General features: G+C 63.3%; 47 protein-coding genes (2 of these 47 only partly in view). 20 read left to right on the top strand and 27 right to left on the bottom strand.

Annotation, left to right across the window (positions count from 1 at the left end; genetic code table 11):
* The 4 genes from HNR05_RS14420 to HNR05_RS14405 form a co-directional block, all read right to left on the bottom strand.
* A protein-coding gene (locus HNR05_RS14420; protein WP_179579774.1) for an ABC-three component system protein crosses the window boundary here: on the bottom strand, positions 1-1,306 show its 5' portion. Its footprint begins 434 nt before the window's first position; the window shows 1,306 of its 1,740 coding nt (coding positions 1-1,306); its start codon is at positions 1,304-1,306; its stop codon lies beyond the left edge, outside the window.
* Positions 1,307-1,555 (bottom strand): ABC-three component system middle component 6, encoded by a 249-nt coding sequence (locus HNR05_RS14415; protein WP_179579773.1) that lies wholly within the window; start codon positions 1,553-1,555, stop codon positions 1,307-1,309.
* Positions 1,552-2,490, bottom strand: coding sequence for an ABC-three component system protein (locus tag HNR05_RS14410; RefSeq protein ID WP_179579772.1), 939 nt, complete (start codon positions 2,488-2,490; stop codon positions 1,552-1,554). Before HNR05_RS14410 ends, HNR05_RS14415 begins: the two co-directional genes overlap by 4 nt.
* A gap of 139 nt (positions 2,491-2,629) precedes the next feature.
* Entirely contained in the window at positions 2,630-3,121 is a 492-nt protein-coding gene (locus tag HNR05_RS14405; protein WP_179579771.1) for a hypothetical protein, read from the bottom strand.
* 349 nt (positions 3,122-3,470) lie between these two features.
* Between HNR05_RS14405 and HNR05_RS14400 the strand changes: the two genes are divergently transcribed.
* Positions 3,471-4,160, top strand: coding sequence for a hypothetical protein (locus tag HNR05_RS14400; protein ID WP_179579770.1), 690 nt, complete (start codon positions 3,471-3,473; stop codon positions 4,158-4,160).
* Between the two features lie 93 nt (positions 4,161-4,253).
* Here HNR05_RS14400 and HNR05_RS14395 read toward each other — a convergent pair whose 3' ends face one another.
* Positions 4,254-4,649, bottom strand: a complete 396-nt coding sequence (locus HNR05_RS14395; protein WP_179579769.1) for a hypothetical protein — start codon at positions 4,647-4,649, stop codon at positions 4,254-4,256.
* Between the two features lie 134 nt (positions 4,650-4,783).
* On the opposite strand from HNR05_RS14395, the gene HNR05_RS14390 reads away from it, so the two are divergent.
* The 5 genes from HNR05_RS14390 to HNR05_RS14370 all read left to right on the top strand — a co-directional run bounded on the left by HNR05_RS14390 (position 4,784) and on the right by HNR05_RS14370 (position 12,236).
* Positions 4,784-5,539, top strand: a complete 756-nt coding sequence (locus tag HNR05_RS14390; protein WP_179579768.1) for a TnsA-like heteromeric transposase endonuclease subunit — start codon at positions 4,784-4,786, stop codon at positions 5,537-5,539.
* The gene (locus HNR05_RS14385; RefSeq protein WP_179579767.1) at positions 5,526-7,424 is read left to right on the top strand and encodes a TnsB C-terminal domain-containing protein; all 1,899 of its coding nucleotides are present in this window, start codon (positions 5,526-5,528) and stop codon (positions 7,422-7,424) included. Before HNR05_RS14390 ends, HNR05_RS14385 begins: the two co-directional genes overlap by 14 nt.
* Positions 7,425-7,426: 2 nt before the next feature.
* The gene (locus tag HNR05_RS14380; protein ID WP_179579766.1) at positions 7,427-8,512 is read left to right on the top strand and encodes a TniB family NTP-binding protein; all 1,086 of its coding nucleotides are present in this window, start codon (positions 7,427-7,429) and stop codon (positions 8,510-8,512) included.
* Between the two features lie 518 nt (positions 8,513-9,030).
* Positions 9,031-10,470: a zinc-ribbon domain-containing protein gene (locus tag HNR05_RS14375; RefSeq protein ID WP_179579765.1), complete on the top strand. Its 1,440-nt coding sequence runs from the start codon at positions 9,031-9,033 to the stop codon at positions 10,468-10,470.
* Positions 10,471-10,763: 293 nt separating this feature from the next.
* Entirely contained in the window at positions 10,764-12,236 is a 1,473-nt protein-coding gene (locus tag HNR05_RS14370) for a DUF1254 domain-containing protein (RefSeq protein WP_179579764.1), read from the top strand.
* 92 nt (positions 12,237-12,328) lie between these two features.
* Here the strand turns inward: HNR05_RS14370 and HNR05_RS14365 are convergent, their stop codons facing one another.
* The 4 genes from HNR05_RS14365 to HNR05_RS14350 all read right to left on the bottom strand — a co-directional run bounded on the left by HNR05_RS14365 (position 12,329) and on the right by HNR05_RS14350 (position 16,516).
* On the bottom strand, positions 12,329-13,066 hold the full coding sequence (locus HNR05_RS14365; RefSeq protein ID WP_179579763.1) for a gamma-glutamyl-gamma-aminobutyrate hydrolase family protein: 738 nt from the start codon (positions 13,064-13,066) through the stop codon (positions 12,329-12,331).
* The gene (locus tag HNR05_RS14360) at positions 13,063-13,776 is read right to left on the bottom strand and encodes a substrate-binding periplasmic protein (protein WP_343062609.1); all 714 of its coding nucleotides are present in this window, start codon (positions 13,774-13,776) and stop codon (positions 13,063-13,065) included. Before HNR05_RS14360 ends, HNR05_RS14365 begins: the two co-directional genes overlap by 4 nt.
* Complete coding sequence (locus tag HNR05_RS14355) at positions 13,773-15,245, bottom strand: glutamine synthetase family protein (protein WP_179579762.1); 1,473 nt, start codon at positions 15,243-15,245, stop codon at positions 13,773-13,775. Before HNR05_RS14355 ends, HNR05_RS14360 begins: the two co-directional genes overlap by 4 nt.
* Before the next feature lie 62 nt (positions 15,246-15,307).
* Entirely contained in the window at positions 15,308-16,516 is a 1,209-nt protein-coding gene (locus HNR05_RS14350; protein WP_343062608.1) for a cytochrome P450, read from the bottom strand.
* A 254-nt stretch (positions 16,517-16,770) separates the two neighbouring features.
* Here HNR05_RS14350 and HNR05_RS14345 point away from each other — a divergent pair, with 254 nt between their 5' ends.
* Genes HNR05_RS14345 through HNR05_RS14330 form a run of 4 tightly spaced genes read left to right on the top strand, consistent with a single transcriptional unit; the run spans position 16,771 to position 20,149 of the window.
* Positions 16,771-18,123 (top strand): FAD-dependent oxidoreductase, encoded by a 1,353-nt coding sequence (locus HNR05_RS14345; RefSeq protein WP_179579761.1) that lies wholly within the window; start codon positions 16,771-16,773, stop codon positions 18,121-18,123.
* A 44-nt stretch (positions 18,124-18,167) separates the two neighbouring features.
* The gene (locus HNR05_RS14340; protein WP_179579760.1) at positions 18,168-18,635 is read left to right on the top strand and encodes a flavodoxin domain-containing protein; all 468 of its coding nucleotides are present in this window, start codon (positions 18,168-18,170) and stop codon (positions 18,633-18,635) included.
* Positions 18,636-18,668: 33 nt separating this feature from the next.
* Positions 18,669-19,436 (top strand): GntR family transcriptional regulator, encoded by a 768-nt coding sequence (locus HNR05_RS14335; RefSeq protein WP_179579759.1) that lies wholly within the window; start codon positions 18,669-18,671, stop codon positions 19,434-19,436.
* Positions 19,433-20,149: a cache domain-containing protein gene (locus tag HNR05_RS14330; protein WP_179579758.1), complete on the top strand. Its 717-nt coding sequence runs from the start codon at positions 19,433-19,435 to the stop codon at positions 20,147-20,149. Before HNR05_RS14335 ends, HNR05_RS14330 begins: the two co-directional genes overlap by 4 nt.
* Here HNR05_RS14330 and HNR05_RS14325 read toward each other — a convergent pair.
* Positions 20,138-20,995 carry a gamma-glutamyl-gamma-aminobutyrate hydrolase family protein gene (locus HNR05_RS14325; RefSeq protein WP_179579757.1) on the bottom strand — a complete coding sequence of 286 codons (858 nt, stop codon included), beginning with the start codon at positions 20,993-20,995 and terminating at the stop codon, positions 20,138-20,140. The genes HNR05_RS14330 and HNR05_RS14325 overlap by 12 nt on opposite strands.
* Positions 20,996-21,116: 121 nt before the next feature.
* Positions 21,117-22,658: an APC family permease gene (locus HNR05_RS14320; protein ID WP_179579756.1), complete on the bottom strand. Its 1,542-nt coding sequence runs from the start codon at positions 22,656-22,658 to the stop codon at positions 21,117-21,119.
* A gap of 219 nt (positions 22,659-22,877) precedes the next feature.
* Here HNR05_RS14320 and HNR05_RS14315 point away from each other — a divergent pair, with 219 nt between their 5' ends.
* The gene (locus HNR05_RS14315; RefSeq protein ID WP_179579755.1) at positions 22,878-24,248 is read left to right on the top strand and encodes an NAD-dependent succinate-semialdehyde dehydrogenase; all 1,371 of its coding nucleotides are present in this window, start codon (positions 22,878-22,880) and stop codon (positions 24,246-24,248) included.
* Positions 24,249-24,710: 462 nt separating this feature from the next.
* The gene (locus tag HNR05_RS14310; RefSeq protein ID WP_179579754.1) at positions 24,711-26,360 is read left to right on the top strand and encodes an HNH endonuclease signature motif containing protein; all 1,650 of its coding nucleotides are present in this window, start codon (positions 24,711-24,713) and stop codon (positions 26,358-26,360) included.
* Between the two features lie 327 nt (positions 26,361-26,687).
* Here the strand turns inward: HNR05_RS14310 and HNR05_RS14305 are convergent, their stop codons facing one another.
* The 5 genes from HNR05_RS14305 to HNR05_RS14285 all read right to left on the bottom strand — a co-directional run bounded on the left by HNR05_RS14305 (position 26,688) and on the right by HNR05_RS14285 (position 33,653).
* Positions 26,688-28,649, bottom strand: a complete 1,962-nt coding sequence (locus HNR05_RS14305) for a discoidin domain-containing protein (protein ID WP_179579753.1) — start codon at positions 28,647-28,649, stop codon at positions 26,688-26,690.
* A gap of 132 nt (positions 28,650-28,781) precedes the next feature.
* Positions 28,782-30,290, bottom strand: coding sequence for a glycoside hydrolase family 36 protein (locus HNR05_RS14300; protein WP_179579752.1), 1,509 nt, complete (start codon positions 30,288-30,290; stop codon positions 28,782-28,784).
* A gap of 66 nt (positions 30,291-30,356) precedes the next feature.
* The gene (locus HNR05_RS14295; protein WP_179579751.1) at positions 30,357-31,703 is read right to left on the bottom strand and encodes an ABC transporter substrate-binding protein; all 1,347 of its coding nucleotides are present in this window, start codon (positions 31,701-31,703) and stop codon (positions 30,357-30,359) included.
* A gap of 58 nt (positions 31,704-31,761) precedes the next feature.
* Complete coding sequence (locus HNR05_RS14290) at positions 31,762-32,673, bottom strand: carbohydrate ABC transporter permease (protein ID WP_179579750.1); 912 nt, start codon at positions 32,671-32,673, stop codon at positions 31,762-31,764.
* On the bottom strand, positions 32,673-33,653 hold the full coding sequence (locus tag HNR05_RS14285; RefSeq protein WP_179579749.1) for a carbohydrate ABC transporter permease: 981 nt from the start codon (positions 33,651-33,653) through the stop codon (positions 32,673-32,675). The genes HNR05_RS14290 and HNR05_RS14285 overlap by 1 nt, the downstream gene beginning before the upstream one ends.
* Positions 33,654-33,722: 69 nt before the next feature.
* Between HNR05_RS14285 and HNR05_RS14280 the strand changes: the two genes are divergently transcribed.
* Positions 33,723-34,934, top strand: coding sequence for an ROK family protein (locus HNR05_RS14280; RefSeq protein WP_179579748.1), 1,212 nt, complete (start codon positions 33,723-33,725; stop codon positions 34,932-34,934).
* A 111-nt stretch (positions 34,935-35,045) separates the two neighbouring features.
* On the opposite strand, the gene HNR05_RS17815 is transcribed toward HNR05_RS14280, so the two are convergent.
* Positions 35,046-35,168: a hypothetical protein gene (locus tag HNR05_RS17815; protein WP_281369826.1), complete on the bottom strand. Its 123-nt coding sequence runs from the start codon at positions 35,166-35,168 to the stop codon at positions 35,046-35,048.
* A gap of 112 nt (positions 35,169-35,280) precedes the next feature.
* Here HNR05_RS17815 and HNR05_RS14270 point away from each other — a divergent pair, with 112 nt between their 5' ends.
* Both HNR05_RS14270 and HNR05_RS14265 read left to right on the top strand, forming a co-directional pair.
* Positions 35,281-37,821 carry a transglycosylase domain-containing protein gene (locus HNR05_RS14270; RefSeq protein ID WP_179579746.1) on the top strand — a complete coding sequence of 847 codons (2,541 nt, stop codon included), beginning with the start codon at positions 35,281-35,283 and terminating at the stop codon, positions 37,819-37,821.
* 311 nt (positions 37,822-38,132) lie between these two features.
* Complete coding sequence (locus HNR05_RS14265; RefSeq protein ID WP_179579745.1) at positions 38,133-38,624, top strand: hypothetical protein; 492 nt, start codon at positions 38,133-38,135, stop codon at positions 38,622-38,624.
* 28 nt (positions 38,625-38,652) lie between these two features.
* On the opposite strand, the gene HNR05_RS14260 is transcribed toward HNR05_RS14265, so the two are convergent.
* A complete protein-coding gene (locus HNR05_RS14260; protein WP_179579744.1) occupies positions 38,653-39,270 on the bottom strand; it encodes a GNAT family N-acetyltransferase in 618 nt (205 codons plus the stop codon).
* A 114-nt stretch (positions 39,271-39,384) separates the two neighbouring features.
* Positions 39,385-40,260 (bottom strand): alpha/beta hydrolase, encoded by an 876-nt coding sequence (locus tag HNR05_RS14255; RefSeq protein WP_179579743.1) that lies wholly within the window; start codon positions 40,258-40,260, stop codon positions 39,385-39,387.
* 232 nt (positions 40,261-40,492) lie between these two features.
* Between HNR05_RS14255 and HNR05_RS14250 the strand changes: the two genes are divergently transcribed.
* Positions 40,493-41,794, top strand: coding sequence for a sensor histidine kinase (locus HNR05_RS14250; RefSeq protein WP_179579742.1), 1,302 nt, complete (start codon positions 40,493-40,495; stop codon positions 41,792-41,794).
* Positions 41,791-42,495, top strand: coding sequence for a response regulator (locus HNR05_RS14245; protein ID WP_179579741.1), 705 nt, complete (start codon positions 41,791-41,793; stop codon positions 42,493-42,495). Before HNR05_RS14250 ends, HNR05_RS14245 begins: the two co-directional genes overlap by 4 nt.
* Positions 42,496-42,503: 8 nt before the next feature.
* Here HNR05_RS14245 and HNR05_RS14240 read toward each other — a convergent pair whose 3' ends face one another.
* The 3 genes from HNR05_RS14240 to HNR05_RS14230 all read right to left on the bottom strand — a co-directional run bounded on the left by HNR05_RS14240 (position 42,504) and on the right by HNR05_RS14230 (position 48,334).
* Entirely contained in the window at positions 42,504-43,253 is a 750-nt protein-coding gene (locus HNR05_RS14240) for an SDR family oxidoreductase (protein WP_179579740.1), read from the bottom strand.
* A gap of 207 nt (positions 43,254-43,460) precedes the next feature.
* A complete protein-coding gene (locus tag HNR05_RS14235) occupies positions 43,461-45,467 on the bottom strand; it encodes a YhgE/Pip domain-containing protein (protein WP_179579739.1) in 2,007 nt (668 codons plus the stop codon).
* On the bottom strand, positions 45,464-48,334 hold the full coding sequence (locus tag HNR05_RS14230; RefSeq protein ID WP_179579738.1) for an MMPL family transporter: 2,871 nt from the start codon (positions 48,332-48,334) through the stop codon (positions 45,464-45,466). Before HNR05_RS14230 ends, HNR05_RS14235 begins: the two co-directional genes overlap by 4 nt.
* Positions 48,335-48,470: 136 nt before the next feature.
* Between HNR05_RS14230 and HNR05_RS14225 the strand changes: the two genes are divergently transcribed.
* A complete protein-coding gene (locus HNR05_RS14225; RefSeq protein ID WP_179579737.1) occupies positions 48,471-49,220 on the top strand; it encodes a TetR/AcrR family transcriptional regulator in 750 nt (249 codons plus the stop codon).
* Between the two features lie 305 nt (positions 49,221-49,525).
* On the top strand, positions 49,526-50,389 hold the full coding sequence (locus HNR05_RS14220) for an aggregation-promoting factor C-terminal-like domain-containing protein (RefSeq protein WP_246318414.1): 864 nt from the start codon (positions 49,526-49,528) through the stop codon (positions 50,387-50,389).
* 75 nt (positions 50,390-50,464) lie between these two features.
* Here the strand turns inward: HNR05_RS14220 and HNR05_RS14215 are convergent, their stop codons facing one another.
* Both HNR05_RS14215 and HNR05_RS14210 read right to left on the bottom strand, forming a co-directional pair.
* Complete coding sequence (locus HNR05_RS14215; RefSeq protein WP_179579736.1) at positions 50,465-51,775, bottom strand: serine hydrolase domain-containing protein; 1,311 nt, start codon at positions 51,773-51,775, stop codon at positions 50,465-50,467.
* A 105-nt stretch (positions 51,776-51,880) separates the two neighbouring features.
* The gene (locus HNR05_RS14210; RefSeq protein WP_179579735.1) at positions 51,881-53,170 is read right to left on the bottom strand and encodes an AAA family ATPase; all 1,290 of its coding nucleotides are present in this window, start codon (positions 53,168-53,170) and stop codon (positions 51,881-51,883) included.
* 154 nt (positions 53,171-53,324) lie between these two features.
* Here HNR05_RS14210 and HNR05_RS14205 point away from each other — a divergent pair, with 154 nt between their 5' ends.
* Complete coding sequence (locus tag HNR05_RS14205; protein ID WP_179579734.1) at positions 53,325-54,368, top strand: hypothetical protein; 1,044 nt, start codon at positions 53,325-53,327, stop codon at positions 54,366-54,368.
* A 288-nt stretch (positions 54,369-54,656) separates the two neighbouring features.
* On the opposite strand, the gene HNR05_RS14200 is transcribed toward HNR05_RS14205, so the two are convergent.
* The 3 genes from HNR05_RS14200 to rpsN all read right to left on the bottom strand — a co-directional run.
* Positions 54,657-56,627: a bifunctional copper resistance protein CopD/cytochrome c oxidase assembly protein gene (locus tag HNR05_RS14200; protein ID WP_343062607.1), complete on the bottom strand. Its 1,971-nt coding sequence runs from the start codon at positions 56,625-56,627 to the stop codon at positions 54,657-54,659.
* Between the two features lie 293 nt (positions 56,628-56,920).
* Positions 56,921-57,208 carry an HU family DNA-binding protein gene (locus tag HNR05_RS14195; protein WP_104099750.1) on the bottom strand — a complete coding sequence of 96 codons (288 nt, stop codon included), beginning with the start codon at positions 57,206-57,208 and terminating at the stop codon, positions 56,921-56,923.
* Positions 57,209-57,517: 309 nt separating this feature from the next.
* A protein-coding gene (gene rpsN / locus HNR05_RS14190) for a 30S ribosomal protein S14 (protein WP_119975823.1) crosses the window boundary here: on the bottom strand, positions 57,518-57,671 show its 3' portion. Its footprint extends 152 nt past the window's final position; the window shows 154 of its 306 coding nt (coding positions 153-306); the start codon falls outside the window, past its right edge; its stop codon occupies positions 57,518-57,520.

Raw genomic sequence — 57,671 nt, 5'->3', positions numbered from 1 at the left:
GGTTGACTTCCTCGATGACAGCCTCTCGTTCGGCAAGGTCGCGATTCAGGGATTGACGCAGCTTGACTCGGTCGACCTTGATATCTGCTTCCGACTCTTCAAGCTTCTTCGCCATTTCAAATCGATTTTGTAGCGCCGCCAAATTGGCCCGCGCAACCGACAGTTGCTCCTGCATGGTCCCAAGCGCGGCTAGTGCGCCTCCCTCGCTCAAAGCGTGGAGAAGCTTTGCCTGGCCCTCGCCCAACTTGATTCGTTCTTCCTGGCGCAGCTCAAGCCTTGCCTTCGTCGAAGCAAGCTCCTCCTCAAGATACGAGCGGCGATTGGTGAGCACGCTTTCATGAAACCGACGGACCTCTTCATAGCTGCGCAGAACACGCTCTGGCAGGCTTAGACCGAGTTCTGCGTATGCTCGCTCTAGATATCGAGTATCCGGCTCACTCTCACTGTGAAATGCGGCCTCGAGGTCCTGAATGTTCGCTCTATCCGCCGCGTCCCCCGCGCGAAGCCCCCGAATCTTTCCATCCAGCTCGTCGGCATTTGCCTGCAGCAGCTCGTACTCCGGTACGACTCGAAACGTCTCAACTTGAGATTGAAGCTCGTGCACCCGCCGTTTTGCTGATGCAATTTGCCCGCGAAGCTCCGAAACAGACCCCACCAACAAATGAAACGAGGGGTCTTTGGCTGCCGCTTTTAGCTTTTTTAGCGTCCCATCACGAGCTGCCAACGCCGCGTAACTTCCAGCGAGGCGCCAGTTCAGACCAAGGAGATAGGCGACTTGAGCTGAGGCCACGGACACTGACTGGCTTGGATGAGTCTTTACTGGCTCGTTAAATCCGTGCTGACTCACCCGACGGATATATAGGCCAATCAACATTCGGGCGCTGACAGGGGCGTGCTCCTCCGGAAGACCAAATAGGTCGCGTCCAATCGCGCTCACCCAGGCGGGTATCGATTCGGAGCCGGCCAATTCGACGAGGGTTTTCAGCTCAACAACATTGGGTTCAAGCCTCACCTTTGATTTCTTCGCAAGCGACCGTGAAACAGTTAAGTCCCGACTCACGGAAGGCCAATTTAGCCGAAGGGTGAACTCATGATTCTTCAATTCGGGTGCCAAAAGGACTGAGTCGGTCAGCCGAGTCATACCGAGCTGGAAATGGAGAATCTCCACGACCGAAGATTTTCCGGAGCCGTTTCTTGAGTCGGTCGCGCTAGATGCTTTAGTCTTCTCTGCAACCAAGATGTTCAGCCCTGGCTGAAACTTGACTCGTTTGAAGCCCGGGTCAGTCGAGTAGAGCTCTACCAGCATCTAAATCCTCACAGTCTTGTACAACAGCCCATTCTCAAGGCGAACAACGTCGAGCATGTTGAGCACATCCAGTGCCAACACAAACCAGCCGAATGTAATTTGGCGATGATTGCCGTTTTGCAGACGCCAGCGCTTTAACTCGGTCCACACCTGACTTACCGTCATCGGCTCAGTGAGCACTATTGACACTTGAGCGCCGATGCTAAGCAACGCGCGCTGAGGCGCAATCCCCTTTGTAGGTGTTATCAACTGGCCGCGCTCATCTCAGGAACACGCCAATTTGGCGGTGGATTCTCAAAAATGTCACAAGTCTGAAAAAAGTACGCAAGGACGGCTGTCTGGGCACGATACGAAGCCCTCCCATCAGGGGCCCCTTCTCCCGCTAGAAAAATTTGCAATCGCTGCAAGACCACTTCTGGGTCGTCACTCGCCACTCTGACTTCTGCGTATTCATTTCGAAATCTTGCCGCGACCTCATCACGCTCCATGACATCGATGCGTTCGTTGTAGTAGCCCTCAATCGACGGGCTGTACTTCATAGCATCTCGAAGCTCAGCCTGGGTATCTGCGGTGAGCTCGCTATATAGCAGTTTTTTGGATGAAACCGACTCAACATGTGGCAGATCGGCTGCTTCCAGCCGACTTTCTCTTAGCTGCCCAAGCAGTTCCTCAAGTTCCACCAAGCCCACGCGAGACTCATGCGCAAGTGGCAAAGGCGTCCCGAGCAGGGACTCCGCCGTTGGACGGTCCAGCCGTCCAACCATGTCACGAATTCGAGGCTGCCCCATGACCTCAAACTTCAGGCTTTGGTAATCCGTCCGCGCCTCGGCGAGGGCCGTAGCGAGCTCTGGATGCACGCCCCGAACATCGTTGTGGACGAATACGAAAGTATGGAATTGGCGGGCGCGCTGCACGAGGGCACTAGCCAAGTCCGACTTGAACTTTTTCACCGTAGACGCCGCGTTTGGCACTTCAGGTGCGTAGCAGGCGTAAAGCTTCCCGCCGCTGAGGCTCAGGCCGTCGCTTCCTTGGTCACCGATATTTCCATGCGTGCGCACCGGAACAAAACTTGGGTCAACGAGTCCGAGCAGGTCTTGGAAGAAGCTTTCAAAGGCCGTTCCCGTTAGACCGAGCAAATGGGCCCAAAGCACTGGTCGCAGACCGATGCGCTCATGAAATTCCATACTCCCCCGCCCCAGGTCACTAACTATCGTGAGTCTATGGCCTATCTCATGCACATCTGAGCATGCGCTAATGCAATGCCGAAAGCACAGCAGGCAGTCATCCGCTCCCCACCCTGATTGCTCTCCCGGCCGGTAACTATTAGAAGGTCGACATTCGATGAGCGAACCGCGGGTTCGGGTCCTCTACCTCGGGCAATTCCAAGGAGTACCGGTCTGGGTTCCACCAGACAATCGGTAGTGTCGGGTCACCCTCCAGGTTAGACAAGTAGATGGTGTCCTCGGGATGGCCCACTCGAACATTCAGGCCGAGCGCACGGGCGATTTCACTAATTCTCTCGTTTGCCTTCGCTGCGCTCCCGAAGTATCCGATTGTTGCTCGCAGGTACGGAGCGGTCACGATTGCTGCTGTCGTGCCGCTCTCGCTCTTCCGGAAATGCCTTGCGTGGTCAAACAACGCGCTCTCAAGTTCATAGTCAGATTCCAAGCCATCGAGCAACTCGTTGTGTGCGCCTTTCCTCACCAAGCCTCGTATGGAGTAGATACCGCTTGTACCGGCTCGCTTCCTCAATGAATGCCTGGCGCCCCATTCTTCATCAAGTTCACCGTTGAGCCGAGCAACCATTTCAACCATTTCGTCCACCCGTCTTGTTGCAATGTCGTTTTCAGGCGAGGCTACCGGTCGACGCCGACATCGCAGGAATGGTTGACGATGAACTTTGCACCGACCACAGGAGGCAGCCACCGCGAACGCGTTAACACGACGATGTCTGAGAGCTCCCTGAACCGGTGACGCTCGCGGCCGCCTCCATCCGGCACTTAATCATCCCAGCGGCCGCAGTGGCAACCTGCCGCGCCTTCGGGGGGACCGCCCCGCACCCCTTGAAGCAGAACCAAGTGTTCATTAGTATGTACAACGGAAGGCGGTATCGCAGCCCCGCTAGAGCCTGGGTCGCAACACCCGTCGCACTAAGGAGTCTTCAATGGAAGACATACGTGAAGTCAATGCGCTCACCGGCACCGAAGGCGGCATTTGGCGAATCGTTACCCAAGGCAGCACTCACGTCATGGACTTGGACAGCGGGACCGTGACCAGACATCCGGGCCCGGGCCGGCCATCAACAGTCAATGACCGGCCACGACCGCTGCGCACAATCGACGCCTGCCGAGTAGGCGCTCGCGGGCATTGGACGATGTTGTCGGACGACATGCTCATTGACTACTACTGGCAGGATACGAGCGTCATCAGGCGCATCGAGCTACTGACCGGAGTTGCTCTCGCAAAGGCCTACACTGCGGCGTCGTTTCAGACGATGAAAGCTACGTACGGGCTCTTTACGGAGGCTGAGGTCACGGAAATCCTTGGACTCAAACAGGCGGGCCCTGACGAAATTCAGGAGCTGCTCGTATCGCGAAAGCTGCTTGGTTTCGCGCGGGATGGAGCGCTACAGTTCCCGGGTTTCCAGTTTGACCTCGACCTGGGCACTACCAAACAGGTGATTCCGGACCTTGTCACGCTTGCCTTGGAGCTCAAATGGCGCCTCGATGAGCTTGCTCTATGGCTCTGCGCGCCATCCACATACTTCAAAGACGACGCTTGCCCAGTCGCGTTCATCGACCAGCCAGACGAACTCCTTAAGAAGTTCCACGCCCAAGCAACTGTCGAATGGTGACGCTTTAGTCGCAGACAGTTGAGCTAAGCCGACAGTTCCGGGTTTTACAAGCGCTGTGAATTCGATGCTCAGGCCCAGCCTGGCAGTCAACCATCACCGCTTCGCGCGATTCTGCCTGGCTTCCTTCTCTCGTTGCTCTTCAAGCGCCTTTGCATGATTTCGCATCGCCCTATGCGACCATTCGCTAACTCCTTTGAGGAGCTCGTCAGCCAGGGCGATGTCTTCTAACCGCATCACCACCTCACCGCGCAGCATTCTGACTAGACGGTCATATTCAATCTGGGCCTCCGACGCGTATCGCTTGAATGTCCAATCTTCGACCTTCAGTCGCTCGCGAATTCGACATGCGTAGTTGTGCTGAAGCATTGCCGCTCGATGATGCCGTTCCGTCGGACCAGCGAGCATCGGATGCCATCGCATTTTGACTGCTTTGCCAAATGCCTCCGGCTCGGCAGAGAACGATTTCGGTTTATATCGCGGGTCACTCATTTGCTAAATGGTATCCGAATCGCGCTGGCAGATTGGAGCTTCGCGCTCTTTTGTGGAGCTAAAAGACCGACGAGCCTGCCCATACGGGCGATTCCTTCCGGCCACCGTTAATAGAGAGGTTCATGAGGCAAGAAATGAAACTTCCAAACAACGCCGAGCGCGTACTGGCGCTCCCCGCAACCATCCGATGGATTGAACCAGCGGACACCAAACGATTCGAGCCGGTGGGTCCGACCCTGCTCGATGAGGAGCTTTACCTAGCGAGCGAATTCCGTCGAGGAAATCGCTACAAGCACATGACCAACTTCCACGGGCTCTACTACTTTTCGCAAACCGGCCGCCATGTCTGGCACGAGTCACTTCTGGAAGCGAACACGCTCCGCTGGCTTGATATGCATGCCGATGTGACGGCAATCGCTGCACAGCCATTTGAACTCTCGTTTGGCGACGGAACCAAGCACACGCCCGACTACATCGCGTTACATGCCGACCATCAACAAGTTGTGTACGACACGAAGCCGACGAAATACATCCAGAGCGAGAAGTTCCAGTTGCAGGCCGCCAAGACTCGAGCGGTCTGCGACCTAGTGGGTTGGCGATACGAGGTCTACGGCAGCCTCGATACCCAGCTGGAGCAGAATCTTGCCTGGGTTTCGGCTTTCAAACATCCCGGCTACTTCCCCGGTAACGACGCCGCAAGTAGCGTCGTCGCCGCGCTGGCCACTCCCCTGCCTCTCATCGAAGCAGCACGCGCGAGCGGCCTTCCCACCCTGGCTGAGTGCCGTTCGGCGCTTTACAACCTCATCTGGGTCGGCCTCGTATCCGTTGACCTCACCGAACCGCTCAGCGATTCGAGCATCGTTGAAAGGGGGCGCCATGCCCACGCTTGACACCAACGCACCCATTCTTCTCGACGACGGTGAACACGTCGTGGTCCAATGCCAAAATCCATTTGTTCGGCTCCGTCGCACCGCAGATGGCGAAATGTTTGACTTGAACTTCACCGAACTGGCACGTCGTCAAGTCGGTATCCCCGCGACTATCCCCATTCAAGCTCGCGCGCTCGACGCACTCTCGCCCGCAGCCGCCGGCAGCGTTAATGAATGGCTCCGAAACGTCGTCGAAGTCCTAACAGGGTGCACGTTCGATGGCACGCCCCTCGCCGGATACGACCCGTCGACAATTTCTCAGAATCAGCGGGTTGAAATGAGGATTTCTGAACTCGTTGCCGCCGGGAAGTCGGTATCGAGGGCAACATTCATGCGCAAAATTAAGGCATACCGCGAACACGGCGCTGCTGCACTCATCGATGGCCGCAGTATTCGACAAGGCGGCCCTTTCGACATGCTCAACACAGATGTGTTTGACGCGTTGTGTACGGTCATCGCGAATCAGACGTCTCGCTCAACGGGCACCAAATCGCGCCTCATTATTGAGACGCGCGCTTTACTCATCAAGCAGTTCGGCTCGAACGCGCCAGTGGTGCCTCCGCCGGCCTCGATGTATCGCTATATCGACACGCTCACCAAGGGGAAGCACACTACGGGCAGCGCATCGACAAGGCGCTCACTGGCTGACCGTCCTCAGCGACAGTTCGGTTTCAACTTCCAGGCACTGGCTGGCGCGGAGGTCCAGGTCGACTCAACACCGATGGACATTCTGGTGAAGTCTCCATCCGGCGAGATAGTTCGCCCCGTGCTGACCATCATGTTGGACGTAGCTACACGGAGCATCCTCGCCTCAAGCCTTCGCATGGAGGCGACCAAAGGTACCGACCACGTCACTTTGCTCGCTGAAGCACTCGTGCCGCCAGCCAACCGACCCGACCTCACTCTGTTTCGCCGAATGCTGCAGGACCGCACTCCTGGCCACCGCTTCTTGGATGCAGACGAACGACGCGCATTGGAGTCAAAGCGCCCATACATTTACCCACGCCGAATCATGATGGACAACGGCAAGGATTACATCAGCTCCACCTTCCTTGCTGCGGCGGCCCAGTTCGGCATCGACATCACGACGTCGGCACCGCGTACCCCGGTTCACAAAGCCATGGTGGAGCGGATGTTCGGCAGCATCAACAGCCTCTTCACCCAGCACCTACCAGGCTACGTCGGGCGCTCCCCGGAATTCCGTGGCAACAAAGTCGAAGAGGAACCGCTGCTTCACATTTTCGCTTTACGCGAGCTCTTCGACGATTGGGTACTGAAGAACTGGCAGAACCGCCCCCATTCCAGCCTGCGCGACCCGCTTTCGCCCACGGTCCTACTTACCCCCAACCAGATGTGCGCCCAGGCCTCCGAGTTGACCTCCACCCTGCACCTTCCACTGACCGAAGACGACTTCATCACCCTTCTCCCGACCTCGTTTCGCACAATCCGCAGCACCGGCATCGAGTTCAACAGCCGTGTCTACGACTCACGGAAGCTAGACGATTACCGCGGCAAAAAATCCAACGACCGCGCGCACAAGGGATTCTGGGAGGTCAAGTCTGACCCATATCGACCCCTGCAACTTTGGGTGCGCTCTCCGGAGCACAAATGGATTGCCTGCCGCGCCCGAGATGAGGAAGTCCTTCTCGCACCGCACACAGCGGGTGCCTTCATCGGACGGCGGAACACCGACCGTGAAGACGTTGCCATCATGGACTCCCTTCGCGTGGGAGTTCCGATGCACGGCTCATTTGAGGACGACGCACCGACTGAAGAAACCATCGATACCCCGAGCACGCCGTCATCGACAGCGAGCTTTGACACATTCAACCCCGACGAGGACTAACCATGCTTCTTTTCCACAACACCGACCGGCCCGCAGAACTTCACACCCGCGAAGGCCTCACCGAGTACTTGAGCACTGCACCGCCTGTGCCTGAGGTACTCACTGAGCGCGACTACCGCAGTCTCTCCGATTCAGCGCGTTCCGAATACGACCGCACTCGCATCCTTTATCTGTCTGGCAGCATCCTTCTGAATACCGCTCAGCTGCAGCAGGCGAAGGTGCTTCTCCAGAAGAGTTTTGCGGCGAACATTGGCCGCAACTCTGGTCATGCCGGTCTAATGATTTCCGGCGATTCCACCGTAGGGAAGACCACCACGGCGAAAGCACTCATGCGTTATGTGTTCAGCCAGTACGCCCGGCAAATTCCGGAATATCAGTCTCTCGGACATATCCCGGTTGTGTATGTCGAGGTTCCCGCAGGTTCGACAGGGAAACTCCTCATGAAGACCTTTGCCCGGTTCCTGGGTCTGCCGGTGCGAAGCACAGAGACAATGCTCGACATCCGCGAGCGCGTAGTCTGCGCCCTCAATGCCGCCCACACCCAGCTCATCGTCGTTGACGAGCTCCAGAACCTCGCCAGCCGGAACGTTGGCAACGGTGAATCCGTCGACATTCTCAAGAACATGCACAACGACTTGGCGGCGACCTTCGTCTACGCGGGAATCGACCTGACCAGCGGCGAACTTTTCAACGGAAATCGTGGCCGTCAAATCAGCGGGCGGTTCAACCTTGTCAAGATGGAACGGCTGAAGCGAACCAACCCCGACGGCAGAGCTGCATGGAAACAGCTCATCACGGGATTTGAGAAGAACCTCCCTCTGCGCGACCACAAGCTTGGCACTCTCCCCGCGATGCACGAGTATCTTTTCGACCGCACCAATGGCTCTATTGGTAGCCTCGGGCGACTTCTGACCGGTGCGGCAATCGACATCATCACCGACGGCGGAGGTAGGCCCGAACTCATCACTCGGGAGATGCTCGAAGAGCAGGTGTTGGACATTGCAGCCGAGGATTTTTATGCCACCACCAAGAAGACCGTTGGTCGCCGCACTCTAGAATCTGTCTTGGCCGAAAGCTTGGCGTCATGAACGGGCAGATGCGCTTGTTTCCCTTCGACGTGCGCCCTCTTCATCGCGAAAGCGTTGACAGTTACACTCGCCGCCTCCTCGCCGCAAACTTCTCGAGTGAGACCCACAAGAATCAGCTCATCAGCAGCATCACCGCTTCCAGCAAGACTGCCGACCGCGCCGCGACATGGCTGGAAGTGCTTGTTGCGAAGACGAAGCGAGCAGAACTACACCTTGGGGCCGATTCCAGCTCTTGGCTCCGCCACGTCGACGGTGGGTCCTGCGCGTTCTGCAACGAGTTGCTCCCAGCCTCCCGTCATATGTGTGCTCACTGTGCGGCAGGGGCAGATGTCGAGCAGAACTCTCACTTCGATGATTTGGTTTGCGTCCGCCATGCGAGATGGGTCGGTCTGCACAGCACGCGAGAGGACCAGAGCCACGTCGGCGTCGAACATGTCCGCGCCGAGCTCATCTTCCGCAAACTCCGCAGCCAACACCGCATCGACGTTCGTCTCTATGTGCTTCTCCGCGACGTGCTTATGGCATCGGCAACTGCAACCGACAAGCCATCCGCCGAGTCCGACGTGTTCCCAGCTGTGATTGCAGTGGCAGCAGTAGCAACCGCGCCCGACCTCGCGCGCGCAATCTTCAATCCCCGCTCGACCTTCCTGAATTCATTTCAGAAGCTGTCGTCCGCGCTCGCTGCGGCACTAGACAACGCGCCCCCCGAACTCGCACGGGCGTTGTGGCTTTACTTGCGTCCGACCGCCTTTGCCGTTCGTCACTCAATCCTCACTGGGGCGACTTTTGAACCCGCGTGGCCCCACGACTTTCCCCTGAGCGCGCACGTGGCCGGCGCACTTAAAGCAACACGGGACGAGCTTGAACCGTTCGAGAATTACCTCGCTGTCACTGGCGACGACCCGGTCACCGCCGCACAATTTGGACTCGCGTTCACCAATGAGCGACGCCTCGCGGCACCGACAGCCATCGGCGACGTCCGTCAGGTTCTGGCTATCTGCGCATCCGGTCACCAGTTCGAGACCGACCGTGAACGACCCTTCGCTGCACGCCCAACCAGCGCACCGAAATGCCCTGTCTGTCACGGCCACCTCATCGTCGCCGGATACAACTCACTCGCCGCCGTGCGGCCCGACATCGGTTCCGAATTCGACCTCGCTCGAAACGGCGGCTTGACTGCTGAGCAGATTTCTCCCGGCTCAAAGGAACGATACTTCTGGCTCTGCCCTGACAAGGGCCACAGCTACGAAGCAACCGTCTCAAACCGCACGTCAGCGAACTCAAGGTGCCCCGTCTGCCTCAACCGACTCATCATCGCAGGGGTTAATGACCTGGCGACCACACACCCTTTGCTCGTCAACGAGTTTCACCCCAGCTGGCTGGGACAAGTCTCGCCGACCGCGCACGGAGCTGGAAGCTGCCTCATAGTGCGTTGGGTCTGCCCAAACGGCCACGAATACTCGATGTCAATCGTTGACAGGGTCAATAGCAAAGGCTGCCACGAATGCGTGACCGGACAGCGCCACCCTTCAAACGAGAGCCTGGCCTTGACTCACCCGCTCATTGCCGCCGAGTGGCATCCCACCCTCAATAAGGGGCTAACTCCGGATGACTTCACTCACGGTTCTGACTACACGGCGTATTGGCTCTGTCCTCACGGTCACCGCTACCGACAGCGAATCGAACGACGCACCGCCGGCTACAAGTGCAGTGTCTGCTCAAGGCGCACTCTCGTTCCGAACGTGAACGATTTGAAGACAACGCAGCCCGTCTTGGTCAGAGAGTTTCATCCCTATCTCAACGGGCCAACCGACCCAAGTCGAATCTTCGCGGGAACCAAACTGTATTGGTGGAAGTGCCTCGCCCACGGACACGTCCACAACCAGAGCGTTCTCCATCGCATCGCTTCAAACGGATGCCCCGACTGCCCTCCATCCGAACGGATACTCGCCGAGTAGTCCGGAATCTTGAACGGCCGTGAAACCTATTGACTAGGTTTCACGGCCGTTTTTGTTTGCCCTCGGGGTAGTCTCATGTTTGGTGAGAATTTGGCCGCCATCACCGCAACGACAACTCCAGCAGGCGCCTGGTCTCACGGTGATTGAAAAGTCTCAACTAGCTTGAGAACTGACATCCACGTATCACTCCCCACACAACGTGTCAGTGCACACCCTCTATCGCGGTCACCGACCGTGCGCCTTCACCCTGAGAGGGTGAAGGCCGTGGTGCCCTCAGACCTTATGGTGAGGCCATGGTCACCTCGACGAACATCCCGTCCGGTTACAACACTCCGATCCCGAGCACGATCTTGACGCCTGATCGAGTCGAGACCCGCATCGGCAGGCTGGAGTTCTCCGACGGATTCCCCAGCGGCGAGACCGCCCGAAAGGTCTTCGACCACCTCGACTTTTTGCGGGCCGTGGAGGTGTTCCTGCAGTGTGTTCCCGCGGCCTCGATGGAAGGCCTGCGAACGGGCTTCGCCAGCGTTGGCTGCGACTCCGCGCAGACGATGGTGATCGCTGACCGCCTTCTGGATTCCAACCCGCTCTTTCTGACCGGCAACACCGACACCGTCTACGCGATCGCGATGCTTGACCTTGGCCGTGACGGCCCGACGGTCGTCCAGATCCCACCGGGGTGCGGTCCGGGCACCGTCAACGACGCCTGGTTCCGTTTCGTGACCGACATGGGCGCTCCGGGACCCGACCGTGGTGCCGGCGGCGACTACCTGCTGGTTCCGCCCGGCTACAAGGGCGAGATCCCGGACGGCTACCACGTAGCCCACTCGACCAGCTACACCAACCTGCTGGCCTTGCGCGGCTTCCTCGTCGACGGCAAGACCGACGCGGCAACCCAAATGTTCGAGACGGGTGTCAAGATCTACCCGCTGTCCGCTGCGGACGAGCGCCCAGAAATGACGTTCATCTCCATCTCCGGCGCAGCAGTCAATACCATCCACGCCAACGATCAGACGTTCTACGCAGAGGTCGCGGATGTGATCAGACGTGAACCGATTGAGATGATCGATCCCGAGACCCGCGGTCTGCTGGCCTCGATCGGCATTCACAAGGACCACCCATTCAACCCAGACGAGAGGATGCTCGCCACCCTCACCGACGCCGCCGCGGTCGGCAACGCCACCGCCCGGGCGATCTGCTTTCAGACCAGGGATCCGCGCGCCTACTACTACCCAGATCGCAGTTGGAAGACGGGCTTCGTCGGCGGCGACTACCGCTGGCTCGACGGCGACGGCCGCAGTGGCCGCAACATGGACGCCAGGACGTTGTTCTTCTACCAAGCGACGTTGAACACTCCGGCGATGGCGCTTGAGATGGTGGGTGTCGGCTCTCAGTACGCCATCTCCGAGCGGGACGCCACCGGCGCCTTCCTGCAGGGCGGCAGCAGCTACCAACTCACCCTTCCGCCGGGCATTCCCGCCAAGGACTTCTGGTCGCTCATCGCCTACGACCCGCAGACCCGCTCGGAGCTGCAGACCGGCCAGCCACTGCCCAGCCGGAGCAGTGTGAACAACCGAAATGAGCTCACCTACAACGATGACGGCTCGATCGATCTTCTCTTCGGGCCCGAACCGCCCAGTGAGCACCGGGGCAACTGGATCCAGACGGTCGCGGGCAAGAGCTGGTATGCGATTCTGCGACTGTATGGGCCGCTCAAGCCGTGGTTCGACAAAACCTGGATCCCCAACGACATCGAGCGACGCTGAACGGCACGCAATCGCTGATCGACCCCGAACTGCGTGTGTCGCGGGGAATCATCGCCTGATGCGTGCTCAGCGATCACGCGTCCCGGCACCGATCACAGCACTTCAGCACCGATTCCGGCGAGACGGCCCCGGGCCGCGCGGGCACCGGCCCGGGCCACCAGCCAGTCGAACAGCGCACGCTGGCGCGCATCCGTCGCCGCAGCGTCCTCGGGATGCCACTGGATCGCGATCAGCTCATGGCCTGCGAGTTCGAGCCCCTCGACGATGCCATCCGGGGCGACAGCAGAGATCGTGAGGCCTTCGCCGACCCGGTCGACAGCCTGGTGATGATACGAAGACACGTCGAGCGCACTGTCCCCGATCACCGTGGCGAGGCACGACCCGGCGGTCAGCGCCATCCCATGCACACTGCCGCGATGCGCAGCGGTCTTGTCGCCGAGGTGCTGCACGAGTGTGCCGCCGTGCATCACGTTCAGAAGCTGAAAGCCCCGGCAGATCGCCAGCACCGGCACCCCGGCGGCGAGCGCCGCCGAGATGAGCCCCGCCTCGAACGCATCTTGCCCGGCGTAGTCGGCGACCATCGTCTCCGGCTCAGCAACCTGGCCGTAACTCGCCGGATCAAGATCGGCGCCGCCGGGAATGAGCAGGCCGTCAAGCCCGCGCATCCGCTCGGTGGGGCGGAGCGCGCTCTCGGCAAAGAGGGTGAGCGGCTCGCCCCCCGACCGCACCACAGCGCTGAGCACCTGCGTGGCCACCGCGTTGCCGTCATAGCGCAGGCCGTGCACCCGATTGGACCACATTCCCGTCACGCCGATACGCGGAACCGTCATCGGACTTCCGCGACCTCGCCCAGGGGGAAGGGGAGCAACGGCATCCACTTCGCCCAGATCGTTTCGAGGCTGCCGTCGGCGATCGAGTCGGCCAAGGCCCCATTGATCGCCTCGCGGAGCTCATCGTTGCCCGGCGCGACACCAATCCCCCAGCGATTGCCGGTCTGGATCGTGAATGCCTCAACGAACGCGGGGTCGGCTGTCAGCGGCAGCATCACCACGTCGTCGTCGACGAATCCGTCCACGTCACCATTTCTGGTGGCCTCGATCATGTCGCCGAACACGTCGTCGCTCGCTCCGAAAGCGACGAGTTCGACTCCGGGGAACGTCTCGGCGAGTGCCATGTTTGTGGAATTCGAGATGGCGGCGATCCGGTATCCGGCCAGATCGTCCGGCGTGCGCGCCGGGTCGCCGGCCCGCACGATGAGCGTCTCGTTGAAGATCGCGTACGGAGCGGTGAAGTCGACCTGCGCCGCCCGCGCCTCGGTCATGCCCTGTCCGCACCAGACGGCATCCGCGTCGCCTCGGCGAACCGCCGGGATCATGTCCTCCCAGGGAAGCATGACCCATTCGTGCGCGTAGCCGAGTCGGCTGAAGACGAGCGCCGCGGCATCCGGCTCATAGCCGACACGGGTAACACCGTCCATGCTGGCATTGAACAGCGGCGGGGCCTCGGAGTCGATACAGGCGAGACGGATGACGCGGCTCACGGGATCGCCTCCCAATACTGATCGAACTCCCACTGCGAGATGGTTCCGCAGTAGCGCGCCCACTCGTCCTCCTTGAGTTCGAGGTAGATCTTGGTGAGCCCGGCCGGCATCGCGTTCATCAGGTATTCGTCGGCACGGAATGCGTCGATGGCCTCACCGAGAGTTCTCGGCAGCTGGGTGTCCATCAGCTCAGCGGAGGGGCTCTCGGGCGACCCCGGGTCCAGCCGGCGGTCGAGGCCGTCTTCGATCGAGGCGAGGAGGTACAGGTGTGAGAGGTAGGGGTTCACGCTCGCGTCGGGCAGACGGTATTCCATCCGCCCGTTCGACGAGATGCGGATGGCGACCCCTCGAGTGTCGAGCCCCCAGTCGGCACCGGACGGCGCGAACTGTCCGATGTCCCAGAAACGCTTATAGGAGTTCACCGTCGACCCCATGATGAGCATCGAGCCCGGCGAGTGCACCAGCATGCCGGCAATGGCGTGCTTCGCGGTCTCGGTCACGTGCAATTGCACACTGCCATCCTCGATGACGTTCTCGTCTCCGCGCCACAGACTGAGGTTGTGGTGGCATCCGTTTCCCATCTTGCCGTTGTACGGCTTGGGCATGAAGCTGGCTTCCAAGCCGAGCTCGCGGGCGACCTGCTTGCAGATCTGGCGGTACACCGTGAGGCGCTCGGTCGAGCGGTCGGCGTTGTCGTAGTTCCAGTTCAGCTCGAGCTGGCCGTTGTCCTCGTAGTCGCCTTCGATCATGTCGAAGCCGAGCTTCTGGGCGTAGTCAATGACCTTCTTATAGACGGGGCGCATCCGCTCGAGGTTTTCGACCTGGTAGGCGGGGCTCTGGCCATCCTTGGTTTTGACCTCCATGCCGGGTCCAGCCCAGGTCATTTCAGGCTCGAGGCCGCTCCGCAGCTCGAGGCCGGTGCGCTCGGTGAATGCGGCGTGTGCACGTTGGAAGAGAGCACGCACGTCGTACTCCATGAGCCGGCCGCCGACGCCCTCGAGGTGAGGGGGCTCGTAGGCGGTGCAGAACATTCGGGCCACATCGGTGTCCCACGGCAGCACGTTGAAGGTGTCCGGCTCGGGAAGCGCCCAGAATTCCTGAGCGGCGACGCCGCCGCCGATCAGCTGCCCGCCTCGGTTGGTCTGAAGATCGGTGAGTGCAGTGCGGTGAAACGCGATGCCTTTACGCAGGTTGCGGGCCACGTGCTCGGCCGGAACGACCTTGGCGATGGTACGGCCGCCCAACGTTGGAATCATGTAGTAAATGAACTTCACGCCGGCATCGGAGATCTTGCTCTCGAGAGCCTCGATGACCTCTGGCCGGAGGTTGGCCTCCTGGTGCCGATCGAAGGCACCGTCATCATTCAGAATTTCACGAAGGGCGTCGCCGAAACGGCTTCCGACCGCAGGGAGCGAGGGCGCGGCGTCAAGCCGATCCTCGAGGTCGAGCAGCGCGGGGGTGGTGTTCATGGTGGGTCCTCTCAACGTTGAGCCAGGTACGTGATGCGTAGTGAAAAATGGGGGGGGATGAATTAGCCGCGGCGCGTGAACGTGAGCGGGTACACGATCGGCCCGGTGTTTCCGGAATCGGGCAACCAGGTATCGCCGCCGGGGCAGGCGAGGTTGGTCAGGTGCTTCGCGAGAATCGGCAGGGCGACACTCATATCGGCGCGTGCAATGTAGTGGCCAAGGCAGTGGTGCATTCCGCCGCCGAAGGTGTGGTGCGGAAGCCGATCCTCGGCCGCGATGTCAATCTCGTCGGCCGGGTACGCGCGCGGGTCGGTGCCGCTCGTCTGAGTAAAGAGGTGCACCGTGGTCCCCTTCGCGATGTCGAGGCCCCGGTAGGTGAAGTCCTCATTGGCCTCCCGCGTCACCCAGGTGGTCGTCGGGTTGACCCGCAGTCCCTCGTCGAGCGCCTGACGTGCGAGTTCCGGGCGCGCTGCGAGCAACTCCCACTGGTCGGGGTGGCGCAGAAAAGTCTGGATCAGCAGCCCGAGCTGGTTGCGGGTGGTGTCCATTCCGCCGAACAGCATGAGCACGAGGGCATTGCGCAGTTCTTCGTCTGAAAGTTTGTCGCCGGCTTCAGAAAATTGCACCAGACGCGAGACGACGTCCTGTCCGGGGGTTCCCTTCCGTTGCTGAATCAGAGTCTCGACGTAGCGGTAGAGCTCCGTTACAGCGTCGTCGATCCGGTCAATATCGTCCTTGATACTCACCGACAGGGCAAAGCCGATGGTGTTGGCGTGCTCGGCGATGAAGCGCCAGTCGTCGTGCGGAATATCGAGCATGATGCACAGGGCCCGGGTCGCAAACGGCTCGGCGAAGTCGCGCACGAACTCGATCTCGGTGCGGTCGCCGAAATCGGCGATCAGTTCTTCGGCCAGGGCCGCGAACTGCGGCTCGAGGCGGCGGGCTGCCGTCGGCGAGAATGCCGGATTGAGCAGACGACGGATGCGGTGATGCTCGTCGCCCTCCAGCACGAGGAGGTTCTTCACCCACCAGTCGTAGAAGATGCCGCCATGTACACCGTGGTGGTCGGGCCACTTCGCACTGCCCTGATTGAGGTGCGGGCTCTTCAGCAGTTCGGAGACTTCCTCGTAGCGGAGCACGCTGATGCCGTAGCTGGAGCGCGCATACCAGCTGCGCTCCCGGGCGTCACGAACAGCCTCGGATTGCATCGAAAATGTGGGATCGGAGATCTCGAAGTACGGAATGTCGACGCTCGCCGTGCTGGTAGTCACTTGTGCTCCTTTGTAAAAGTGAGTGGCGCATCCGACTCCGGTGGGAACCCGGCTTCATCGCCTTTCCGCTGAACTTGTGAATAAGCTACATGTGAATGATTAAAACCGCAATGAGATTCGGTAAACAGCACGAAGCCCTTGATTTCACTGCAAAATAAAACATTCACAACCTGAAAGTTTTGTGGCTACAATAGCTGCACTGATACCGACTTAGCCGCCAGGTGCCGCCGGAATCCGAACTAGGGAGTTCTCTCATGACGTCACCGTCGACGCCCCGCATCGCCATTGTTGGCAGCGGCCCCAGCGGCTGCTATCTGGCGCAGTCCCTCCGTCGTCACTGGCCGGATGCGGAGATCGTCATTCTCGATCGCCTTGCGTCGCCGTTCGGGCTGATCCGCTACGGGGTTGCCGCCGACCATCAGAGCACGAAGGCCATCACACGCCAGTTCGAGCGCTTGTTCGAGCGCGACGGGGTGCGATTCGCCGGCAATGTGGAGCTCGGCTCCGATGTAACCCTCACCGACCTGCGCGCCTGCTTCGACCTCGTGGCGCTGGCTACCGGCCTCGCCGAGGACCGCGCGTTGGACATTCCGGGCGAGCATCTGCCCGGCGTCACCTCCGCGGGTCCCTTCACCCGCACCCTCAACGCGCATCCGTTCGCCCCGGTCGAACTGCCGGATCTGGGCGAGAGAGCCGTCATCATCGGGGGCGGAAACGTGGCGGTCGACGTGCTGCGTTTTCTCGCGAAGCGGCCCGAGGACTTCGTCGGCAGCGACATCGCAGACGAGCCGCTCGCCGCCTATGCCGCACACCCCAACTCCCGCATCACCGTGCTGAGCCGCTCCGGGATCGCCGCGGCGAAGAGCGATGCTCTGATGCTGCGCGAACTCGGAAAGTTGGCGCACGTGCGCTTCTCCTGCCCCGATCCTCTCGACGTGCCCGCGGATGCCGACCGGTCGGCTCACGCCCGCTCCGCAGCGGTGCGCGAACTCATCGACCCGACCAGACCCACCTCCGCAGAGCTGGAGGTCGAGTTCAGATTCGGCTGGGTGCCCGAGCGCATCGAGGGAACCGACCACGTCTCAGCCGTTGCCCTGCGGGCCGCCGACGGTCGCACCGAACTGATCGACGCGGATGCCGTCATTCGCGCCGCCGGTTTTCAGCTCGGATCCGGCCTCGCCGGGGTGCTCGGCGACGGTGCCGGCAGCGCCGACAGCATCGGCGACGCTGACATCGGCGACGCTGACATCGGCATCGACCTCACCCACCGCACCGACCTCGGCTTCCTCGCCGCCGGGCTGTACCGCACCGGCTGGGTCAAGCGCGGGCCGGTCGGGACGATCCCAGAAAACCGCACAGATGCGAAGGCCGTCGCTGATGAGATCGCAACGGATGCCGCAGCCGGCATGCTGGTGATCGATCCCGCGCGACTCGGCTTCGAGGGACTCCCCCTGTCCTGCCGGAACGCGTCGATCTCATACAGCCACTGGACAGAACTCAACCGCGCCGAGTGCGCGGCTGCCGGCGCGGACCGTGTTCGCCGCAAGACCCCCAACCACGATGCCATGCTCCGCCTCGCGCGGACCGGCGCACCCACCCCCGCGTAGCCGGCGTCGGCTTCGCGCAGACCACTCGCCACGAAAGGCAACCCATGCAGATCACCGTTCTCTACGGCACCGAATCGGGCAACTCTGAGCTGATCGCCGATGACCTCGGCACTTCGCTTCGCGCGGAGCACGATGTCGAGGTCTCTGACCTTCAGGACTACGACCCCGCGCGGCTACACCCTGACACCCTCATCCTTCTCGTCTGCTCGACGCACGGCGAGGGTGAATTGCCGAACACCGCAGTGCCGTTCTATGAAGCCATCAATGCTCTCCAGCCCGACCTCACCGGGCTGCGCTATGCCGTGTTCGGCCTCGGTGACACCTTCTATGAGGAGACCTATAGCCAGGGCAGCGAGGTGCTCGACCGTCGCCTCACCGAACTCGGCGCGGTACGCATCGGCGAGTACGGTCGGCACGATGCGTCGTCCTGGGATCTCGGCAGCGATCTCGCGCTCGAATGGGTCCCCGGCATCATCGAAGCCTTCGAGGCCGTGGCACAGCCCATCCACTAGTCTGGGGACGCCTCGACCATGGAAGGATCAGGTGTGAACAAGTCGACGACATTCCCCCAGGTGTTCAGTGACAATCCTGCGCCCCTGGCGAACGGCCGCACAATCGCTGAGAAGATTGCCTCGTCCATCTCACTCGGAATGCTCTCCGTCGGCGAGCGCCTGCCTCCGGAACCTGAGCTCGCACATCAGTTCGGGGTCGCCACGGCCACCCTCCGCAAGGCACTCGCCGCCCTCCGGGAAGAGGGAATCGTCAAGACCCGCCGCGGCAGGTCGGGTGGAACATTCGTCGTGCGCGCCCCGTTCCCGAGCAGCAGGGCGATCCGCGAGTATTTGGCAGCCACCAGCATCGTCGAGCTTCGCGACCTCGGCGACGAGCACGTCGCCGTCGCCCAAATGACCGCTGAGCTCGCCTCCACCCGCTCGTATGCCGGCTCGACAACCCGCCTCGTCGACCTTGCCTACCGCGTTTTTGACGCCAGCTCGCCGGTCGAACGGGCGACCGCCGACAGTCGCTTCCACATCGAGATCGCCGTGCTCGCCCAGTCGTCGCGTCTGCTTCGTGCCGAACTCCGGCTGCAGAACGAGGTCAGCCCGGTGCTCTGGTCCGACGTGACGGCCGAGGTCGATGCCCAGGCGGCGTTGGAACAGCACCTTGAGCTGGTGACGGCGATCGAGAACGACAGGGTGGAGCAGGCGCAGCGCATCATCGCACAGCACATCCGGGGCAACGTCACCCACCTGATTGATTCAAAGCTTGCCCTTGGCCTGATCGGCCCGACCGGAAAGGATCCCCTCCGATGACCCCGACGGTCACCCCCCAGGAGATTTCCGCAGTGCTGTCTACCTGGTTCCACAACCAGTTCGATCAACTCGAATCCCTCGCGCAGACTCTCAGCGCAGAACTCGACCTTGACGACGCGAAAAGGTTGCGGGTCGCGGATGCCGCGCGCAAGCGGATGCGCCAGCACTCGGCAGAATTCCTCCGTGCGAATCCCGTTGCAGACGGCTGCGGTCTCATCTTTTCTCGTGCCGCACTCGGTTCATCCAATGGTCAGCTCGAATGGTGGGTGCGAGAAGAAGATGCCCGCTTCGCCCGCTACTCCTTCGGCGTGAACCCCAACGGCGACCGGTACTACGACTATGAGCAGCTGGAGTGGTTCACGAAGGCCTACGAAACAGGCACCCAGGCCATGGCCGGCCCCTACATCGATTATCTCGGTGTCGAGGACTACATCGTGACCCTCACCACACCGATCACGGTGCAGGGCATTCGTGCCGGTGTCGCCGGCTGTGACATTCAGATGACCGAGCTTGAAGCGAACCTCGTTCCCGTGCTCCGCCGCCTCGAGGCCGACAGCGCGATCCTCAACTCTCACGGCAGCGTCGTACTCGGCAGCTCCGGCCGCTTTCTGTCTGGCGATCGGATGACACCGCCACCGAGTGGGTACACCACGATTCCGCTCGAGCCGGCGAGCGCAGGGCTCTCGCTACTCTTTCACGGCTCAGCCTCGTAGTTCGGCGGGCCGCCCCACGGCGCCCGCCGAACCAACTCGCTCACGTGCGACGGACCGTCTCATCCGGCACTGCTCGACGAACGCCCCGAAGAGTGCCACGCGGTCCGCGGCACTCCCGTGGTCGTCCTCGGGGTGCCACTGCACGCCGACGATCCAGCTGCGATCCACGACCTCCGTGGCTTCGACAATTCCGTCGTGCGCCGTCGCGGTGACCCGAAGCCGGTCTCCGACACGATCCACCGCCTGGTGATGCCCGGATCGGACCGTCAGCAGGTCGGAGCCTGTGAAGATGTCGGAGAGGTGGGATCCGGCGTGCAGCACGACTTCCTCATTCACGAACATCGGTTGCCCCGGGCCACCACGGTGCAGATCGGAGGGCTGCAGATCCGGCACGAGTGTTCCACCGAGGGCAACGTTCAGCAGCTGCGATCCGCGGCAAATCGCGAAGACCGTGCGATCGGCCTCAATAGCAGCCGTGAGCATGGCCAGGCAGAAGTCGTCGGCCCGACGATCCACCCCGAAGGTATTCGTCGCGAGGCTCGGCTGTCCATACAGCGCTCCGTCGACGTCCCCGCCCCCGAGGAACACCAGCCCGTCCGGCGCGAGTGCGGCCTCGACCGGATCGGGCTTCTGCGCGGCAGCTGAGTCAATCAGGATGGGGTGAGCGCCCGCCGCCCGGAGCTCTGCGAATGCCGTGCGGGTGAAGCGGGTCATCAACTCATGCGCCTCCTCGCCCATCTGCGGAAACGTGAGTGAGACGACCACCCCGATCGTCGGCGCATCAGTGGCGGGCTCGTAGCCCTCCTCCGGAGCGAGATCGCGCGGGTCGACAGCGAGCGTGGTCATAGCGTGGTTCTCCTTGCGTAGCAACGGCGGGGCACGTGTCGGTGCCCCGCCGTCTCAGTCAGGCGTGAATAGTGAAAGTGGCCGCCCGAATGCCTGCTCACTTCATTGGCGGCCGAGTGTTCTACTTCTGGGTTCCGGCACCGACGAGATCGGAGGTGCGGATCGGTCCAGTGGCATCGCCCGAGGGAGCGTCACCAACGAGGTAGGGCTTCTTCACCCACATGTACAGACCGCCAAAGCCCAGCACACCGACGGCGCTGAGCGCCACGATGAAGTTCACGTACCAGGGCGACTCGGGAGAGCGCGGCCACGCGAGCGCCAGAATTCCGAGGACACCCCAGGCGAGTGCGAGCACGTTGACGAGGTAGGCCCACGAACCGAGGCGGAACGACCCGGCTGGCTTCCACCCGAGCAGCCGTGCCCGCAATGCCGCGAGCACCACCATCTGGAAGGCGATGTAGATGCCCACCGAGCTGAACGAAATGATCGTGGCCAGCGCATCCGGAAGCAGAATCGAGATCACGACGATCGCCCCGGGGATGACAGCAGCGAGGATCAGGGCGTTGGACGGCACCCCGGTGCGGGCATTCACCTTCACCAGCTGGCGGCTGAACGGCAGGATTCCGTCGCGCGACATCGAGTAGGTGAGGCGGCTCACAGCAGCCTGCAAGCTGATCAGGCAGGAGAGGAACGAGACCAACACGACGGCGATGACGAACTTGTAGCCGACCGGCCCGAACGCGGAGGAGAGCACTGCAGTGAGCGGGTCGTTCGTGGAGCCCGCGTTGAAGTCCTCGATGACCGCGACGTAATCGGGCACGGCCAGGATGAGCGCGAACGCCACGAACATTGCCGCGAAACCGCCGATGTAGATCGTCCAGCGCATCGCCTTCGGAATTTGCAGGCCGGGGTTCTTGATCTCTTCGGCGACGTCACCGCAGGCCTCGAAGCCGTAGTACTGGAAGATTCCGATGAGTGCAGCAGCGGAGAACGCCACGAAGTAGTGCTGTCCGCTGCCGGCGCCGAAGGTGTCGAAGAGCACCGTCCAGTCGTGCTCGCGAGCGGTCAGCAGAAGCCAGGCACCCACGACGAGCGCGCCGGCCAGTTCGCAGACCAGACCGATCTTGGCCGCGCTGTTCAGAATGCCGGTGCCCGAAAGGTTCAGCACGGTGGCGATGAACATCATCACGAGCGCGCAGACGACGGTTGTCGTGATGCCGGCTTCAGCGTCGAAGAGCGAGCCGAGGAACGGGCCGGCGCCATACGAGACGGATGCGATCGTGGCAAACATGGCCACGATGTACACCCAGCCGTTCATCCAGGCCCATTTGCGCCCCCAGAGCCTGCGGGCCCAGGGGTAGACGCCGCCGGCGACCGGGTAGTTGGAGACCACTTCACCGAAGATCAGCGAGACGAAGAACTGTCCGACTCCGGCGATGAGCAGCGCCCAGTACATGGGCGGTCCGCCCTGTCCCAGTGCGATCGCGAACATCGAGTAGACGGCGACGACCGGCGAGAGGTAGGTGAAGCCGAGAGAGACGTTGCCCCAGAAGGTCATCTCCCGTTTGAACGTTGTGTCGTAGTCATAGCCGAGGGCGGCCAGCTGGGCGGCGTCCTCGTCGTGGTCGTGGGCTGGTACAGCTGGTTCGCGTGCGGATTCCATGGGCTATGTGCACTCCTTTGTACTCTTCACTCGATCATCGTCGACCGGGGGACGCCCAAGAACCACGGGCATAAAAATACAAGCTATATGTGAATGTTTTATTTCGCAACCCTTTTTTTGCAGGGGCAAAAACATTGATTTTGTGCGAAATATCTACACTTCTCGACTAATCTCAGGATTTAGTAATTCATTCGCTGCTGCATGAAAAACGAGGATCCCATGGCTTACCAGACCCTGAACCCCACTACTGGCGAGGTTCTTGCGACGTTCCAACCCGCCACGGATGCCGAGGCGCACGCAGCCCTCAACGAGGCCGCCGACTGTGCACGTTCATGGAAGAACACACCTCTTCACCAACGCACCGAGCTCATCCGCCGAGTCGCAGATCTCATCGACGAGCGTCGGGACGAACTCGCCGATCTCATCGCCCTCGAGATGGGCAAGCCGGTGCGCCAAGCGTCGGGCGAACTCGGTCTCTCTGCCGACATCTACCGCTATTACGCCGACAATGGCGAGCGGTTCACCGCCGACGAGGCCCTCGACGTCGCGAGTGGCGGAAGCGCCGTCATTCGCACCGAGCCGATCGGGGTTCTACTCGGCATCATGCCCTGGAACTACCCGCACTATCAGGTGGCCCGCTTCGCCGGCCCCAACCTCGTACTGGGCAACACTGTCGTCATCAAGCATGCAGCCAACTGCCCCCAATCGGCGCTTGCCATTGAGGCACTGTTCCGTGATGCGGGGCTTCCCCCCGGGGCCTACACGAACCTCTTCGCCACCCACGCGCAGGTCGCCACTCTGATCGCAGACCCCCGCGTGCGCGGCATCTCACTCACCGGCAGCGAGGCAGCCGGTGCGATCGTCGCCGAGCAGGCTGGCCGGCACCTCAAGAAGGTCGTGCTCGAGCTTGGCGGAAGCGACCCGTTCATCGTCTTGGACGACGCGAGGCTCGAGCGCACCATCGACCAGGCCGTCGGCGGACGATTCTCCAACGCTGGCCAGGCGTGCACCTCCCCCAAGCGCTTTATCGTCGTCGACGAGGTGTACGACCGCTTCGTCGCGGGCTTCAGCGAGCGGGTCGGCACGATCCAGCCCGGTGATCCCCGGCAGGCTCACACCCGATTCGGCCCGATGTCGAGCGCTGCGGCACGCGACGAGGTTCTGGAGCAGGTTCAGGATGCCGTCAGCCGGGGTGCAACACTGCACCACGGCGGCGTCGCCGGAGAGGGGGCCGTGCTCGCGCCAACGCTGCTGACCGATCTCACCCCTGACATGCGGGCGTATTCGGAAGAACTTTTCGGACCCGTCGCCATGATCCACCGCGTTGCGGATGCCGACGCGGCAGTCGCATTCGCCAACGACTCCCCCTATGGGCTCGGCGCGGCAGTGTTCTGTGCGGATCCCGTGCTTGCGCAGTCGGTCGCGGAGCGCCTGGAGGTGGGAATGGTCACGATCGGCGGCAATTCAGACAGCGAGCCGGATCTGCCATTCGGCGGGGTGAAGCGCAGCGGCTTCGGCCGGGAGCTCGGCCCGCACGGCATGAGTGAGTTCGCGAATAAGAAGCTGATCCGAGTAGCGGTCGGCGCCTAATCCGCGGCGCCCTTCCGCTGATCGAGCGCACCCCGCCCACTTCCGCTGATCGAGCCTGTCGAGATCCCGTAAGCCAACCTCAGGACGCGGTTCGGTACCCAGGGTCTCGACACGCTCGACCAACGGTGCGGAGAACGAGCGCGCCCCGATCCGCTGATCGAGCCCACTTCCGCTGATCGAGCCTGTCGAGATCCCGTAAGCCAACCTCAGGACGCGGGCCGGGAACCAGGGTCTCGACACGCTCGACCAACGGGGCGGAGAACGAGCGCGCCCCAATCCGCTGAGCGAGCCCACTTCCGCTGATCGAGCGTGTCGAGATCCCGCGAGCCACCCTCGAGACTGGGGAGCGAAGTCTCGACCGGCTACTAGTTCTCGATCCCTCCACAGAAACAGGTACGAGAACTTGTGCACAGTTACTGAGAAAAGCTCGTAATCATGTTCGTTCTTTGGGAGAATAGAGCTATGTCAATCACCTCCCCACCCCCAGTCTCCGCCCCGGAGCCGACACCCGCCTCGGGTGCGTCGGCACCGACCGCGGCCATGGTGCTGGCGGTTCTCGAACAGACGCAGGCCCTGTGGGCCGGGCTCGGCACCGTCAGCCCCGAGGCGTTCACCGACGACGACCTACTCGGCGTGCTCGGTGCGTTCGAAGGTGTCGGCCGGCTGGTTGATGCCGGCCGGGTGGCTGTGGCGGCGACGGTCGAGGAACGCTCCGGCCGGTGGCTGGGCCGGGACTCCCTCGCCGCGAAACGGGGCTGCACCAGTGGCATCGACCTGATCACCCGGGTCACCCGCATTTCCGGCCGTGAAGCGAAACGCCGCAGCGCCCTCGGTTTGCGGATGCAGGACACCCAGCACGTCGGAACGATCATCCCCGCACTGTTCCCCACCGTGGGTGCCGCGGTCGCTGCGGGCTTGCTGGGGGTGGATGCGGCGGAGGTGATCATGTCCGGTCTGGCCGAGATTTCCCCGCGCGTTGCCCCCGATGATCTTGCGGCTGCGGAACGCGCTTTGGTGTCTGCGGCGACGGGCACGATTACGGCCGAGAATGAGGGTGAGCCGGGCGCCGGCTTTGCGTTCTCGGCGGACTCGATGCGGGTGCAGATGTTGCAGTGGCAGGCGGCGCTGGACCCCGACGGGGTGGCACCGAACGAGGTCGAGGGTGAGGCGACGAGCACGATCAGTTTCGGCCGCTTCAAAGACGGCGTCTACCCGGTGCGGGGCGGGGTGACTCCTGATCTGTACGGAATCATGAACCTCACCTTCGACGCGTTCATCGCCGCCCGCAAAACCCCCGCGTTCCCCACCGCCGCCGAGCAAGCCCGCGATGAGGCACGCGACCAGGCACGCGACGACCAAGCCGAGCACGATTCTCACGACGGTCACGACGGTCACGACGGTCCCGACGGACACGACGTATACGACGAGCACCTCCATGACCACGACCACGACGACCACGGTCAGGGTCCAGCCTCAGCCGAGGTGCCTCTTCCCGGGTCGGCCGGGCACGAGTTCGATGACGGCGACACCCGCACGGCCGGTGAGAAGCGGGCCGATATTCTGCGCGGCATGTTCACCCAGCTGGCCCAGGCCGACAGCACCCCCAGCATTGGTGGTGCACCGCCGACGGTGGTGGTGCATGTGAACGTGAACGATATTGAAGCCGGTCGCGGTGTCGGCTGGATCGACGGCGTCGACGCCCCCATCTCACTTCGCACGGTCGATCAGATGATGTGTGCCGGAGGCACCCAAACGGTTCTCTTTGGCCAGAACGGTGAGGTTCTGACGCTGACCGATCCGCAACGACTGTTCAACCGTGCCCAACGCCGGGCGATCCTCGCCCGCGACGGCGGCTGCGGCGTTCCCGGCTGCGATGCCCCCACACAGTGGCTCGAGTTTCATCACGTGATCCCCTGGAGCAAAGGCGGCGTCACTGAAGTCGACAATGGTGTGGCGTTGTGTTGGCGACATCATCACACCATCGAAACCTCCGGATGGGAGATCCTCATGGTCAACGGCCGACCCCAAGTGAAAGCCCCGGCCTGGATCGACCCGAGCCGCACCTGGCGCGACGCCAACCGCCACCGCACCGACACCCACCGCCGCAACTGAACCGCCGCGACTGAGTCCCCCATGGCTGGGTCGCCACGGCTGAGTCGCTATCCCGCACATCCGCCGCACATCCGCCGCACATCCTGCGCGCCCGCCGTACCTCGCCGCACATCGCAGCCATCGCCGCAGATCCCATCCCAGCCATCCCAGCCATCGTGCTTTCGTGAGATGAGAACGACGGAGCATTTCTCATTGACCAATTGCTCCTGGCCCCCGGCGATGAGTGAGCCAGCGCGGTGTGCGGCGCGCTCTCGGCAGAAGCGTACTGCCCCAGAAGTGCCGGAATTCCGGACACGGCACTTCTGGGGCCACTCGTATTCTCGGGACTTATCCGAGCACCTCGAATTCCTTACTGTTGGCCCAATGACCGTGATCTATTGCGGTGACGGTCAGTTTCACGTATCGGTAGCTTCCGCTCACGCTGGCGGTCACCGCTGAGTTGGTGAGAACTCCCGCTGCTGTCATATCGACCAGCGTGGTCCACGTGCTGTTATCAGTGGAACCCTCCACTCGGTATTTATAGGTAGAGCTGTCTGTCTCCGCGAAACGTTGCTTCACCGTCGCTAACGCCCGCACACCACCCAGGTCAACTGTGAGCGACTGCGGAAATGTACCCGTGCCCGCGGTCCACTGAGTGGCGATGTTCCCATCGACCGCATTGGATGCCGCCTGACCCGAGTACGACGATGTGGCACTCGCCGGGTGGTTCAATGCCAGGTTTGTGCCGCTGGGAGCGCTTACCTTGATCAATTCGCCGGGATTGATTTGGATGTTTCCAGTGCTCGCGACAGAACGGGACCCCTGAGAGACCCAGGTTCCAGCTGCGTCAAACGAACCCATCGAAGCTGTCGCGGTCGATGAGCCGAGGTTATATGTGGCTGAGGTCCGGGTATCAGAAACCAGGTAGTGACTGTTGCTGACGGCATCGTAGAGAGCAAGCCCAATCGAACCGTCGGGCGTGCTGAAGGTCACCGTCGTGTTATTCAAGGTCGCCGAGCCGTTGTAGCTCGTGCTGGGGACGTTCGTGCCAATGTTGAACCCCCTCATGTCGGCTGGCAGAGCCTGAGCCACGAGCTGGGTCATTTTGTTGACGCCCGTATTGAAGCTGTTCATACGACTGACGCCCTCGGGCAGGGTGGGCATCGTGCCCAGCGTCCAGGTGGTGTAGCTCGGATACCCTTCGGACGGATGGCCGAAGAAGGAGTAGTTTCGGCCGGCCCAACCGTTATTGAGCTGCCAGAAGTCGACGAAACCACCGTTCACCAGTGCAGTGGCAGCAATCGAGGTGAGATAGGAGTTGTTGCTGAACGTCTCGGGAATGTAGGCGATATCCGATTTGGTTGCTGTGTCAACGACGGCCTTTGCGATGTCGGTGACATTCCACGAGTAGTAGTCCGGACCAGCGAAATCAATGTTCGCAAGCGCGCCGATGGATCCATTCGGCAACCGTGATCCCGCGAAATTCACCCGCGTTGCCACGATGTAGTTCGAGTTCTTGACGGCAGCGCCCAACTGATCGATCAAACTGAGCCAGAGCGCAGTCTGACTGCCCCAGGTGTTTGTCAGGTTGGGTTCGTTGTAGACCTGGAACAGGATCGTCTGGTGGGTGGTGTCGTAGTCGGCTAGATGATTGAACATGGCCGTGACCGCAGTGCGCTCACTGGCGAAGAGATAGTTTGCGTCCGCGTAGTGCGCATTTCCTACGATGGGGAGATAGGGGAAAACCTCTTCACCGTTGCCCCCATTCCCCCAGTACTTCGACTGGTTTTGCAGGTACACCGGGATCGAGGTCATGAACCCGTGCGCACTGTTCGGCAGAACTCCGCCACCGCACCCGTTGGCGCCCCACCAGACGAAGTCCATCTTGAGGTTGTACTTCTTGGCCCACGCGACGTACTTGTCGATCAACGTCCAGTCGTATACGCCCGGCGTTGTCGGCTCGATCTGATTCCACGCCAACTCGATCTGGATTGTGCTGAATCCCGCCGCAGCGGTTTTCTCGAAGGTGTTCTCCAGCCAGTCTTGCGACAGGATGCGGGTGTTTTGGTTGGTCGGTATGGGACTCATGGAGTCGTTGCCGAAGGTTTGCCATTCGCCGAACGACTGAACTCCACTCATCGTGAATGGTTTGCCGTCCACGAGCAGGTAGCCTTTCGTGCCGTTCTTTGCGACTTGTGACACGACGACCGGCGCCGCTGATGCGGGCGCAACAACCGCGGGCGAGATGATGATGCTTGCGCTGATCAGTGCGACCACCAGCGGTGATCTAGACAGTAATTTGGTTCGCATGAGAGACCCCTTCGTCTTTCGTCGTCCGACTGCTGCACATCCGCTCGTGTACCTCACTGCAATTATGCAACGTGACGTGAAAACGTTATAACAGATGGCGGGATAATGTAAGAGCGAAGTCCTGGCCGACCACTATTTGACGAGCATCGACTCCAGATCGTCTCGGGTGTTTTCGACGTAGTCAGTAAAATCGACGACTCGCTCGTCAAGCTGGAAGCGATAGCGGCCCAGTTGACGCACCATAGGCGCGTCAGCAAGGAATGCGCGAAGCCGACCTTGTTCGGCCTCGTCCAGCCAGGAGACGGGGTCGGACGTCGATTTGAACCCCGCAATCTGGGCCAGGTCGACGAGAAGGCCTCGGCCACGCTCATCGAGCAGGCTGCGGCGAGCTCGGAAGAAGACGACGTCGGGGTCGACGTCGTACCAGCGCTTCATCCATACACGTGACACCGAGTTGGCGAGGCTGTTGTAGGCCCCAGGACCGCTTCGGTCTCTCTTGCGTTCGGTGTTGTCCCAGTATGGTGCGACATCCGGGCCCACTCGCGCGCCATCAAAAACTCCGACAGAAGCCAGCATGGGCACGCCGCTGCCGAGGAGGTACGTGTCGGGCCCGACGGCCCGTCTGATCAGCTCGATGGCCTCGCGATAGACCGTATCGCGGTGTGCGTTCGTCGAACGTCGCCCTTCCAACGCCCCGGCGTACATGAAGTCAAGCTTGAAGTAGGTGAATCCCTTCTCGACCAAGCCCTCGAAAAGCTCGGTGAGGTACTGCTGCACGTCGGCACGCGTGGTGTCGAGGGCGTAGTAGTGAGAACCCCAGTTGTAGCCGGCGACCATCGCCTCACCTGCGGCATCCGTCACAAGCCAGTCCGGATGCGTGCGTGCAATCTCCGATTGGGGCAGGCAGATCATCGGCGCCACCCACAGTGCGGCGCGGAATCCGGCTCTCGTGATTCGTGACGCGAGAGCCGTGAGGCCGCTCGGGAACCCGTTGCCGACAACCCAGTCGCCGACGATGCGCTCCCACCCGTCGTCAATCTGTACGACATCGAACGGATAGCCCTCGAGATCCTCGATGGCCGTGCCGATCTTCGCCTCGTCGATGTCCTCGAAGTAGGAGTACCACGACGACCACACGGTGCCGGCCGTTCCGCTCGCTCGACCAAATCGCTCGGCCACAAGCTCGGCATACCGAGCGAAGACCTGCTGCTCGGTTCCCACGGCAACGAACCACTGCACCCCCGGGTCATCGGCCTCGCCGACAAGCGCGTCTTTCTCAGCAGCGACTCGCGGAGCCCCCAGGCTCAACGCACCGAGCAGGAGCACCCGACCCTCCCCCACGTCGAGCGCACCGACCGTGCTTCCCATATGTCGGGACGGGTCGTCGGTCGCCGCGTCGTCGGCGGTCAGCAACCTCTCCGGGTTGTCGTAGATGCGCAGCGGTTCGGCACTCAGCGAATGCCAGCCGGTGGGAGACCACGAGTTCCACCCGTTGCGATAGAACAGTGTCGCCTCGATCGAATGGTCAATGCGAATGGCGTCACCCGTGACGATGTATCCACCGTCGATCTGCCCGATGGTGACGTCGGAGTGGATGACCACGGACAGTCCGTCGAGGGTGAGTGAAGTGGTCTGAGTCATGTGAGCTCTCGTGGTACGTGTCGACCGCAGCGCCATGCGGCGCTGCGGTCGACAATTGGATGTGTATTACTTGAACAGGGCGTTGACGCGATCGTTCAGCGCACTGAGGGCGTCTTTCGGAACGGCCTTCTGCTGCTGGATCTCGTCGATGACAGCCTGGGCATCGGAGTTGATCGCGTTGGCGTGCAGGGTGATCGGGTAGTACGCGATACCGGCGGGGTCCAAAGCCTCCTCGAGGAACGGAGTGACGTCGATGCCCTGCGCGGTGCGCACGGCGGCCGAGGCCTGCGCAGCAGCCGGAATGGCGGGGAAGACGACACCGGTCTTTGCCACGATGTTCTGGCAGTCCGCCGAGCCGATGAACTTGACGAGTTCCCACGCCTGATCAGGGTGCTTGGTGCCCGCGGTGATGGATGGTGCGAGACCGTTGATGATGGTCTTGCGCCCCTCGGGGCCGACCGGCAGCTTCGCGAATGCGAGGTCCTGCTCAGTGGCATTGGCCCACGTGTTGATGCGCCATGAACCATCAGAGATCATCGCTGCCTTGTTCTGGAGCAGCTGCGGCTCGAGGCCAAGCTGTCCGGCCTGTTCGAGAGGAACGACGAAGCCGGCCTTGATCTGGTTCTGCCACCAGCCCAATGTCTCAGCCAGGCGCGGGTCAGCGAGTTGAAACTCCGTGCCGAACGGGTTCTCGTTCAGGTACTCGAAGCCTGTCGAGAGTGCGGACCACGACCACTGGGTCTGCCCGACCACACCGCCGCCAGCCTCGAGACCCCAGCCGTAGGTGGCAACGTTGTCCTTGTCGAATCCTGGTTCGTCACCGCGCACGCCGGCCTTATCGATCGTCAGGTGAGCGATTGCCTTGCCGAAGCTGCCGCCATCGGTCGGATTCCAGGTGAGGTCGTTCAGCGACGCTGCATCGATGCCCGCGTCTTTCACATCTGCCGTGTTGTAGACCAGAGCGATGGTGTCCCAGTCCTGCGGCAGGCCGTAGCGCTTGCCATCCTTCACCCACAGGCTGGCGAGGTCGCCGGTGTACTGGGTGAGGTCGACTTTGTCCTTGTCCACGTAGGGCTGGAGGTCAAGCAACTGGTTGTTGTCGGCCAATTCGGGGTAGTAAGCCACGTGATCCGTGATCACGTCGGGGGCAGTGCCCGACACGATTCCGGTCGTGATGGTCTTCCAGTAGTCGTCCCAGCCCTGCTGGGTGATCTCCACCTTGATGCCGGTTTTAGCGGTGAAGTCGGTTGCACACTCCTGGTAGGCGGGCAACTGATTCGGGTCCCACAGCGAGTAGGTGAGGGTGACATCATCGGATGCTGCTTCCGATCCGACGGCGGAGCAACCCGTGAGGGCCACTGCGCTACACGCGAGGAGCGCAACGGCAATGGTGCGCGTGTGTTTGCTGTTCATTCGATTCCCTTTCCAGAGGGGTAGGGGCGGACGTGCCCAGGGTGGTGAGAGGGGGAGGTTATTTGACGCCAGTAAAACCAATCGAGTTGATGATCTTGCGGCCAAAGATGAGCAGCAGCACGACCATGGGAATCACTTGAAGCGAGGCTGCGGCCATGAGGCCGGCCCAGTCCGGTGAGGTCGACGGGGAAGATTGCGCGAACGCGGCGACAGCCACATTGAGGAGGCGCACATCCGGGGAGCGACCGATCAACTGAGGCCACATGTACTCGTTCCACGCTGTGACCGCGGTGATAATGGCCAGCGTTGCGATGGGCGCCGCCGCCATGGGCGCGATCACGCGACTGAAGATGCGGAATCGACCGGCACCGTCCAGCAGTGCAGCTTCTTCGATTTCACGCGGAATCGCCAGAAAGAACTGGCGCAGAAAGAAGATAGCGAACGGCGTCATCAGGAGGTACGGAGCGACGAGACCGGCAAAGGTGTCGATCCAGCCGAGATTGCGCATCAGCACAAAGTTCGGCAGCACCGTGAAGATCGGCGGAACCATGAGCGCACTGAGGAAAATGGCGAAGAGCACGTCCCGTCCCTTGAACCGCAGCCGGGCGAAGGCGTAGGCGGCAAGGGCGCTAAACCCAACCTGGCCAATCACCAGCGCACCGGTGAACAGGATCGAGTTGCGCAAGTAGAGGAAGAAATCAACACCAGCCCCCGTTCCCCCGGCGGCGAGATCTTCCTCGACCGTGGCAAGGCCGAGAACACGCGTGAAGTTGATGGCCGTCGGATTCTCGGGGATGACCGACATGCTGCCGGAGAAGATATCGGCGTTTGACGTGAAAGCCGTTCGCAGCATCCAGATGAATGGGAACAGCGTGACGAGCAAGAGAAGCGTGAGCGCAACCCACGAGAACACGGTTCCTGCGTGTGGCCGTGGGCGGCGGCTCGTGAGTGTCGACGTGGCGTGAGTCATCAGCTGAGGTCCGAATCCGAGGCGCGAAGAACGCGGAGTTGAATGAGACTGACGACGAAAATGATCGCGAAGAGCGCGACACCCATGGTGGCGGCGTACCCCATATCAAACTGCTCGAACGCTTTCTGGTAGATGTAGTAATAGATCACCCGGGTTGCGTTGCCCGGACCTCCACTCGTGGCGACGGCGACGGTGTCAAAGATCTGGAACGAGCCGATGAGCGAGACGACAAGTACCATCGCCGTGATCGGCCGCAGCAACGGCAACGTGATCGATCTGAATGTGCGAAAGCCCGTCGAGCCGTCAAGCGACGCCGCCTCGTAGAGGCTGGGCGAGATCGTCTGCATGCCCGCATAGAACAGGAGTGCGGTGTACCCCATGTTCCGCCAGGTGTTCACGAGTGCGATCGTGAAGATCGCCAGGTCCGAGTTGCCATAGAAGCTCTGCGTTTTGCCGCCGATGAGCTCGATCATGTCGTTGACGAAGCCCACGTTGGGATCGAGCATGAAGAGGGTGATAATCGCGACGGTCACGTTTGGCACAAGCCAGGGCACCAGGATGGCGCTGCGGCTGACGACGCGAAGTCGCAGTCGCTGCATGAGGCCGGCTATCGCGAGCGCAAAGATAATCTGGGTGCTGATATTCACGGTCACGTAGATGAGCGTGACCCGGAGGGAGTTCCAGAACAGCGGATCGGACAGCATCCGCCGGTAGTTGTCGAAGCCAATGAACTTCGGGTCGGAGAGGAGGTTCCAGTCGGTAAAGCTGAGGCCGATGCCTTGAATCAGGGGCCACGCGTAGAAGACGAGGAATCCGATGACTGCGGGCAAGAGGTAGAGCGCCGCTGTGGGCCCATCCGAATTGCGGAGCAGCCGTTTGACGGGGCTGCGCGGTGCACCAGCAGAGCCGTGTGACGCATCCCCGTTCGGACGCGGCGGATTCACACGAGTGCTGCGCGGAGCTGCGGTGGTAGTCGCCATTGAACCGATTATCCAAATCTGTTAATATTAATGCAACTTGCAAATGTAAAGTATCGGGAGCCAGATTCTATGTCAAGTCCACTGGAAAGTACAACCTCTCCGCGCACGGGCGACCGCTCTTATCTGCGACGCCGAAACTCACTGGCGGTGCTCGAGACCCTCTGGAGCGGAGCGGCGACGATCGCCGAAATCGCGCGCAGCACGAGCCTCTCGAGGACGGCGGCCGAGTCAGTACTTGCAGACTTGATGACACGCGGCTGGGCGGTGGACGGCGGACCACCGGCGCAGCGATCGCTCGCCCCTGGGCGCCCGGCCAGCGTGTTCCACTTCTCTCCTGAGGCCGGTCACATCGCGGGAATCGATATCGGCGCCCACCATGTCTCCGCGTGCGTTGCGGGCCTCACGGGCGAGAAGATCAGCACCGTTCGAGTGATCGCCGACGAAAGTATGCCGGCCGCGCAGCGACTTGCGCTCGCGAGTCGCGCCCTCGAACAGGCGCTCACGGAAAGCGGACGTTCGACGGATGATCTGTGGGCGGTTACCGTCGGTTCGCCGGGTGTGATTGATAAGGGAAAGGTCATCCACTTCGGTGGGGCGGGCATGCCCGGTTGGATCGGTCTTGATATCGCCGAGCACTTCGCCGACGCGACAGCCGGCATCGTTCTCGTCGAAGGAGACTCCGCCCTGGGTGCCCTGGCGGAATCCGCCTACGGCGCCGGCCGCGGGGTCCCTGACCTCGTCTACATTCTGAGCGGTATCCGCACGGGTGCCGCAGTTATCGTCAACGGCCAGACACTGCGCGGTCATCGAGGCGCTGCGGGCCTGGTGGGCGAGCTGCCTGAACTGCGCTGGCGCGACATCGAACACCAGATCTATGCCCGGTCCCGCTCCGCCGATGAGGCGGCAACCCGAGGGGAGATCTTCGACCGTGCGCGCACCGGCGATGCCGGAGCGCGTGCAATCGTGCAGGACTTTGCTGACGCCTTGGCCGTGGGTGCCTCAGCAATGGTGCTCGCCCTCGACCCAGAAGTGCTCGTGATCGGCGGACCGAACACCGAGAACGCCGATTTGTTCCTGGAGCGGTTCACGGCTGAAATTGCGAAGCGGTGCCCGATCTTGCCTGATGTGCGGATTTCTACGCTCGGCCCGGACGCGGTCCTGACCGGCAGCGTTCGTTTGGGCATCGAGGCCATCAGCAGAGCCTTGCATGAAGCGGTCGAGACGCAGCCGGCCTTTCCTGCGCCGAGCAACAGGATCGCTGCGGGCTCGCGCGCCACGTAAAGTCGCCCCTGGGCCGGCGAGAGTGGGCAGACGCAGCGATTCTCGGCGAATCGTCGATCGCGCGAGCGCATGCGGCATGCGCATTTGGGGGTGTCGACACATGTCCGCCGCCTACGTACGGTCGACCGCCGCCAGGATGAGCGCCCCCAGCTCGGCCACATACGGGTGCCAGTCGGCGATCATCTCGCGCACCATCGTCGACGTAAACTCGCAGGCGATCACGGTGACAGACACGGCATCGCGCTGCACGTATCCGCCTGATGCGCACCCCCCTTCTACTCCTCAATCCTGCAAATACACCTCTAGTTGGCGAAAAATTCGGTGTGAACCCCGTACTCTCCTGTTTATGTCTACGAACGGTCGCACGGCACCCGGCGTCATCGGGGGAATTCTTGGTTTCGTCGGAATGAGCGCCGTCGCGGGCGTGCTGGCCACCGTCATCGTGGTTCCCGGAATCGCACTCTCCAGCATGGCTGCCACCAGCGTCATCACCGTTTTTGAGAACTTGCCCGACTACTTGGCCATCGACCAGCTCTCGCAGAAGAGCAACATTTATGCCACACAAAACGACGGCACGCCCATTCTGATGGCCTCGTTCTACGACCAGAACCGCGTCGAGGTCTCGACCGCTGAGATCAGTCAGTTTGTGAAGGATGCCGCTGTCGCAGGCGAGGATCCGCGCTTCTACGAGCACGGCGGAATCGACCTCGAAGGAACCGTCAAGGGTGCCGTGCAAACCCTCGCCACCGGCGACACCCGTGGAGGGTCGTCGATCACGCAACAGTACGTGAAGAACGTGCTTGTGCAGAAGTGCGAAACCAAATCGGTCACTGACGAGGAGATCCAAGCCTGCTACCTCGAAGCGACCGAGACCACCGCCGACCGCAAGGTCAAAGAGATGCGGCTCGCCATTGGCCTCGAGAAGAAGTTCCCGAAAAATGATATTTTGCGCCAATACCTGAACATCGCGGGATTCGGCGGAACCGTTTACGGCGTCGAAGCCGCGGCGAGCTACTACTTCAACACCACCGCGGCCGCGGTCACCCTGCCCCAGGCGGCCAGCCTGGTCGCAATTGTGAACAACCCGTCGAAGTTTCAGCTTGACTATCCGAACAGCGAAAGCAACGGCGCCGAGAACGGTTACGCCGCGAATAAGGATCGTCGGGACTACATCCTGGGCGAAATGCTGAAATACAAGAAGATCACTCCGGCCGAGTTCGACGCCGCGATCGCGACTCCGATCGAGCCGATCATCACCGAACCGAGCACGGGCTGCCAAACGGCGGGCGTCAACGCGTTCTTCTGCGACTACGTTACCCATATTTTGAAGAACGACCCCGCGTTCGGCCCCGACGAAGACAGCCGTGTGCTCAACTTCAAGCGCGGCGGCTACAACGTCTACAGTTCGCTCGACCTCGATCTGCAGAACGCCGCCGTCTCAGCGTTGGACTCAAACGTTCCGAAAACCTTTGACGGCTGGGATGTCGGTGGGGTGATTGTCAGCGTTCAGGTCGGCAGCGGCCGCGTGCTCGCAATGACCCAGAACAAGGATTACAGCCAAGACCCCGAAGTGCAGGCGACCGGCGCGAACTACACCGGCATCAACTACAACACCGATTACGGCTACGGCGGCTCGAGTGGTTTCCAGCCCGGCTCCACCTACAAGGTTTTCACCCTGGCCGAATGGTTGAAGGAAGGTCATTCGCTCAACGAACGCGTGGACTCCCGCCGCAAGAGCGATTGGGGAACATTCCAGGACAGCTGCGACGGCCCGCAAAGCTACGGCAGCAATTTCGCTCCGAAGAACGACTCCGGTGAGTCCGGCACCAACTACAGCGCCCTCGAATCGACTCAGCAATCCATCAACACCGGCTTTGTCGGCATGGCCAAAAAGCTCGACCTCTGCGGCATCGGCAAAACGGCCCAGTCATTCGGCGTGCACCGCGCGAACGGAGACCCGTTGAAGCACAGCGCAGCGACGGTGCTCGGCACCGAAGAGATCGCACCGCTGACCATGGCGATCGCATTTGCCGGAATCGCAAACAAGGGTGTCACCTGTAGCCCGATCGCCATCGACCGCATCGTCGGCCCCGACGGTGCCGAGCTGCCGATTCCAGCGTCCACCTGCACTCAGTCTGTCGAACCGCCCGTTGCCGCCGGGATGACCTACGCAATGCAGCGTGCGCTGTCCGGTGGAACGGGCCGAGAATCGTACCGAGCGACATCCCCCACCGTGCCCATGATCGGCAAGACCGGGACCACAGACGGCAATAAGGACACCTGGATGAGCGGCGCCAGCACCCAGGTCGCCACCGTCGCCGGCGTGATCAGCCTCACCGGCGACATCAATCAGCGCGGCACCTACTTCGACAGCGGACAGGCCGCCACGGCCCGCCACCGCATGTGGCCCATCGTGATGAGCGCTGCCAACGCCAAGTACGGCGGGGAAGCGTTCCCCGAGGCGTCGTCGAGCGTGCTCAATGCGGTGCAGATTCCGGTGCCCGACCTGCGTGGCACGTCAAAATCCGAGGCCAAGTCACTTCTCGAGGCGGCAGGGTTCTACTACGCCGACGGTGGCGTCGTCGACTCCGAGATGCCCGCCGGCACCGTCGCCAGCACCGACCCCGCCGGGGGGACGAACGCCGGCCGAGGTTCTTCGATCACGGTCTATGAGAGCAACGGCTCGCTCGTAGCGCTTCCGGATGTTGTCGGTGCCGACACCAATACCGCCCTCGGTCAACTGAGCAGTTTCGCCGTAGACAAAAAGAACAAGAAGGTCTCGAAAGCCGAACAGAACGGCAAGGTCATCTCAATGTCACCGGCTGCCGGAACGCCGGTGAAACCCGGCAGCACGGTCACGCTGATCATCGGCAAGTTTGACGACTGAGTGGTCGTAACCCCGCGTCCGCGCGTCGGATCGCGGGGTCTCGACAAGCTCGACCAACGGGCCGGGCTCGACCAACGGGCCGGGCTCGACCAACGGAGCGCGCTCATCCAACGGAGCGGGCTCGACCAACGGAGCGCGCTCATCCAACGGGGCGAGCTCGACCAACGGAATCCGCCGATCGAGCTCGTCGAGATCACGGGGTCTCGACAAGCTCGACCAACGGAGCGGGCTCGACCAACGGAGCGGGCTCGACCAACGGGAGCGCACCGACGTGAGCGCACCGACGTGAGCCCACTCGGTAGAGTCAAAGGGTGATCGACCAGACTCCCGCCACCCCCATACCCACCCGCCGCGCGACACAGCAGCGCCGACTCGGGGCCGGCATTATCGTCGTCGGCGTGCTGCTGGGCGCCTGGATCACCTTCGGTCGTTTTCTCTTCGGCGTGGGCGGCAGCCTCACCGCTGTCTACGCGCTCATCGGCCTCACGGTCGTTGTGCTGTACCTGTTCATCGGCTTGGCACTGAGGCGCACCGCGCGCAACGACCACCCCACCCGGCCGACGGTGTTCGGCACGCTGGGGGCATCCGTGGGCTGCGGCATTCTGCTGGGCCTCATGATTCCGGATGCGACGCCGGACGGGCTGCAGACCATCCTGACCGGCGGCGAAGAGCCCGGGCTCGGCATCGTGGTCGGTGTCGCGAACCCGCTCGGCATCATCCTGATCGCCCTGGCGATTGTCTCGCTCTGGATCGCGAACCTCGACGCGCGTGGCGTACGGGCGAATCCCGAAGACTTCGACTGAGCGCATTCGCGCACCGATTGGCTCCGCGTCAGCGGGCAGACCGCCACATGGTCGTGACCGGGGCCTCGTTCAGCACGGCGCTGAACTCGCCGATCCGGGCAAAACCGGCACGCTCATAGCGGTGATTGTTCGCTGGATTCGTCGACTCCAGATACGAGTGGATTCCCGCTGAATCGAAGTGGGCAAGGTTCTCGGCCAGGAGCTGCTGGCCAATCCCCCGGCCACGATGCGTCGGATGCGTGGCGAGCAGACTGAGATACGCGTGCGGCTCGTCGTGGGGATGGTGTGCCTCGAATCGCTCCCACAGCAAAAACAATGCCCGTGCCGCATCGGGTTCCAGATACTCCCGCACGATCCGTTCGATCTCGGCCTCGTGCTCATCCGACAATTCGTCGCCACCCGGCGGCAGCCACACCGCCACCGCAGCGGCCTCGTCCCCGCCGCCGACCTCGGTGCCCTCGACCAGGAACACGGTCGAGTAGCGCTGCGCACCGCGCACATACTGCCGCCAAAAGTCCCTGGCATGCTCGGTCGAGCCGTCGGGGCGCGCCAGCGCGACACTCCAGACGGGATCGTCGAGGAAGGCCAGGTGCACGGTTTCGGTCACCCGGTCAAGATCGTTCTCGGTTGCGATGCGTCTCTGCATACCCAGACCCTACGCGAGCGCTACGCACATTCGCCGACATCCGTGAAACTGACCGGTCCGGGGAAGGCTCCGATCGAGCGCGCCGCAGAGGCGCGTCGGACGGATCCACCGCGATTAGCTCACCGTGTACTGCTGCACGAAGGCGAGGGCCTCGTCGGCGACCTCTCGCCAGCCGTGGTCGATGGTGAGCGAGTGCCCACGGCCCCGAATCGTCACCTCCTCGGTCACCCCGGGGTTCTTTGCCTGAATCTTGTACATCGCATTCGTGATCGCCGGCGGGACAGTGTGGTCATGCTCACCACTGATGATCAGCAACGGCCCGCGCTCGGGATTCTTCGAGTCCACCTTCGTTTCCCCACCGAACGGGTTGAAGTTCGCCGTGGCCGCTTGAAACAGCGGAGCTCCGGCAGCGGGCACGTGATAGCTGTCGAACAGCTCCCGCGCCTCCGCCTCCTCGAGGTTGTTCGCCCAGCCGTAGGTGAACTGCTCGAACGTGAGCGCCACGCCCTTGCCCGCATTCGTCGGATGCTCCAGCACCGGCGATGCCGACTTCAAGGCCGACAGCGGCAGCGGCAGCACCCCCTTGAATGGCGCGCTGTCGATCGCCACGGTGACGGCCGCCACCCCCTCACCGGCGATCTTCTGCGCAATCAGCCCGCCGAAGGAATGGCCGATCACGGCGGGTTGCCGGGTCAGTTCGGCGATGGCCGCCAGGTAGTGATCGGTCACTTGCTGCACCATCTTGTGCGCGAAGACCTCGGGGTGTTCCCGCGCCTCGGCGACCGTGGTCGGGTCATCCGGCCAGCCGGGCGCGAGGGTGGCGTATCCGTTCGCCTCGAACAGCTCCCGCCACTTCTGCCAGCTGCTGGAGAGAAGCCAGAGCCCATGCACGAACACGACCGGCACCAAGCCAGATGCATTCGCCTTCTCAATTTCGGCACGCTCCCAGTCGGCGAGCGCTGGGGCGGTTTCGGGTTCGGTGGGGCTCATCGGATTCTCGACTCTCTGGATTCTCTGGACTTTCTGGACTGCATGGACGGCCTGGACGGCCTGGCCTCGCGCGGCAGGCACGATGCTGGGCACACTACGCCGCACACCTGCCGCACGATAGGTGGCCCAACTGTCCCCGGATTCGGTCGTCGAGGGGATGCGCGGTCATCCCTTCGGACGAAATCGACGCGCATCCGTCACCCGCGTGTGCACCGCGCTCTATCGTGGGGCCATGCCTCCCGTACTCACCGCCTTGCGCCACTGGCTCGAACCCGCCGTCGGTGCCCTCTTTTTTGCATTCTGGGTGTCAGCCGAAATCGGGCGTCACCATGTGGGCGGGGAGCTCGCAGTCCTACTCGCTCTCTCGACGGCGCTGGCTCTCAGCCGGGTGCGCCCGCGCTCGGCTCTGCTCATCGTCGCCGGCGTGCTGCTCCTGCAGCTGCTCGGATTGCTGCCGCCGCCCGAGTCGACCACGTGGCCTGTCTATTGCGGAGTCCTCGGTGTTGTCTTCGTCGCCACCCAGAACGTGAAGTCCCCGGTGCAGTGGTACGCCCTCGCCCTCGGCATTCCGGTGGCCGGTGCCGTGGCGCTCCTGATGGTGCTCCATGGCTGGACCTCGTGGATCGGTGACACCCAGCCCCTGCGGTACGCGCTTCTGCTCATCGGCGCCGTGGCCCTCGGCCTCTACGCCGGCGCCTGGGCCGCGGGCATCGCGGTGCGACTCAACGTCACACAGCTGCGGGGCAGCGCGCTGCTGCGCAAAACCGCGACCGAGCTGGGTATGGCCGAGGTCGAACTACTGATCGGCCGCGAGCGCGACCGCATCGCCCGCGAGGTTCACGACGTACTCGCCCACTCGCTCGCGGTGGTGCTCGCCCAGGCCGACGGCGCCCGCTTCATCGCCGAGTCGCGGCCCGAGGCCACGCGTGAAGCGTTGCATGCGATTTCGGATGCCGCCCGATCGGCCCTGGTCGACGTGCGCACGTTCATCGAGGGCCTGCGTGAGGAGCCTGGCGACGAACCCCAGCCCAGCCTGGCCGATCTCGACCCGCTCATCGCCCGCCTGGCCGGCGCAGGAATGCAGGTCGGCGTGACACACTTCGGGCCTGCCAAACCACTCACCCCGGCGCAGGAGCTGGCCGTGTTTCGGATCGTGCAGGAGTGCTTGACCAACGCGCTGCGGCACGCCGGGGACCAGGCCACAACCCAGATCTCGTTCGATTGGCGCGGGCCGGGGCTTGCCTTCACGGTCACGTCCACGGGTACGGCGTCCGCCCCGACACCACCCCCGCCCACCCGGGTGGGGCACGGCATCCGGGGCATGAAGGATCGCGCACGACTGGCCGGCGGCTGGCTGACCGCGGGGCAGGCGGAGGGGCCCGACGACGACTTCTTGGTGACCGTGTTCATTCCGGCCGGGGCCGACCTTCAGCCGGAGGTCGACTCGGAGTGGGTGTCTGAGCTGCGCGCCGAGGCCGGTGCCACAGCCGGTGCACTCAACCCAGCAGATGACCGACTGAGCGTGACCGCATGAGCGCACCCGCGCCCGCGACCGCGCCCATCCGCGTTGTCGTCGTCGACGACCAGGCCCTCTTCGTCTCCGGCATGCAGATGCTGATCGAGTCGCAAGCCGACCTGGCATGCGTCGGCACGGCCCCCGACGGCCGGATGGCTGTGGAGGTGGTCGGCCGCGAGCGACCGGATGTCGTGCTCATGGACATCCGCATGCCCGTGCTCGACGGAATCGAGGCGACAGCCCGCATCCTGCAGCAGGCCACGGCACAAGTGGCTGCGGGTGAGACCGTGCCGCGCATCATCATGCTGACCACATTTCAGCGCGACGAGGCCGTGTTCCGGGCGATCCGCACGGGCGCGAGCGGGTTCATCACGAAGGATGCGACGCCCGAGTTCATTCTGGCGGCCATCCGCACGGTGCATGCCGGCCAGGCCGTGCTCGCGCCGCAGGCCACATTCGACCTGGTGCGGCAGTTCGCGACCGAGGCTTCGGATGCCGGCCGCCCTCTCGAACTCGCCATTGACGTGCTCAGCCCCCGCGAGCGTGAGATCTTCCTGCTCACCGCGCGCGGGCTGAGCAACGCCGAGATCGCGACCGCCGCGTTCGTGAGCGAGGCGACGGTGAAGACGCATGTGCGCAGCATTCTGGCCAAACTGCACCTGCAAAGCCGAGTGCAGGTGGTGATTTTCGCCTACGAGAACGGGTTGCTGCGGTACTGAGGCGCGCGTCAGCGCTGCTCGGGCCGGTGCTCCGCGAAGTACTCGGAGAACGTCGTGTGACCATAACGCGGGCCCGGCACGAGCGCTTTGCCCGTCGCGTAGCCCGCGAACGTCGTGCCCGGCAGGCGCACCGACACGATGCGGCGCTTCATCCCCGCAGCTTTCACCCACTGGGCACCGAAATGCGTCACGAAGTTCTGTTCGGGCCCGCCAATGTCGGGCACACGACCGCAGGGCGCTCCCGCCGCGAGTTCGACGAGACGCGCGGCGACCTCGCGCGGGTCGATCGGTTGCACCGGCATCCGTGGTGAGAAGAGAACGGGAAGCCGACGCTGTGCGGCGAAGATCCCCGCGACGAGCGTGTGAAACTGCGTCGCACGCAGAATCGTGTACTTCAGGCCGCTCTTCACCAGATCGGCTTCGATGGTGACCTTGTCGGTGTAATACGGCAGCGGAATCTGCTCAATCCCCACGATAGAGATCAGCACGAGGTGGGTCACCCCGGCCCGGCGTGCCGCCGGAAACAGGTTGTGGGCGGCTGCGATATCGGAGCCATTACCGGCCGTGGCCAGGTGAATCACCGTGTTGACACCAGCCAGGGCGTCACGCAACCCGTTGTTCGTGACGAGGTCACCGGTGACGAGTCCGGCACCGCTGCGCCGGCTGAATACGCGCACCTCGTGCCCGGCTTCGCGCAGCTGCGCGACCGTGGGCCTGCCCAGGGTGCCGGTTCCGCCGGTGACAAGAATTGTGGCCATCGGATGTCCCTCCTCGCGCAACGCGAACTCACCCCAGTCGCATCCTACGCGCGCCCAGAACCGCAGCAATTCCTTGTCCCCGGATTCGGATAATCAGCCGACACGCCGTGCCTCGCCGCGACGACACGCGGGGAATGGCCCGGTTATCCGAATCCGGGGACAGGAGTTTGGGGTGAACCAGCGACTGCTGCGTGCCAGAGCTCGGTGTCAGGCCGCGGCCACCGCCGGCACCAGGTGCCGCACCGCGACCGTGCGCTTGCGCGCCACCGCCAGCGTCGTCACGGCGAGGGCACCCACGGTCCACACCAGCAGCGCGACCACCGCGCCGCCGGCCCCGGCTCCCCCGTCGGCGATGATTGCCCGCAGCGCATCCTGTGCGGGCTGCACGGGCAAGAAGCTCATCACATCATCGAGCGCGGCCGGGGCCGTCGCAATGATGCTCGTGCCGATCAAGACCAGCGCCACGATCATCGAGATGAAGCGCCCCGCCCCGCCGAGCAGTGCATTCAATGCCTGGTTCGTCGCCGCAAAACCGACTCCGATCAGGGCCGCAACTCCCGCGAACGCCAACCAGCCAGCGAGAGAGAGGTCGACCAAGGTACTGAGAATGCCCGTGACGAACAGACTCTGCACCACGCCGACGAGGGCGGCCGGCAGCCACGCCCGCACGGCGAGCGACAGCGATGACTTCGTCGAACCGAGCACCTGCGCCGGAACCGCACGCAGCACAATCAGACTGGCCAGCGCACCGAGCCAGAGCGCCAACACCGCGTAGAACGGCACCCCGGTTGTGCCAAAGCTCAGCCCCGTCGCGTTGTCGGTGACGACCGGCTGCGCCACCACATCGGCCAGGTGCGTCTGCTCGCTCTCCGAATAACGCGGCAGCTGTTCGGCCGCGGTGCCGAGCCCTGCCGCCAACGACGCAACGCCGCTGCTCACGCCCGACGCGCCATCCGCAATGCCCTGCGCGCCCGTCGCGAGCGTGCCAACGCCGGTGGCCAGATCGGCCGTTCCGCCGCTCACCGCGCTGCCCGCCTCCGCAAGCGCTCCCGCACCGGATGCCGACTGGCCAATTCCCGCGGTCAACGCGGGCATGCCGTCGGCGAGCTGGTTCGCCCCGCCGGCGAGCTGGTTCGCGCCCGCCGGAAGCTGCGGGGATGCCGCCACTGCCGACAGCGTGCCTGCTGCGGTGCCGACTGCTGTCGCCACCTCGCCGACCTTCTGCTGCACCGTGGTGCAGACATCCGGGTCGGCGACCGGCGGCGTGCACACCGCGGTGGCGATATCGGTCAGAGTCGCCAATTGCTTCTGCAGTTCGACCGCCTGGCTCGACATGACGCCATTCACCTGCTGGATGCCCGCCGCGACACCGTCCGCGCCCTGGGCGAGCAGGCTCGTCTGAGCCGGCAGATCAGCGGTCTGCTGCTGCAACTGGGTCAACCCGCCCGAGAGCGCGCTGATGCCGTCTGAGAGTTGCGACACCCCGGACGACAGGCTGGAGGCCCCGGCCGATAGCTGCGCGGTTCCCGATGCGAGGTCCGCCGCGCCCCCCGCGAGCGTGCTCGTTCCGTTCGCCAGCGACGTCGCCCCACTCGCCGCCTCACCCAGCTTGTCGCCGAGTGTGTTAAACCCCACGTAGATGTTCTTCAGGTAGCTCGTCGTGATCTGGTTGCCCACGAGCCCCGCGGCCGTCGTCGTGATCACCTGGCTGATCGCATCATCGACGAGGCGGCTCTTATCGCTCGTGGCAACCTCGATCGTGGCTTTCTTCGCATCGGCCGCGTTCCCCGAGAACGAGGTCGCGGCCGCCGAGAAGTTCTTCGGAATTGTCACCACGGCCGTGAATCGGCCACTCGCCAGGCCTGCCGCCGCGTCGCCCGCATCGGTGAGCACCCAGTTGTAGTTGAACGAGCTGTCGGTGCTCGATGGGCCAGCGGATGCCGCAGCATCCGTGGCCGTACCGCTCGCGCCGCCGCCGACGAGACCGGCGGAGAGCTGGCGACCCAACGGCACGAGCTGGCCGTCGATCGTCACCGGCACATCGCTGTTCACGATCGCCGCGTTCACCTGGTGCAGACGGTCGGCGGGGTTCCAGAGCGACCAGATCAGAATTCCGGCAACGACGAGGGGCACCAAAATGATGCCGACGATCGACAGCCAGGTCACTCTGCTGTTCGTGCGGGACAGTCCGAGTCGGGCGAGCGGAGTGCTCATGCGGTTACCTCGAGTTCAGGAAGGAGCAGTGAAAGGGTGAGATCGACGATGTCAGCGGTATCGGCGCTTGGAATCGCGTCGCAGAGGGCGTCGGCCGGTGACGGCGCCAGGGTGCCGACGATGATTGACAGTCCGCGATCGGCCCGGCTGGCGGCAACCCCCGCCGCCACGAGACTGTCGCGAATGCCCGCCCGCTTCACCGCGTCGACGACCTGGTCGATGCCGTCGATCGCAATGATGCGCGGCTTCTCGCGCAGCGCCCGCTGCACGGCCAGCACCGGGTCGGCCGCCTCACCGAGCGAGACGAACGCCACCCGGGAGCGCACGGAGGCTGCCCGCACCGGCAACACGAAACCGGCGACCTTCAGGCGCCCGGCATCCGCCGTCATGCGCCCCGCAATGGTGAGCAACAGCGCGGTCACGGCCGATTCGCGGTCGCCACGCACGACGAGCGTGCCGTTCTCGCGCAACCCGAACGAGACGTCGTTGAATAGCACGTCGTCGGCGGAGGCCACACTGAGGCCCTCGGCGCTGGCCACGTCGCGGGATCCGGCCACGGGCCAGTCGCGCAGGGCAATCTCCTGATGCAGACCCTCCCCCTCCACGTCGAATGACGGCAGGATGCGGTTGAGCCACTTCGGCATATACCAGGCCTTGTCACCGAGCAGCGCGAGCACGGCCGGTACGAGTGTCATCCGCACGATGAACGCATCGACGAAGACGCCGACGGCCAGGCCGAGCGCGATGGGTTTCAGGTTCACGTCGCCCTCGGGCACGAAGGCGGCGAACACGGCGAACATGATGATGGCGGCGGCCGTGACGACCTTGGCCGAGCCGACGAATCCGGTTTCGATTGACTGACGCGCGCGGCCCGAATGCACGTAGTCCTCCCGCATGCGGGCCACCAGGAACACCTCGTAGTCCATCGCCAGGCCGAAGAGCACACCCATCAGGATGATCGGCATGAAGCTGATCACCGGGCCTTCTTTCGACACGTTTAGCGCGTCGGCGAACCACCCGTGCTCGAAGACGAGCGCGACGATGCCGAAGGATGCCGTGACGCTGAGCAGGTAACCGAGCGTCGCCTTGATGGGCACCGCGATTGAGCGGAACACCATGGTCAGCAGAACGAGCGAGAGACCCACGACGATCAGGCCGAAGGGCAGCAGGGCTCCCCCGAGCTTGTCTGAGACATCGATTCCGACGGCCGTGAAGCCCGTGACCGAGATGTCGATGCCGTATTTCTCGAGAAAGTGCGGGCGCAGATCGCGCAGTTCGGTGACGAGCGCCTTGGTTTCTTCCGATTCGGGGCTTCCGGTCGGAATGACCTGCACGATTCCGGTGTCGGCCGTGGCATTCGGCGTCGACAAGGGAACGGCGGCCACCCCGGGGAGCCCGGCGATCTCGTCGCCCAGCTTCGTCATCAGCCCGAGCGGGTCGGTGCTCGTGACGATGCTGCCGGTGACGATCAGCGGGCCATTGAAGCCGGGGCCGAAATGTTCAGAAACCAGGTCGTACGTCACTCGGGCGCTGTTGCCTTCCGGCAGCCCACCCGCATCGGGTAGGGCCAGACGCAGGCCGAGCGCGGGCACCGAGATGATGCCGAGAACGGCCACGACGGCCACGATCGTGACGATCGGGAACCGTGTCACCGCCCGCACCCAGCCGCGGAAGAAGCGGCCGGCCCGGGTCAGAGGTGCTGCCACGGGTACGGTGGGCGCAGTGCCGGTGGGCGCAGTGCCGGATGCAGCGGTGCCGGATGAATCGGCGGCATCCGTCGCCCGCTTCGCACCCTTCGCACCCCGTGCACCCTGTGCTGCCTTCGCACCCCGTGCTGCCTTCAGCTTCGGCCGCAACCGCTCGCCGGCAAAGCCGAGCATGGCGGGGATGAGGGTGATCGAGATGAGCACCGCAATCAGCACGCCGATTGCGGCGGCGACACCCATGGTGGTGAGGAAGGGGATGCCGGCGACGCCCAGTCCGACGAGCGCGATCATCACGGTCAGGCCGGCAAAGATCACGGCCGAACCGGCGGTCGCCACGGCCCGTGCCGCGGATTCCTCGGGGTCGAGTCCGTCACGCAATTGTTCCTGATGCCGCGAAATGATGAAGAGCGCGTAGTCGATACCCACGGCGAGCCCGAGCATCAGCACGAGCATGGGCGTGGTCGAGGTGATCGGGCTAAAAGCGGTGGCCAAGAAGATGAGCGCGATCGAGATGCCGACGCCGAGAAATGCGGTCGCCAGCGGCATACCGGCGGCCAGGAATGAGCCGAAGGTGAGAATGAGCACGAGCAGGGCGACGCCCACGCCGATGAGCTCGATCAGACTGAGCGACGGCATGTTCTGGCTGAACAGCTGGCCGCCGAGCGACGCGGTTGATCCGGCCGGCAGCGCCTTTTCGAGGGCCGCCGTGGCTTCATGCAAGTGGTCTATGGTGGCCGGCGTGATGTCCGAGGCCGCGCCGTCGAGCTGAATGCTGATCAGTGCGGCGGAGGCGTCACTGCTCACGGCGCCGCTGAGGTTTTTGTCGAACGGCGAGACGGCCTGGGCGACCTGAGACATGTCATCGAGTGACGTCACGCCATGTTCGATGGCGTCTGTGACGCCGGCATCGGTTACGCTGCCGCCCGGAGGGGCGACGACGATAATCTGCGCCGAGGCCCCGCTCACCTGCGGGAAGGTCGTGGCCAGCGAGTCGAGTGCCGTCTGCGACTCCGTGCCGGGAATCGAGATCGAGTTGTCGAGCCCCTTGCTGAAGAGCAGGGCACCGCCGCCGACGAGCACCAGGATCGCGATCCACGCGCCCAGAACTTTCCAGCGAGCCGTGAACGCCCAACGGCCGAGCGAATACAGCAGTGACGACACGCGGTCTCCTAATGATCGTGTGGGGAGGACGCGAGCGCAGACACGGACGCACGCGAGCAAATACAGCGACGTATCCGATACACAAATGTATCGAATACACTGGTGTATCGCAATCTACTCTCAGTAAGGTGTCAGGATGCACGACGAATCCGGCCCAGCCACCCCGCACGGCGAGAGTTCGAGGCGCCGAAAGACGCGTGAGCGCCTGCTCGAGGCGGCCTACAAGGTCTTCGCTGAATCCGGCGTGCAGGCCGCCAGCGTTGAGATGATCGCCGAGCGGGCTGGCTTCACGCGCGGCGCGTTCTACTCGAACTTCGATACGAAGGAAGAACTCTTCTTCGTGCTCGGTGAGCGCGAAATGCAGGCCAGGTTCGAGAAGCTGCAGCAGGGAATCGACGAGATCCTCCCCCGCATTTCACCGGCCGAGGCACTCGCCAGCTCGACGTTCGAGAACGTCGTCACCGAATTTCTCAACCTGCAGATGGATGATCGCCGCTGGGCCCTCATGCAGTCAGAATTTCGACTACACGCCATGCGCGACACCGCACAAGCCGCCCACTTTCTCGCCTTCGAGAACGATTTTCGGATGCGCCTGGCCGAACGCCTCGACACCGCCCTCGCAAGCGTGGGCCTTCGCTTCATCATCGCGCCCGAGGACGCGACCCGTCTCATCATCGATCTGTGCGAATCGGCGCTGCAAGAGTCGATCCTGTCCGGCGAAACGGGCCAGGATGGCGAGAACCCGCTGCTGGCCTCCCCCTACGCGTCGCGCACTCTTCCCGCGCTGATTCGCGCGTTGACCGCGCCCCTGCCGGTGCCGCCGGACGACACGACCGATACACCGCCGTCGGGGCCGCAGGCGGGCGCGCAGCGCCTCCTTTCCTAGCAAAATAGTGCCCGGTCAGGCACTTCTCAGAACTTTGCCAGCAGCGACCCTGGCCGCTTGGCTCGCACCCCGCTGCGTGCCAGTCGTCGAGCGGATCGGCGCGGTGACTCTGCGTGCGCACCGCCAGCCCGGCTGAGGCGATTGTCGGGCCCCGGCCCGGTCGATCTGACCACAACTGAGGAATCGTCCAGATGGCTCGTGAACACTGGAAACTTCGCGCCTGGCCACCCCGGCCGTGCGCCACGATTCGCGACACGATCAGGCAGCTGCCCGCGTCTGTGCCGCTCTAAGGTTGCGCCACACACATGCAGAACGCAGAATCCCAGCACGAGAACGCCCAAAACGACGGCATCCACGCCCCCCGCCTGTCCCGCCTCACCCGCACGGGAATCAGCGCCGAGAAGCGCCAGAGCCGGCGCACGCGTCTGGTCATCGCCTCGACCGCTATCGCGGCATCCGTGCTCGTAGTCGGCTCCGGCGTCGGTATCGGTCTCGCAGCCCCCAGCAGCCTGGTCACCTCCTCGACAATCGCTCCGCACACCGGCCCCGACGTCTACGACGTGCTGGCCAAAGGCCAGGCCGACCTGCGCGCGCAAAACACCATCAGCATGGCCACTGCGGTCATTACCACCGTGCAGGGCAAGACGGATGCCACTCCCCTGGTTTCGTCGGTCGCCTCCCTTTCGAAGTACAAAGCGCTTGACGCCGAAGCGGTCGTCAGCCTCACCAAACAGACCACGACCGCCGCCCAGAATGCCCAGGCCGCCGCCGCCGAGGCCGACCGGGTCGCCGCCGAGCAGGCCGCCGCAGCTGCCGCCGCCCAGGCCGCCGCAGCCGCCGCAGCCCAAGCAGCCGCCAACTCTCCCGACGCGGCCCGGGCGACAGCACGCGACATGGCCGCCTCCAGCTACGGGTGGGATGGCTCGCAGTTCAGCTGCCTCGACCAGCTCTGGCAGAAGGAATCAGGCTGGTCATACACGGCCTATAACGCCGACGGCGGCGCGACCGGCATCCCCCAGGCACTGCCGGGCAGCAAGATGGCATCAGCGGGCAACGATTGGGCGACCAACGCGGCCACCCAGATCGCCTGGGGACTCGGTTATATCAAGGGCTCGTATGGCACTCCGTGCTCGGCCTGGTCGCACTCGCAGGCCATGAACTGGTACTAAACCGCTCCGCCCGGCCCGCGGCGCGGCACAGCTACGGCACCGTTACGGCACCGCTACGGCACAGCTACGGCACAGCTACGGCGCCGGCTCGGCCGTCGGCTCGGCTGGCGGGGGCACCGGCGTCGGGCAGACCCCCGCGGCCTGCATTGCCGCTACCGCGTCCTCCGCGCTCCACGGCACGGCCAGCTCGGGAGCCTTCTGGCCTTTCACCGCTGGTTGCACCGCGGCGATGCTGGCCAATTGCAGCGCGAGCGAGTACGCGAAGTTTGCGCCCGCGGTCGAATCGTTGAGCATCACGACGATGGTCAGACCGCTGGACGGGTCGGACAAGCCGGCGGTGATGAACCCCGGGATGCTGCCGTAGCTGCCGCGCAGCGGTCCGACCTGCGTGGTTCCGAGTCCGTTGGTTTTCCATTCGGGCCCGTTCGGACTGGGCACCGTGGCCCATTGAGCTTTCGCCGACTTCTTCGAGAGCAGACTCCCCTCGGCGAGCGCCTGCGTCCACACCTTCATGTCACCAATGGTTGAGATCACACCGCCGGCCACTCCGAACATCGAGTTCGACAGTGACGTCTCGTCGAGTTTGGTCTCACAGACAGGCTGACCAGCGGCCATTGCCGCAGCGTAGCCGTTCGGGTGCGAACCGGGAATCACCAGGTCATCGGGCGCGGGGAAGCTGGTGCCGGTGAGGTTCAACGGCTCAAAAATGTACTTCTGGTACAGCGTGGGCCAGTCCGTGTTGGTAGCGGCCTGCAGCGCCATGCCGAGCAGAACGATCCCCGTGGTTGAACTCGCCCAAGCCGAACCCGGCGCCACAGGCGTACCGGCCCCCATCCCGGCCGAAATCACCTCGAGCGGCGGCCACTGGCGCTGCGGATTATTCACGAACTGCCCGTGGAGGGAGCCGTAGTAGTCAGGCAGTCCCGACGTTCCCTGACACAGTTGCCCGAGGGTGATGCCGTCGATGTCTGGCATGCGCGTGAGGTACTTCGACACCGGGTCGGTCAGGGCCACCCGCTTCTCATCGACCAGCTTCAGCAGCACGGTGCACGTCATCGCGGTGGTGTTCGTGCCGATTCGGAAGGTCATGTCGGCTTTCAACGGTCGCGAACCGCCGGCCGTTGTCGTTCCGGCGAGGCTTGTCCATTCGCCGGCCCACGGTGCCCAGACGCCGACCTCGGCACCGGATGCCCCGGCCAGGGTCATGGCCGCGGCCAGCGCGGCATCCAACTCAGCCGTGGCCTCGGCTGAAAACGGCGTGCCCGGCTCGTTGTGACTCGCCGGCGCATCACCCGCGGGCGGCGTGCAGCCGGCCAGTAGCAACGACGCACCCACCACGAGTGCGAGCAGGCCGAACCGCCGCCTGTCGTTCTCATGTTTACTCATGGCACCCCCGCGCAGCTGCTAATCCTTGAAGGATTCTATCCGGCCCGGTACGTCGGCCACGTCATCCGCAGGAATGATCAGTCACGGTTGCATCACGCCTCAGAATCACGCCCCCGTGCGACGCGTGATCTGCATGAAACGCTGCACATTTTCGTCGACGATGATGTCAGACGGGCGCAGTGGTCGGTTGAGGTAGAGACCGTCGAGACTGGTCAGCCGGCTGAGGGCCACGTAGGTCTGTCCGGGGCTGAAGACTCGGGCGCCCAGGTCGACGATCGCGCGCTCGTACGTCGCCCCCTGCGACTTGTGGATCGTCACCGCCCACGCCAACCGCAGCGGAAACTGGGTGAACTCGGCGACGACGTCTTTGCTCAGTTTCTTTGTGGCGGGGTTGTAGGTGTACTTGAACTTCTCCCACACGGCCGGTTCGACCTCATGGGTTTCGCCGTCGATGTCAACGAACACCGTCGCGTCGATCTTGGTCACCGTGCCGATCGTGCCGTTCACCCAGCGCGGCCCGCCTTCATGGCCGGCATCGTTGCGCAGGAACATCACCTGGGCGCCGACCTTCAGTTCGAGGGTCTCATCGGCCGGGTAGGTGCGGCCACCGAATTCCCCGGTGACCTCGGCCTTCGCGGTGAGTGACCGCCCCGAGAGCTTCTTCAGAGCGGATGCGTTGATGCGGTTCACCGCGTCGTTGCGCGTGGCGAGGGTGATCACTCCGTCGCTCGGCGGAGTGCGGGCACCGGCCGCATTGAGAGCACCGGCGATCTCGGCCGTGACCTGGCCATGCCGCACGGCGTTGAGCATGTGCTTGAAGTCAGCATCATGTTGCCGATGAATCTCGGTCAACTCGAAAATGCGCAGCTCGGCGTCACGCCACACTTTGGCGTCGAAGAACCAGAGCGAACGGTAGGTGTCTGTGAAATAGGCGCGCTCATCGGCGTCGCCGGGCACCGGGGCCAGCTGATACGGGTCGCCGAAGAGCACGATCTGCACTCCCCCGAAGGTGTCGTGGGGGCGCTGACGGGCCTGGCGCAGGCTGCGGTCGATCGCGTCCATCAGGTCGGCGTTGACCATCGACACCTCATCGATCACCAGGGTGTCGATGGTGTTGAGCAGTTTGCGTACCTGATCAGACTGGTCGATGACGTGGTCGGCGATCACGCCGATCGGCAGGCGAAACAGCGAATGGATGGTCTGACCGCCCACGTTGAGCGCGGCCACACCCGTGGGTGCGGCAATCACGATCTGCTTGCTCGTGTTCCAGGACAGGTGGTTCAGCAGCGTCGACTTGCCGGTGCCGGCACGTCCGGTGATGAACAGGTTCTGCTTGGTGCCCTCGATGGCAGCGAACACTGTGGCTTGTTCGGGTGAGAGCGCGATCTCTGGCACTGTGAACTTTCGATAGCGGAGTGGACATTCCACTGTAACCGCCAGCGCCGACTGCCGCTGGCGTTCTCCCCACCAGGCACGTGTTACGCACGGCCGTGCGACCCTGGATGTCGTCTGACGGCTCGCTGCCAGAGAGGCCCAGTTACGATGAGGTGTGAGCACAGGGGGCAACGCAGGGCGACAGAGTCGGTGGCGAGCGATTCTCGGAATCGTCATCATTGCGGTTCTGCTCGTTGTCGCGCTCGGAGCGACAATCGGTTCACTCAACCGCGACCTCTATAGCGCGGGCGGTTTCGTGCAGCAATACCTCTCGGCGGTAGCCCGGGCCGACACGCACGGCGCTCTCTCACTGCCCGGGGTCATGCCCACCGCCGCCGAACTGAAGAAGGCGGGTCTTCCGGCCGACCTGCCGACCACGTTGCTGCGCGGCTCAGTGCTCAGCCCGCTGGACGACATCCGTTTGGTCAGCGATACCGAACGCGAGCCGGGCCTGCACACCGTTTCCTTTGCGTTTACCCTCGACAAGGCCCCAGCCAACATGGATTTCACGGTGCGCAGTACCGGCGTGTTCGCCGGCGTGTTCACCAGCTGGCGGTTCGAGACCAGCCCCCTTGGCGTTCTCCAGGTCGACGTGGCGCACCAGTCGTTGTTCACGGTGAACGGGCTTACGCTCGACACGCGCGCTCACGCCGCGCCGGATGCCCCCGCCACATTTTCGAATCAGGCCAGCTATCTCGTGTTCGCCCCGAACCTCTACGAGATCAAGCACGATACCGCTCTGCTCACCGCGCCAGAGCAGAAGGTGCCGGTCACGAGCACCGCGGTGACGCATGTCACGGTCGATGCCGAGCCGAACGCCAGTTTTATCTCGCAGGTGCAGGCGGAGGTCGACAAGTTTCTGGACGCCTGCGCCACCCAAGAGGTGCTGCAGCCCTCGGACTGCCCGTTCGGCATCGTCATCGATGACCGCATCAAGGGCGTGCCCACCTGGTCGATCGCCGACTACCCGCCGGTGACTCTGGCGGCCGGTGAGACGGATTTCGAGATGCCCGACACCGAGGGTCAGGCCCACATCGTCGTCGACGTGCAGTCGCTCTATGACGGCGACCTCTCGACGCGTGACGAGAACGTGCCCTTTGCGATTGGGCTGGGCGTTGGCATCCGCCCGGATGGCTCGATCGCGATCCAGCTGCACTAGGCTCGCCCTCGACTACCCCGCGCGTCGCCCTCCCTCTCCCTCCGAGCCCACGACTACCCCGAGCCCTCGACTACCCCGCGAGAGTGCAGTTGTTGTTGCTTCGCGCACGCTGAGAGCCCAACAACTGCACTCTCGCGAGGCCTTGACCACCGGACAGGTCGCATCCGACGGCGCGGCGAGTCAACCCGCGGAAGCCAACCCGCGCGGCGAGCTAGCCCGCGGAAGCCGCCGACCACCGCCAAATCAGCACCAACAAGAACACCGACGCGACCGGAGAACGACCCAGAACTACCGGTCGCGCGCCGCCAGGCCGGCCAGGCGTGCGTTGTAGGCGTTCAGCTCGGCGTCGCCGGTGCGATCCGCGTTGCGGTCCAGCCGCTTGGTCTCTTTCTCGTCGCTGCGACCCCATTGGATGGCCACGGCGATCGCCAGCGCAATAGTCGGAAGCTCTCCCACGCTCCAGGCGATGCCACCACCCGCTTGTTGGTCGACAAGCGCATCAGCGCCCCAGCCCATTGCGCCGTACCAATCGGCCAAGAACAGCCCGGTGCCGGTCATGATCGCCAAGCCGAAGAAGGCATGGAAAGCCATCGTGCCGAGCAGCAGCAACAACCGGAACGGGTACGGCAGGCGGTACGGCACGGGATCGATGCCGATCAGCGACTGCACGAACAGGAATCCGGTGATCAAAAAGTGCACCGTCATCCACTCATGACCGATGTGATCAACCATCGCCCAGCGGAACAGCGGCGTGTAGTAGAACACCCAGAGTGAGCCGACGAACATCCCGGCGGCGACCAGCGGGTTGGCGAGAATCGAGGCTGGCTTCGAGTGCACGGCCAGCAGAATCCATTCGCGGGCGCCGCGGCTGCCGTCCTTGCGCTTCCGGATGGCGCGCATGGCGAGAGTGACAGGAGCCCCCGGCACGAGCAGAACCGGCACCAACATGGTCAGCGCCATGTGAGCGAGCATGTGGGTCGAAAAGAGGTACTTCTGGTAGACGTTCACGCCGCCGCTGGTGATGTAGAACAGGGCGATCATGCCCAGAACCCACAGCACCGTGCGGTAGACCGGCCAGCTGTCGCCACGCCGTCGCAGTCGCCACACGCCAACCAGGTAGAAGAAGATTCCGAAGGCACAGAACAGAACCCAGGCAAGGTCGATGTTCCACTCGGTGAAGTAGCGCGCGAAGGTGAGCGGGGGCGGCAGCGGATCGCCGGTGAGAATCTGTGCCGGAGTCGCCGCCGGAATCTCGGTCGCGACGACCTGCGCGACGGGTGTGGCCGACTTCGCCAGCGCGACGGCGACGCCGGAGGCCACACCCATGAACCCGAGTTCGCCCACGACCAGCCACCAGAACCACGGCCGGGTCGGCGAGGCGCTCTGCTGCATCCGCTCGATGAAGAAGCGTCGCTGCAGCACTCCGAAGCAGCCGAGAACGAGCAACGCGGCCACCTTGGCCAGAACGAGAAGCCCATAGGGGGTGAGAAGGTTCTCGAGTGTTCCCACACGAAGCGCGGCGCTGACGTACCCCGACACAGCCACGACGATGAAGCACACCAACGCAACCGACGAATAGCGGGCGAGCACTGTGATGAGACGTTTGTCACCCAATTGCTTGCGCAGAAGGATGATCGTCAGAAGCCCACCCAACCAGACGGCGGCGAAAGCAATGTGCAGCCCGAGTGCGGTCACGGCCGCGTTGTGTCCTGAGGCGCCGGCTGCGTGGCCTTGCTGGGCCATCGGTACAAGGGCCACGACCGACAAGATGGTCACGAAGATGAGCGCCGTGTGATTGCGTACCGCGAAACACAGCACGGTGAGTGTGGCGCCGATCAGCGTTGTGATCAGCCAGGACTGCCCGATGGCGATCTGAGTGAAGAATTGGCCGGCCGTCGCGCTGAACCGGTCATCGAAACTCAACGGCACATTGGTGACCTGCAGCATCGTGAAGAAGCCCGTCAGAGCGGATGCCACGGTGAAGAAGGCTGCGGATGCCGCGGCCACGTCGAGCGCGGCATTGAACTCGCGCTCTTTCGGGCTGAGCGCAAAGAGCGACAGTACCAAGCCACCGATCATGCCGGCAGCTCCGACGTTCACCAGAAGCTTGGCGATCGGCAGGCCCCAGCGCACCACGGCTCCGGGATCGGCCAGGGCTTGGGCGGCTGCTCCCCCGCCGATGGCGAGCCCGGCCAGAGTCGACAACAGCGCAGCCAACAGAAGAACGGCTGGACCGATGATGCGAACAAGACGAAGCACGAATCAAGCCTAACCGCCGCAGCCTGGGCAAAAGCCCGCCGCACGGGCAGAGGAACGAGTCGGGCCGGGTTGCGGGGCATCGAGTGTGCGCCGCCGGGATGACGTCACGCGCCGGCGCCTGCGCGGATGCGCAGATTCAGGCGGTTGGCGCACGCTAGACCATGCGCGAACCGCGCGAGCCTGCGCAAACTCGCGCGAGGCAGTCACCCAGGTGCTGACCCAGTACGCCGAGCTGCGTTAAACACGCAGAGGGCGTCGACTCGCGTCGACGCCCTCGTGTCAGTAGTTCGAGACTACTTGGCGGCAGCCTTGAGCTTGCTACCAGCGGTCAGCTTGACGCGGTGGCCAGCAGCAATGGCGATCTCTTCGCCGGTCTGCGGGTTGCGGCCGGTGCGAGCGGCGGTAGCCGTGCGCTCGACGCCGAGCCATCCCGGGATGGTGACCTTGCCGTCGTTGGCGACGGTGTCGGCGAGGGTTGCGAAGAATGCATTCAGAACGCTGTCAACGGCGGCCTGGCTCTGTCCGGAGTCAGCGGCAACCTTGGCAACGAGCTCGGTCTTGTTCAGCGACTTGTCAGCCATTGAGTGTCCTCCTCGGACCTTCGTCTGTTTACACAGCAATTTTGAGAGGCGGAAAACGCTCGGAAGGAGCGACTCCGCTGGTCGGTTCGACCGCGTTGAATCTAGCAGAGTTCGGTGTAGTTCCCCGTATTTACGGCGTTTTCTAACGATTTCTGTCGGCGTTTCGCCCGAATTTGGCCCAGATTTCGCCCAGGGCTGACAAACTCATGGCGTCGGGCAGCAATCATGCCCCAGATGCGAAAAGGGATGCCGACGAATGTCGGCATCCCTTTCGATGCGTGAGCGACTACCGAAGTAGACGCCCAGCCGTTACCAGCTGGACTTGGTGATGCCGGGCAGTTCGCCGCGGTGTGCCATGTCGCGGAAACGCACGCGCGAAATTCCGAACTTGCTGAGGTGTCCACGGGGACGACCGTCAACCGCGTCGCGGTTGCGCAGGCGCACCGGAGACGCGTTACGGGGA

Source organism: Leifsonia psychrotolerans (assembly GCF_013410665.1).
Taxonomy (GTDB): Bacteria; Actinomycetota; Actinomycetes; order Actinomycetales; family Microbacteriaceae; genus Cryobacterium; species Cryobacterium psychrotolerans_A.
This window is presented reverse-complemented; position numbering and strand designations above follow the sequence as displayed.

Bases quoted from the DNA above. Each gene is read 5' to 3' on its own strand.
- HNR05_RS14410 (WP_179579772.1), bottom strand. From the start codon at position 2,490: ATGGAATTTCATGAGCGCATCGGTCTGCGACCAGTGCTTTGGGCCCAT.
- HNR05_RS14405 (WP_179579771.1), bottom strand. From the start codon at position 3,121: ATGGTTGAAATGGTTGCTCGGCTCAACGGTGAACTTGATGAAGAATGG.
- HNR05_RS14400 (WP_179579770.1), top strand. From the start codon at position 3,471: ATGGAAGACATACGTGAAGTCAATGCGCTCACCGGCACCGAAGGCGGC.
- HNR05_RS14395 (WP_179579769.1), bottom strand. From the start codon at position 4,649: ATGAGTGACCCGCGATATAAACCGAAATCGTTCTCTGCCGAGCCGGAG.
- HNR05_RS14390 (WP_179579768.1), top strand. From the start codon at position 4,784: ATGAAACTTCCAAACAACGCCGAGCGCGTACTGGCGCTCCCCGCAACC.
- HNR05_RS14385 (WP_179579767.1), top strand. From the start codon at position 5,526: ATGCCCACGCTTGACACCAACGCACCCATTCTTCTCGACGACGGTGAA.
- HNR05_RS14380 (WP_179579766.1), top strand. From the start codon at position 7,427: ATGCTTCTTTTCCACAACACCGACCGGCCCGCAGAACTTCACACCCGC.
- HNR05_RS14375 (WP_179579765.1), top strand. From the start codon at position 9,031: ATGGCATCGGCAACTGCAACCGACAAGCCATCCGCCGAGTCCGACGTG.
- HNR05_RS14370 (WP_179579764.1), top strand. From the start codon at position 10,764: ATGGTCACCTCGACGAACATCCCGTCCGGTTACAACACTCCGATCCCG.
- HNR05_RS14365 (WP_179579763.1), bottom strand. From the start codon at position 13,066: ATGACGGTTCCGCGTATCGGCGTGACGGGAATGTGGTCCAATCGGGTG.
- HNR05_RS14355 (WP_179579762.1), bottom strand. From the start codon at position 15,245: ATGAACACCACCCCCGCGCTGCTCGACCTCGAGGATCGGCTTGACGCC.
- HNR05_RS14345 (WP_179579761.1), top strand. From the start codon at position 16,771: ATGACGTCACCGTCGACGCCCCGCATCGCCATTGTTGGCAGCGGCCCC.
- HNR05_RS14340 (WP_179579760.1), top strand. From the start codon at position 18,168: ATGCAGATCACCGTTCTCTACGGCACCGAATCGGGCAACTCTGAGCTG.
- HNR05_RS14330 (WP_179579758.1), top strand. From the start codon at position 19,433: ATGACCCCGACGGTCACCCCCCAGGAGATTTCCGCAGTGCTGTCTACC.
- HNR05_RS14325 (WP_179579757.1), bottom strand. From the start codon at position 20,995: ATGACCACGCTCGCTGTCGACCCGCGCGATCTCGCTCCGGAGGAGGGC.
- HNR05_RS14320 (WP_179579756.1), bottom strand. From the start codon at position 22,658: ATGGAATCCGCACGCGAACCAGCTGTACCAGCCCACGACCACGACGAG.
- HNR05_RS14315 (WP_179579755.1), top strand. From the start codon at position 22,878: ATGGCTTACCAGACCCTGAACCCCACTACTGGCGAGGTTCTTGCGACG.
- HNR05_RS14310 (WP_179579754.1), top strand. From the start codon at position 24,711: ATGTCAATCACCTCCCCACCCCCAGTCTCCGCCCCGGAGCCGACACCC.
- HNR05_RS14305 (WP_179579753.1), bottom strand. From the start codon at position 28,649: ATGCGAACCAAATTACTGTCTAGATCACCGCTGGTGGTCGCACTGATC.
- HNR05_RS14300 (WP_179579752.1), bottom strand. From the start codon at position 30,290: ATGACTCAGACCACTTCACTCACCCTCGACGGACTGTCCGTGGTCATC.
- HNR05_RS14295 (WP_179579751.1), bottom strand. From the start codon at position 31,703: ATGAACAGCAAACACACGCGCACCATTGCCGTTGCGCTCCTCGCGTGT.
- HNR05_RS14290 (WP_179579750.1), bottom strand. From the start codon at position 32,673: ATGACTCACGCCACGTCGACACTCACGAGCCGCCGCCCACGGCCACAC.
- HNR05_RS14285 (WP_179579749.1), bottom strand. From the start codon at position 33,653: ATGGCGACTACCACCGCAGCTCCGCGCAGCACTCGTGTGAATCCGCCG.
- HNR05_RS14280 (WP_179579748.1), top strand. From the start codon at position 33,723: ATGTCAAGTCCACTGGAAAGTACAACCTCTCCGCGCACGGGCGACCGC.
- HNR05_RS14270 (WP_179579746.1), top strand. From the start codon at position 35,281: ATGTCTACGAACGGTCGCACGGCACCCGGCGTCATCGGGGGAATTCTT.
- HNR05_RS14260 (WP_179579744.1), bottom strand. From the start codon at position 39,270: ATGCAGAGACGCATCGCAACCGAGAACGATCTTGACCGGGTGACCGAA.
- HNR05_RS14255 (WP_179579743.1), bottom strand. From the start codon at position 40,260: ATGAGCCCCACCGAACCCGAAACCGCCCCAGCGCTCGCCGACTGGGAG.
- HNR05_RS14250 (WP_179579742.1), top strand. From the start codon at position 40,493: ATGCCTCCCGTACTCACCGCCTTGCGCCACTGGCTCGAACCCGCCGTC.
- HNR05_RS14245 (WP_179579741.1), top strand. From the start codon at position 41,791: ATGAGCGCACCCGCGCCCGCGACCGCGCCCATCCGCGTTGTCGTCGTC.
- HNR05_RS14240 (WP_179579740.1), bottom strand. From the start codon at position 43,253: ATGGCCACAATTCTTGTCACCGGCGGAACCGGCACCCTGGGCAGGCCC.
- HNR05_RS14235 (WP_179579739.1), bottom strand. From the start codon at position 45,467: ATGAGCACTCCGCTCGCCCGACTCGGACTGTCCCGCACGAACAGCAGA.
- HNR05_RS14225 (WP_179579737.1), top strand. From the start codon at position 48,471: ATGCACGACGAATCCGGCCCAGCCACCCCGCACGGCGAGAGTTCGAGG.
- HNR05_RS14220 (WP_246318414.1), top strand. From the start codon at position 49,526: ATGCAGAACGCAGAATCCCAGCACGAGAACGCCCAAAACGACGGCATC.
- HNR05_RS14215 (WP_179579736.1), bottom strand. From the start codon at position 51,775: ATGAGTAAACATGAGAACGACAGGCGGCGGTTCGGCCTGCTCGCACTC.
- HNR05_RS14195 (WP_104099750.1), bottom strand. From the start codon at position 57,208: ATGGCTGACAAGTCGCTGAACAAGACCGAGCTCGTTGCCAAGGTTGCC.